We start from the raw sequence: 57,671 nt of genomic DNA, 5'->3' as shown, positions 1-57,671 counted from the left end.
CACGTGAACAACAAGCGTAATGACGAGTTTGATTCTCTGTGTAACTCGGTCAACGCCATGACGGACGGCCTTGGCAATGTCATCGGCGAAGTGGTCGATACCACACAAGGCGTAAACAGCATGGTGTCCGAGCTTAATACGTCGGTGACTAATATTGCGAAAAGTAACCGCTCTGTCAGTGAACAAACTAGTTCATTGGCCGCTGCCACCGAAGAAATTTCCACTACGATTTCCAGCATTGCTAGCACTACTAACGACTTGAGTACCCAATCACAGCAGACTTACGAGTCCGCTAAAATTGGTGCCGAAACCATCAAAGGCGCGCTGTCTAATTTGTCTAGCACCATCAGTGTGGTGAATAAAACCAGCGATCAGCTTAACGAATTAGGTCAATTGTCGAAAAACATCGACAATGTCATTGGCATGATCAATGACCTAGCCAATCAAACCAACTTGCTTGCATTGAATGCAGCTATCGAAGCGGCACGTGCCGGCGAAGCGGGTCGAGGTTTCTCTGTTGTTGCCGATGAAGTGCGTTCATTAGCAGAAAAAACCGTCGATGCCACGTCTAAAATCACTGAGATCGTCAGCACCATCCAGTCGTCGACACAAACAGCCATTGAAACCATGCACAACGGTCAAGAAAGCTTGCACTCTATTGAAGAGTTCAGCGAAAAAGCCGAATTGGCCATTCGTGATATTGAACAAAATGCTCAGTCTAGCTCGGCTTTCTCAGTCGACATGGCACGCTCTATTCAGGAAGTGGCGAAAACCGCTGTCCACATGAGTGAAGAAATGGACAAGATCGCTCAACAACTCCAGAGCGACAGCAGCTATATTAATAATATTGAAGGCAATACCAGAGATATTCACAGCCAAGTAACCAACTTGGATAAGAAAACCAGCGTATTCACGACACGTCGTTCTTAACCTATCAGTAAACGCAAAAATCGTAAGATAAAAAAACCGGCTTCAAGCCGGTTTTTTTTATAACGCATACTTACTGCTCAACACTTACAAAGCAGCGTATTCTTTTTCCCAACGCTTCGCTTCTTTTTTAGACGGTCCACCCAAAACATTGACTGCTGTGCGCATTCGAGCGCGTGAAATGTCTGACCCTAGAATCGCCATGGAATCAAACACAGACACCGATGCTGTTGTGCCCGAGATGGCCACAAACAAAGGGGCAAAAAAGTCTTTTGGCTTCACCTCCAACGATTGCGCCAAAGTTTTCATTTCGTTGAAGATATTGTCTTTTTCCCACTTATTCAAAGCTTCTAGACGCCACAGAGCAAACTGCATGCCTTTACGAAGTGTGTCTTCTTCCATTTTGATGGTTGCAAAATCTTCCTTGGTAATTGGCAACATACCTTTTAAGAAAAAACCAGCCACATCCGCCACATCTGAGAAAGTTTCCACGCGAGGGATTACCAAAGGTAGAATCTTCATCAGGTATTCTGGGTTAAGCGCCCATTCAACGTATTTCTGCGCGAAAGCTTCTGGAGAAAGATTCTCGCGAATCCACATACCGTTCAGCCAGCTCAATTTTTCCACATCAAAAACAGGGCCACCTAAAGACACGCGCTGAATATCAAAGTGCTCAATCATTTCGTCCAACGAGAACTTCTCACGCTCGTCTGGCATAGACCAACCCATGCGACCAAGGTAGTTGATCACCGCTTCTGCCATGTAACCCATGCGCTGGTAGTACAAGATACTGGTGGGGTTTTTACGCTTGGACAATTTGGACTTATCAGGATTCCGTAACAATGGCATATGGCACAAGGTCGGCATGTCCCAACCAAAGTATTGGTACAACAAGATGTGCTTAGGTGCTGAGTTAATCCACTCTTCACCACGGATAACGTGGGTGATCTTCATCAGATGATCGTCTACCACGTTGGCCAAATGGTAAGTCGGCATGCCATCTGCTTTTAACAAAACCTGCATGTCCACTTGCGCCCAATCAATTTCGATGGTGCCGCGCAGCATGTCCTGAACGACACAAGTGCCCTCTTCCGGAATTTTCATGCGGATAACGTAAGGCACGCCTGCGTCCAGCTTAGCTTGTACTTCTTCTGGTGTCAGATTCAGAGCACGGCCATCGTATTTTTGTGGCAAGCCTTGTTCTTTTTGCTCAATGCGCATTTGATCCAATTCTTCCGTGGTTTCAAACGCATAAAAAGCGTGGCCTTTTTCAACAAGCTCTAGAGCGTATTGACCGTAGATATCACCACGTTCACTTTGACGATACGGGCCGTATTCGCCACCCACATCTGGGCCTTCTGCCCAATCCAACCCTAACCAGCGCAATGCGTCGAGAATCATTTTTTCCGACTCTGGTGTGCTGCGAGTTTGGTCAGTGTCTTCAATACGTAAAATAAACTTACCACCCATTTTACGGGCAAATGCCATGTTAAATAAGGCGATGTAAGCCGTGCCTACATGAGGGTCACCGGTAGGTGATGGCGCAATTCGTGTTCTAACCTCTGACATAAAAATCTCATTTATCCGTTGTCTGAAATGCCGCTATTATAAGCCTCTCACCGCGTTCGGGTAAGAGGCTGCAAGGATCTTTTCTTTCTAGAAGTTTGATATTTAGGAAACTTTACTTTTGCGGTAACGCAGTTGTGACAGTCGAACACCAATGTCCACATCGGTTTTCAAGGCAACAAGAGTCCTTGATAAAAGACACTGCTCGTAGCCACCGGCCAACATGCCTTGAATACGCTCTGAAAAGTGCGTCACGTTGTCGTAAATTGCTTCCACTGTATCGAACTGATTAATAATGCCCAATGCCGTTTTCGGCCCTATACCTTTTACACCCGGTATTTTATTGGTAGTGTCACCGACTAACGCCCAATAATTGGTAAGCTGATGGGGTTCCACTCCGTATTTACCCGGCACCCAGACTTTGTCGTAGCCTAATTTGGCAAAATAATCGTACAGCAGAATTCGCTCGTCACTAAGCAATTGCGTAAAGCCTTTGTCCGTTGAAATCACATAGGACTTCACGTCATTTTGTGCGGCTTTGACCGCAAGGGTGGCGATCAGGTCGTCGGCTTCCCACCCCGCTATTCGTAAACACGCAAAATCATTAAAACGAAACACTCGAGCAAAGTCCGGTAATGCATCCAACAGAGCATCGTCCATGGGCACTCGTCCTAGCTTGTACTCTGGGAATATCTGATGTCGCCATGTTTTTGCATTGGAATCAAACACCACCACCGCGTAATCTGGGTAGAACTGTTGGGCAAGTTTCGACAAAGCTTCTACGGCAATACTTTGAGTACGCTCCACCCTGCGCGCCGCATCTTGCTCAGATTCTAACGCGGCATATTGGCGACGGATCAAGTTCATACCGTCAATAATCAGTAATGTTTTATCCACTGCAAACCCTTATTTTTACTCGATTGTTTACTCGAATATGTTGCGCTCATGGGAAAAGGCTAGGGTACCATGTGTCAAGACTCATCACGACATCCTCTGGGTGTTCATAATACGATGGTAATAAAAACAGACAAAAGGATTCGGATATGAAAACACAGCCTCTTTACATCAGTCTTGGTCTTGCGTTTATCACCCTTCCCGTTGCAACAGCGGCTCCTATCGAAGCAGTGATCGGTTTAAATAGCAGCCAAATTGTCGAAAGTAATCAGTCTCTTAGCCTAGTACCGAACCCGGCAACCCTAGTCCCCTTAAGCAATAATTTCGCTCCTATTATCCAACCGCAAAACACACTTTACACCCATTGGTTTGAACAAATAAATCACAAGGTACGAGTCGAACATAAACACAGAGACCTGGCGTTTAAAGGCGAATTGACTCGCATAGAACAGGGTAATCGCTCGTTTTCATTATTGGTGGATGACACATCCATGATGTTACCAATCGATGATTTTTACCTTATACCACTAGAGAAAACGCCACAATCGGTTAAAACACAATCAGACGCTTACCCTGTTAGCTATCAGAGCAATCAACTTTCTTGGACACCTCAGCTCAGCTTTATTTTTGATAAAGGGCAAGTGACCTTGGCGCAACAAGCGCTGCTCAACAATCATTCTGACACCCCGATCACTCTCAATAAAAGCTTACTGCATTACTCAAACAGCGCCGCTCCGCAACTTTATAAAGCAGAACGCAGTGTCATGGCCATGAGCGATGCAAGTGCCAGAATTACTTATCAAGACAACGAAATTACCTACCCATTAGGCATACAAATTTTGACGATTCCGCCCCATTCCAGCATGTTAGTGCCGTTACCAACCAGCACCAGTGCCATCGACCAGCAAACCCATCAAGCAACCGTGAATACCTACTCCACTCGCTCATCTAAAGTCGCGCTGGATTTTTACAGCAACGTGCAATTCTCATTACCAACCGATGGTTTACCCGGCGAATATCGTACTTTTTGGAAAAAAGACAACCTACTGATCCCCGGCAACAATGTATCGTTAGACAGCGTGCGAGCCGATTCACCGCTCAATGTGGTGACGAATAAAAGTCGAGATATAACCGGAGAGCTCACCTTAATAAGCGCCACGTCGGAAACATTACCGAGTACGCAAGTATGGCGCGCCACCATAGAAAACCATTCCGGCCAAGCGCAGCAGTATTCGGTTGAACAAAACACCCATGGTTTTATCACATTATTAGAGGGGAAAGGTGTCAGTCAAAGCAGTGCAAAAAGCGTTTTGCTCAGTGGAGAAATAGAGGCAAACACAACAAAAACCATTACATATACCGTCGAAGTTAACAAGTAACCTCTCAGTCAAAGAACCAGTGAAGCGAGAAGGCGATAGCACATCGCCTTCTTTTGCATTAAGTTTCCACAATGGGCATTAATCAAAGGCATTCCGTTATGATATGGTCAACAGTCATAATAGATATAGCAAGAATGACACTGCCACAAGGCAAACTCTTGCGGTACTATTATAACTATATTTCATACTACGGGCCGACAGAGATCTATGAAAAAGCATATTATACCCTCACTTATTGCTGCTACTTTAATGAGCACCACGGCCTCCGCCGAAAGCATCTACGAAGTTTACAAACTGGCTAAACAGCACGATCCCGGTTTGCGCTCTGCCGCTGCGACTTATCAGGCCCAAAAAGAAAGTGTTACCGTCACCAAAGGAAACCTTTACCCAAGTATTAGCTTCAGCGGCAGTTTGGGGTATTCTGTAACCAACGGCTCTGTTTATGATGATGACGGAGTGTCTAATGAAATAGCATTGTCACTAGATTACCCCATTTATTCACCCGCACTGGGTTACGCTGTAGACGATGTGGAACTTGGTTCGACCAGCGCAGGCGTCAGCTTCGATAATTCAGAAGAAGATCTCGCTCTAACGACCCTGACCGAATATTTTAATCTGCTCATCGCACAGTCCACTCTGCAAACCACCGATGCCCTGGTAAAAAGTACCGCCAGCCAATTAGACCGAGCGAAAAAACAATACGAAGTGGGCTTAGCGTCCATCACCGATCTGCAAGATGCACAAGCCGAATACGACTCCGTTCGAGTCACACAATTGAGCGCTCAATCCGATGTGGCTTACGCGAAAAAAGCTTTATACCAGCGTACTGGTCGCGAGATTTCCAGCATTCCTCAGTTATCTAATGAATACCCAATTAGCTTAGACCCAAACATGACAGTGGATTCATTGTTAGTAAAAGCCCGCAAAGACAACAAAGACTTGCGCCTTTCTGCCATTGCCGTGCAACGAGCCGAAAACAACATCAGCATTCAAAAAGCCAACGGTCGAACGCCCACAGTTGCGATAGAAGGTGAACTCTCTCGTGCAGATACTGACTACAGTCCTAGTAGATCAACAGAGGGCCTAACAAATTCAGCAACTATTGCACTTGGCGTAAGTATTCCTTTGTACAGTGGTGGCGCGATTGACGCCTCGGTTCGCCAAGCGACAGCGCAAGCTGTGGCAGCGATGGAAGAAAAAGCCAGTTCTTTGCAAACCATTGAACTGAGCATTCGTAGCTTATATCTAGATTTGCAGACCTCCGTGGCGCAAATTGAAGCGCAACAGCAACTCATTCGTTCACGCACCAGCGCATTAGAGGCCACTAAAGCAGGTTATGATGTCGGCACACGCAATCTAGTCGAGCTGCTCGATGCGCAAACGAATTTGTACGATGCACAAAATACCTACGAGCAATATCGCTATAATTTCGTACTGAAAAAGCTCAGCTTGTTAGAAGTCACTGGTGATTTGACCGAAGACAAGATCAAAGAGTTAGACAAATGGTTGGTTGCTAAAATCTAAGCCACTTGCTTGCCAACAATGCCATTGTGACCAAAGACCCAGTCTTATAATCACAATGGCGTTTTTATGGTGTTTTTTAGTGTCTAAGCAGCACTAAGTTGCTTGAATACTAAACATGAACGTCATGATTAACGACGTTGTTTATGTCCTTCCATGTCAAACCACTGGTTTTTTTACGCGTCTTGCTGCCTGTCTCAGGCTGTGTTTGAGCAATCTGAATCACTTGCCCTGCAATGGAAATAGCGATCTCAAAAGGCTTTTTACCTGTAACGTTTTCCAAGCCAACCGGACAACACACGGAGTCTATTTCCACTTGGCTAAAAGAAGCGCTGGCAAGGCGCTTTTTGAATCGAAGCGCCTTGGTTTTCGAGCCAATAAGACCAATAAAACGGCAATCCTTTCGATCCAGTAACGCCTCGACCAATTGATAATCTAAAGCATGGTCATGGGTCATGATCAAAGCAATTTCGTTAGCGACCATCTGTTCAATATGATCCAGCATGGACTCATATTTTCTTACCTTCACATTGTCAGCCAAAACCTCTTGCTGGCGTTGATCAACCAAGTCTGTGCGGCTGTCTACCCAGGTAATATTGGCCTGCATGTTACCGAGCACCTTTACCAAGGTAGACGCTACGTGCCCCATGCCGAACACGGTAATTTTAGTCGCGGGTTCAGGAAAGTATTCCAGCAGCACACTCACAGTGCCGCCACAACATTGATTGCTTTTTGCCGCCAAAGGAAAATGCTCAAACACATGGGACGTCGATGCTCTGTCTTGCAACATAGCGCGAGCTTTTTGGCATACGGCGTATTCCAATTGCCCTCCGCCTATGGTGTCGAAACTATGAGATTCCGTGATGATCATTTTACTGGACGACTCTCGGGGTGAAGAACCCTGTGTGCCAATCACCGTTGCCATAACCCAAGCTTGCCCAGATTGTTCCACGTCGTTTAATGCCCGTATCCAACTCATCGAAGACATCATAAACGCGCCTCCTGATAATCACGCGCTGCCTGCATGGCGTAATACACTGCCTCCGGCGTGGCTGGCGCTGCCAATGGCGGTGAAAACTGATGATCGCACACAGACGCACAGGCGTCTTTCAGCGCACACCAAACTGAAATCCCCAGCATCAGTGGCGGTTCGCCTACGGCTTTTGAGCGATAAATCGACTCTTCGCTGTTGGCACGTTCGAACAATTTTACGGTGAACTTTTCTGGCACATCCGCAGACGTTGGAATTTTATAATTGGCTGGGCTGTTGGTGGTAATTCGCCCCTTTTCGTCCCAGCTTAGCTCTTCCGAAGTAAGCCAACCCATGCCCTGCACAAACGCGCCTTCGATTTGACCAATGTCCAGTTCGGCATTTATGGAATCGCCCACATCGTGCAAAATATCGACTTGCGTGACCTTATACTCACCCGTAAAGGTATCCACAATGACTTCAGACACCGCTGCGCCATTGGCAAAATACAAGAAAGGTCGACCTTTCGCCGCTTTTCGATCGTAGCCAATTTTTGGTGTTTTGTAGAAGCCCGTCGACGACAAAGAGACGCGATTCATGTATGCCAATTTGATGAACTCAGGAAAGCTCATACTTTCCTCGCCCAATCGCACCAGATCATCTGAAATAACGAAATCGTCAGGTTGAATACCATAATGCTCAATAGCAAAGTCGCGTAGTCTGTCTTTGATGGTGTTCACCGCATCCAACGCCGCCATGCCGTTCAAATCCGTTCCGGCAGACGCCGCTGTCGGAGACGCATTCGGCACCTTGTCGGTGCGTGTTGAACTGACATTCACCCGCTGATAATCAATACCAAACGCCTTGGCGACAATTTGCGCCACCTTGGTAAACAGCCCTTGACCCATTTCCGTGCCACCATGGTTAATATGAACACTGCCGTCTGTATAAACGTGTACCAAGGCACCGCCTTGGTTTAGATGCTTAGAAGTAAAGGAGATTCCGAACTTAACAGGCGTCAACGCCAAACCTTTTTTCACAAACCGATTCTGGGCATTAAACGTCTGAATAGCCTTCCGACGAGCACGATAGTCTGAGCTAAGTTCTAATTCTTCGATAAGAGTGGGCAAGACGTCGTCGTTGATTTTTTGCCCGTAGGGCGTGGTATCTTTACCCGCTTGATAGCAATTCAGCTTACGAATATCTAGGGCGTCTTTGCCCACCGAACAAGCAATTTCTTCGATGACATTTTCCGCCAGTATCACTCCTTTGGGGCCGCCAAAACCTCGGAATGCCGTGTTGGAAACGGTGTGAGTTTTACCGCGATAGCCACTGATTCGAGCGTTTGGTAAGAAGTAAGCATTGTCCGCATGAAACATGGCACGATCCACCACGCCGTCAGACAAATCCGCTGTGCAGCCGCACTTTCCGACCATGTCGTATTCAGCCGCGAGAATTTCCCCCGCCTCGTTAAACCCAACGTGGTAGGTATTCCAAAAATCATGACGTTTACCGGTTTGCACCATGTCGTCTTGTCGCGGCATACGATATTTCACTGGGCAACGGTTACGTACCGCCAACACAGCGGCCATACAACCCAATACCGCCGCTTGTGACTCTTTTCCCCCAAAGCCGCCGCCCATGCGGCGCGTTTCCACCAACACCTGACCAACGGGCAACCCGAGCACTCGCGCCACCAGCTTTTGCACTTCGGCCGGATGCTGAGACGAAGCGAAAACTTGAACGCCACCGTCTTCATTAGGTACGGCCACACTGATTTGACCTTCAAGGTAAAAATGCTCTTGGCCCTTGATGTACATTTCAGATTGAATGGTACGAGGCGCGCTTTTCATCGCCGCTGGCGCATCGCCAGATTGAATCGTATGAGTAGGCAACACAAACTCTTGACGAGCCAAAGATTGCTGCGGCAACAAGGTCGCTTCACGTACTTGATAAACAATCTCGGCCAATTCAACCGCTTGCTTAGCGGCGCGCAAACTGGTGGCCGCCACGGCAAATATAGACTGCCCAATATAATGAACAAAATTTCCTGCCAGCAGTAAATCGCCACTGAGCACAGGCGACACATCCACTTCGCCAGGAATGTCCGCCTGAACAATCACATCAACAACGCCCGGATACGCGCGAACTTTATCCAAGTTGATCGACACAATGTCCGCGTGCGCTTCGGTGGATTTACCGGTCGCAATATGCAATTCATTTGGCCATTCTGGCATGTCGTCAATGTATACCGCTTGGCCTGTCACATGCTTTATCGCTGACTCATGAATGGGCAAGGCGCCTTTTTGGCCTGCGTTCTTGTCGCCTAGGGTAAAATCTTGAGGTAATTTACGCATGATTCGTCTCCTCATTACCCGTTATTAAAAGAGTGTCTGACACCGCGTGCCCCGAAAACGTCACCGCTTCTTGGTTGTTCAGTGCCAGCCAGGCTTTGCGAATCAGGTTACACGCCATGTCTAATCGATAACGAGACGAAGCGCGCACATCGCTCATGGGGTGAAGCTCGGCACGTATTTTCTCAATCGCCCGTTGCAAAGCCTGCTCGTCGTTAACCGACACTTGGGTTAGTGCTTGTTCGGCGTTGACTGCTCGAATGGGCGTGCCGGCCATACCGCCAAACGCCAAGCGAACCTCGGTAATCTTATCGTCCTCGATGGCAAAACGCGCCGCCAACATGACGCTGGAAATGTCGTCTTCCATGCGTTTCGACACCTTGTAAAAGCGATGACATTGAGCCAACTTTTCAAGTGACACAGAAAACGACACTATCCATTCATCGGTGGCTAACAGAGTTTGTTTGTAACCTTGATAAAAATCGTTAATGGAAACCGTTCGTGTGGTGCCATCCACGTTGAGCAATTGCATGTCCGCATCAAAAGCCAACAATAAAGGCGGTATGTCCGCAATGGGAGAAGCATTGGCCACATTGCCACCAAGCGTGCCGCGGTTACGAATCTGGCGAGACGCTATGCGGCTCAGCAATCCAGAAATGTGTGGGTATTTATCTTGGCAATAGGTTTCTAAATCGGCGTACGTGACAGAGGCACCTAATGTTAAATATTGGCCATCGTCTTGGATCGTCGTCATTTCAGTCACTTGCGACAAATCGATTAAGTCATCAAAGTCATGATAACGCTGGGTATTTTCCAGCATCAAATCGGTACCTCCGGCGATCAACACCCCATCAGGGCAGGCTTTTTTCGCCGCAATAAGTTGAGCAAGATTCTGCGGCTGAACATAATTTCTCGACTTAGACCCATCATCAGCCAAAGAAGCTGAAGACTCTAACTCACTAAGCGTCTGCTTTACTTTGTGGTTTTGACTGAGCAGTGCCACATAATCAGGCTCGACCTGCGTCATCGACAAACCCGCGTCAATAATAGGACGATAACCGGTACAGCGGCATAAATTCCCCGAAATAGCATCGCAGACAGACTCACGGTCAATAGATTGCTGGGTGCTTTGTCGTTCTTCATAAAGGCTGGCTAAGGACAATACAAAACCAGGGGTACAAAAACCACATTGGGAACCGTGGCATTCTACAACCGCTTGTTGCGCCGGATGCAAGGCGTTCTGTTGAGACAAGTATTCAACCGAAACGAGGTGCTTTCCTGCTAGGGACTGAATCGGCGTGATGCAGGAATTCAACGTGGTGTAACGCAACTCACCCTCTTCCAACGCACCAACAAGCAGCGTACAAGCGCCACAATCACCGGATGCACACCCCTCTTTCGTGCCCATCAAGCCACGCTTTTCCCGAAGATACCGCAAAGCGGTGTAGTCGCTAGCCAGCGTATTGTCTTCGATAAGCTCATCATTCAGTAACAGTTTCAAGGCAGTCTCCTTTTAAAAATACCATCGACCTTTGCTCTATGCCTGAACAAAATGCAAAAACTTGGCCAATCGGTCAAACTTTTATTAGAAAGGAAATCAATGGGGATGACAATAGGTTTTCTTAACGCCCAGCGGCTAAGTCGCCGTTGCTAATTCTGAGTCAAACCGGATAATAAAATCATTTACACTAAGACCCATATGCCATGCGCCTTGATAAATATGTGTGCAAAAGCACAGACCTCAGTAAATTAGACGCTGCCGCCTGTATTCTGGCAGGACAGATTTCTGTCAACGGCGTTATCGTCACCGAAGCTGCCACCCAAGTTCATGAAAACAACACCATCGAATGGGGTGAACGGCGCTTGGTCGCACGGCCATTTCGTTACATTATGCTGCATAAGCCAGCAAATACTGTTTGCTCAAACAAAGACGAAGTTTATCCGTCTGTTTTTCGTGATCAGGGAATCGAAAAAACCGAAGAGCTGCATATTGCAGGCCGTTTAGATGCAGACACCACAGGCTTGGTGCTGATCACCGACGATGGCCGTTGGTCATTCAACCTGACTCAACCGAGCAACGACTGTCACAAGGTATACCGCGTGACCTTGTCGAGACCGTTAACCGAAGCACGTGGACACGACATCACCGAACTTTTCTCAGCAGGCATTCAGCTGCAAGGGGAAGCCGCCATCACTCGCCCCGCTCAGTTAGACATTCTCACGCCTACCAACGTTCGACTCACCATCACAGAAGGTCGATTTCATCAGGTAAAACGCATGTTTGCGGCGGTGGGAAATCGCGTCATCGGCTTACACCGAGAACAAATTGGACAGGTTAAGCTGGATATAAAACAAGGCCAATGGCGACATTTAACAGCCGACGAAATACGCTCTTTTGAGAAAATGTAAAAACCACTCTCCCCCCTTAAATCACTAAAACGCACCAATAGCGATCAAGCATCAGCACCATTAATGAGCAGACTACTTTTTACGACTTTTTCTTGCCCAGCCACCAAAACGTTAAATAATAAGTATTTTTCTATATATTTCAGTCAGTTGAAAAAATAACAGCCTCTGAAACAATTATGGAACACTTGTTGCTAAATAGATCATAATTGAAACAAAAGAATCTACCCCGACCTCTATTACCTGGAGCAGACTTATGAAAACAGCACTAAAAACCACGTTTCGTTTATCTTTATTAGCCGGTGTCATTTCCAGTGCTTCTGTTATGGCCGCCGACAAGGTGACTTTTCAATTAGATTGGTTACCTGGTGGTGATAAAGCCCCTGTTTATGTCGGTATTCAACAAGGCTTTTTTGCTGATGAAGATTTAGAGGTAAAAATTGCCAGCGGACGAGGCTCTACCGATGCATTAACTAAAATGGCAACAGGTCAGTCTGACATAGGTACATCAGATGTTGGTGCTCTCATGGCGGCAAGAGCACAAGACAATGTTCCAGTCGTGGCTGTCCTTCCTTACTTTACTCAAGCACCTCATGCATTTTTCACACTTGAAAACAGTGGTATTAAATCCATTAAAGATCTGAAGGGTAAAAAAGTGGCGACGTCACCTTTTACTTCATCAAATGCCTTTTTACCATTGGTTCTCAAACAAAACGGTTTAACCGAAGACGACATTCAGTTAGTTAAATCTGACCCTGGCGCTTTATCCCCAATGATGATTACCGGCAACACAGACGCCATCATCGCCTGGGTAACCAACACGGCTTTATTTGAGTCTCAAGCCGCTGGTGCAGGCAAAGAAATTATCGAAATGCCGTGGTCAAACTCTGGTCTATCACTTTACAGCTCGTCTCTATTAGCCTCTGAGAAATTCTTGGAAGAGCGCCCTAATGTTGCAAAACGCTTCATAAAGGCATTCGCTAAATCAATTGAGTTCTCTTACAAATACCCAGAAAAAGCCGGTATCGACCTTCATGAAATGGTGCCAGAAGTGGATGCTGATATTGTTGCTGCTCAGTTAAAAAGCATCTACAACTTGGTTTACAACGACGTGACAGAAAAAGATGGCATGGGCAAATTTGACCCAGAACGTATCCAGCAAACATGGGAATACGTTGCTGAAGCAAACGGTCTATCTGAGACTTCATTAGACCCTCAAACTTCTGTCAATACAGCCTTCATTCCGGAGTAATTCAGATGGAAAACAAGCCTCTTGAGAGCGAAAGCTCAACAGGTGCAGCTTATGTCAGCATGAAAGGTGTGGGTCACAAATATGACCCACGCCCAGATGCGGCAATGGCTGTGCAAGATATTGATCTTGATATTCACAGACATGAGTTTGTGTCTGTGGTGGGACCGTCTGGTTGTGGTAAATCCACTCTATTGCGTATGGTTGCAGGCTTACTCATTCCTTCACATGGAGAAGTATCGGTTTTCAACCGACCCGTAACAGAACCTCGTGACGACGTGGGCATTGTGTTTCAAAAAGCCAATTTATTGCCTTGGCTAACAGTACGAAAAAATGTCCTTTTCCCACTCAAACACAAATATGGCAGTTACAGTGCATCTGACGAAAAAAGAGCAAACGAGCTATTAGAAATGGCTGGGCTAACTCAGTTCGCCGATAAAATGCCAGAAGAATTATCTGGTGGTATGCAGCAACGTGTTGGTATCGTTCGAGCCCTGCTACTCAATCCAGACATTTTATTGATGGATGAGCCTTTCTCGGCATTGGACGCGCTCACCCGTGAACAAATTGGTTTTGACTTGCTGGATATTTGGAAAGCTCAACCTAAAACCGTTTTATTTATAACCCACTCTATTTCAGAGGCTGTCCTTCTATCTGACCGAATATTGGTGATGAGTAAACGCCCTGGCACGGTTCTGGATTTGATTGAGGTTGATTTACCCCGTCCACGCTCACAGCAGACCATTAACTCGGCACGCTTTGCTGAATTAACTGATTTAATCCGAGGATATATTTATGAACCAAACACTCCCACTTAAGTCTTGGTTAAAATATCAGGTAAACCGTTTTGCACCTGCCTTGTTTTTTATCGGCTTGGTTATTCTATGGGAAATCATCTGCGTAGTTGGCAAGGTACCTAATTACATTTTGCCTTCCCCTTCTGCCATTGTGACGGCTTTCTTCAATGTGGAATTTTCCCGTTGGATGACGCACCTTTGGGCCACATTACGAGTGGCTTTGATGGGCTTTGCTTTGTCAATCGCTATTGCCTTGCCTTTGTCTATTGGCATGATGCGTTCAGAATTGATGAATCGCATACTCTACCCTGCTTTGATTGTGATCCAGTCAACACCTGTGGTAGCGGTTGCGCCTTTAATCATTGTGCTGCTGGGCACTGACGACCCATCTCGCGTTCTGATTACTTGTTTAATTACTTTCTTTCCATTGGTGGTTTCCACCACAACCGGCATGTTGGAAACACCGCCTGAAATGATCGAGTTAAGCCAATCTTTACGTGCCCCACGTTATCGTGAAACCTGGCAAATTCGTATCCCCTACGCGATTCCACACATTTTCAGTGGCCTGCGTGTTTCCATCACGTTGGCGATTATTGGTGCTGTCGTGGCAGAGTTTGTGGCTGCTGAAGAAGGCTTGGGGTATTTCATCCAATTCTCTACGTCTTTCTTTAAAATCCCACAAGCTTTCGCAGGCTTAATTTTCTTATCCATTATCAGTTTACTTCTGTTCAAGTCCGTTCAATGGATTCAAATGTGGCTCTTCCCATGGAGCCTACCTAAGAAAAAATGATCGATAAATAATGATTCTTACCGGAATAGAAGCAGTCAGGCCCACGGTAATTCGTGGGTCGGGGCATTGCTCCATAAACACCTCACCCAAATAAGCTCTCGATAACTGGCTATAAATCCGCTAAACGAAAACCTGCGATCTTATGTACTTCGCTCATGGCTCGGTCAAATTCTGTTTGCCAGTCATTGGGCGTTCTTTCTTTAAATCCCGCTAGAATTTGTGCTTTGGTCGCGCCCTTGACTGCCATAATAAAGGGAAAACCAAATTTTTCATGGTAATCGTTATTGAGTTGCAAAAAGTGCGCAAGCTCCTCTTCTGAGCACTGATCTAGCCCCGCGCCGGCTTGTTCCGATGTTGATTCCATGGTGAGTGTACCCGCCACAGCGGCTTTACCCGCTAAATCTGGATGGGCACGCAGTAGAAGCAATTTTTGTTCGTCTGTGCTTTGCTCTACGATATTGCGCATAGCAGCTTGTATGGTCGCCATATCTTTAAAATAGCCACTTGGATGCTCAGCTTTCTGACGCCATAATGCCTCTGCAACCCAATCAGAATGTTCATAAATACGGCCAAACAAGGAAATAAAATCCGCTTCATTAAAGTGGTCGAACATGGCTAGTGGGTCGTGCATAAAAGGCTCCAAAGTCAAAGACGCAAGGCAGATGTGGCGTCGGATGTGTTTTTTTGTTTATCCATACCATTTTATTCATCCATGCGGATAAATGCCATACAGAAACATATGGCACAGTTATTGAAACATATGAAACAAAATTCTCAAACCAAATCAGAGGCAAAACCATGGGCTATTTGACCACACATATTTTAGACACCACCAAAGGCATTGCGGCAGCGGGTGTTCAAATTCATCTTTTCAAACACCACAGTGACGGTCAAAGAGAGTGTATTCACAGCACCTTGTCCAACGATGATGGACGCTGCGATCAGCCGTTGCTGCAAGCTGACAGTTTTGTCGCTGGGGTATACGAGCTGGAATTTGAGATTAACGAATACTTTGCTAAAAGTAAGACATCGACGCAAAGTGCACATCAAGAGGCCTCCACCCCAGATTTCTTAAACACAGTGGTCATTCGCTTTGGCATCAGTGACGAAGACGCTCACTATCACATTCCACTATTGGTTTCCCCGTTTGCTTACAGTACTTATCGAGGCAGCTAGTCACTCGGTACACTATCAAAACGCACCAAAACATTTCATTACGCACTAAAAAAACTCACTTTATCCATCTGTTTGCTTAGAAGCTCTCTTATTTACGCTTCTAAGCAAATACGGCGACAATTCTACACACCTCTAAAACAAAGGTTTCATCATATATTTTATGGGTTCATTTGTTTCATGGCACGCTAATTGCGATTACTAGCCTATCTAACGTCCTAATTTAACAGCGAACCAGAGCTTTCACATCACTCTGGTCGCAATGAACAAAAGAGGAAATCGAATGAAAGCATTAATAATTGGCGCTGGTATTGGTGGTATGTCTGCAGCTGCTGCGTTAAAGCAGCAAGGTATTGAGTGTGATATTTTTGAAGCAGTAAAGGAAATCCGGCCAGTAGGCGCGGCGTTGTCTATTTGGTCAAATGGTGTGAAATGCATGAATCACCTTGGCATGGGCAGCATTATGGACGCGCTTGGTGGCCCTATGCACAACATGGCTTACCATGATGGCATAACAGGATCGGTGATGACGCAATTTAGCTTGGCACCACTAGTAGACGCTGTGGGTGAGCGCCCTTGCCCGGTATCGCGTGCCGATTTGCAAAGCCAAATGATCGACTGGTGGGGGCGTGACCTCATTCAGTTTGGTAAACGTATTGAACGCGTTGAGCAGACAGACAATGGCGTAACCGCTTTTTTTGATGACGGCACTCAGGCCAGCGGCGACTTTATGATTGCCGCCGATGGCACCCACTCCGCGGTTCGTACTCAAGTTCTTGGTTATCACACGGAGCGCCGCTACGCGGATTATGTAAACTGGAATGGTCTGGTTGATATTGACGAGGACATCGCCCCTGGCGACCAATGGACCACGTTTGTGGGCGAAGGGAAGCGTGTTTCTATTATGCCGATCGCTGAAGGTCGCTTTTACTTCTTCTTCGACGTGCCATTGCCAAAAGGCCTGAAAGAAGATCGAAGCACCTTAATCGATGACCTCACAGATTACTTTTCAGGCTGGGCAGCGCCAGTCCAAACGCTTATTAAAGCCATTAATCCTGAAACAACAAACCGCATCGAAATCCATGACATCGAGCCTTTTGACACCTTGGTTAAAGACAAAATTGCTTTGTTGGGGGATGCGGCTCACAGCACCACTCCCGACATTGGCCAAGGCGGCTGTTCTGCGCTAGAAGATGCCGTGGTATTAGGCCAGTGTTTTGCCCATCACGAGTACACCTTGTCGGGGGTGACCGCTGCGCTAAAAGAGTATGAAGCCGAACGACGCTTTCGCGTCAAAGATTTGGTACTCAAAGCGCGTAAACGCTGCGATGTAACCCACGGCAAAGATATGGCAGAAACTGAGGCTTGGTACGATGAGCTAAAAAAAGAAACCGGTGAAAACATCATCGCAGGCTTACGAACAACCATTCTAGGCGGCCCTTTAGCCTAACAATAAACTTTAGCCGAGTAGTTGAACTGATAGCAAAAAGCACAAGTTTATTCATAAGAAACAAACTTGTGCTTTTTAATCACCTGTGCTGTTTTGATAATGTGAACTGCATAAATAAAATAGCGGCTAAGAGTTTTCCTCGTTAAGATCAGTAAAAGCCGTTATACGGTTACGACCATTGCGTTTAGATTGATACAAGGCCTTATCTGCTTCTTTAACAATTAACCAATCGTCTGAGCTAACCATGGTTTCAGTGACAGGATCTAGTACTTTGTACCCAATGGAAACCGTCACCCTATCGTGAACTGTGTCTGGAGCATGCTGAATATTCAATGCTTGAATACTTTCCAGCAAACCAGTCAATAAAAGCTTGGCCCCTACATTGTCGGTATTTGGTAAGAGTAAGGCAAACTCTTCCCCACCATATCGAGCCGCTAAGTCGGACGGTCTTTTCGCGCACTCAATCAAAGACAAGGCAATCTGCTTAATACATTCATCCCCTTCAATATGACCAAAGTGATCATTGTATTTTTTAAACTCATCAATGTCTAAAATCACCACTGTCAGTGGTTCTTGTTCACGTCGAGCACGTTTGGACTCTATAATTAACTGCTCGTCAAAAGTTCGACGATTATAGAGAGTGGTCATGCTATCGGTATGCGCCAGTTTCTCAAGCAAAGAAATAGCGCGATGATAATCAAGGTGCGTTTGTACTCGTGCTGCAACGACCCTTGGTTGCAAAGGCTTACCAATGTAATCCGCCGCCCCCACGTCAAACACCTTCTCTTCAAAGCCCATTTCTGTATGACTGGTGATGAACAAAATCGGTATATTTTCTGTTTCCGGGTTGTTTTTCAACATGGTACAGACTTCTAATCCGCGAACATCTGGCAATTCCACATCAAGTAGAATCAGGTCTGGGTACGATTCTTCTATCATATTGAAGGCTTGTTTTGCATCCGTGGCAAAACGAATACGGCCGACGTTTTTTAACGCCTTATTCAGCGCTACTATCACGGCGGTGTCGTCATCAATGATTAAAATATCAGCCAATTCATTGTCTATTCTCATCTTTTTACCACTATGCATTTTTAATAGAGTTTATTAGAGGTTCTAGCATCACAATCGCTTCCTTGTATTGCAGGCGCATTAAAAGCCCTTGAAAAGTCTGGAATGTATCTTCGCCTAACGCCTGCTGTAAAGCGGCGCTGTGTTCCTCTACGGCTTCTAAGGCATCCAAATCCTGCTCTTCTAAAAGCAGTAACAGACGCTCAATCATCGCCTGATCAATGCTTTGCACAGGCTCGTTTGCCGCGAACATATTGATATTTCGCTTATCTTGCTTGAAGTCTTCTAATGTCTGTGCACTTGCCTGATAAAGCTCTTGCAGCGCTAAAGACAGAGCAATCATTACATCCTTAGCTGACTCATCATCGGTTCGTAAAATACGTTCTGCCTCGGCAGCTAGCTGCTGAATTTCTTCCGCACCCACCATGCCCGACACACTTCTAAGCTTATGAACTTGCGCCGCTAACTGCAAACGTAAGTCGATGAAAGCAGCTGCATCAATGTCTTCTTGTGGCGACGTTAATAAATTGCCATGCTCTAAAAATAAGGTATTCAGCGTATTCAAAAACAAGTCTTTATCACTCATAAGAATGCTTTTTGACTTTGTCGAATTGAGCCCCATAATCGATGGCCAGTCGTCTTGTTCCACTAAAGGTGCATCGGCAGGCTCAATGGGGATCTCTTTACCGCGGAAATTTTCTACAACACGGCGCAGCACATTGATCAATCTGGAAACATCAATCGGCTTGGTTAAAAAGTCATCCATACCCGCTTCCAATGCGCGATTCTTTTCTTCTAACAGAGCTCCAGCGGTTAAGGCGATCACAGGAAGCGCCACTAACCCCAGTACATTACGAATACGTCGCGTGGTTTCGAGTCCGTCAATACCGGGCATTTGCACATCCATTAAGACAGCATCGTACCCATCAGGAGATTCTTTTAATAGCGCCAAGGCTCCTTCACCACTGTTTGAGGTTTGAACAATAGCGCCATTGTGTTCCAGAATATGACTGACAACAATCAGGTTATTTGAGCTATCGTCCACCACTAAGACTCGAATACCGGGTAACCATTTCGCTCCCACGGCTTCAGCGTTAGTAGACTGCAAAACGCGGCTGGCGTTGCCAGTGTTAAATGTCACCACATCATTCACCGCATTAAATAAAGCAGAAGCATTGACGGGTTTCATTAAGAAATTATTCACCAGATCTTCTTCGTTGCCACCGGTGATGCTTTCTTTGTCGTGGGAAGACACCATCAGAACCGCAGGAAGCTTATCGCGCCCAATGTGGCTTTCTAGTGTGTGAATCGCATTCATACCGTCCATTATCGGCATTTGCCAATCAACAATGATAGCGTCAGGTGAGCGCAGATGGTTGTCGATTCGAGCCAAGAAAGTTTTTACCAGCTCAGCACCATTACTAACTACTTCAGAGCGCCAACCAAGCGCTCGTGTCATTTGTTGTAATAAACGCGCGTCGGTTGGGTTATCTTCTGCAATGAGCACAAACAACATTTGATTTTGATTTTCATGTTGCGCAACTTCGGCCATAGTTTGCACATGAAAAGGTAGGTCAATGCAGAACTGACTGCCTACGCTTTCGGCGCTTTCTACTTTTATAGTACCAGACATAAGATTGACTAACTGATGCACAATAGACAAACCTAAACCGGTTCCACCGAAGCGTCTAGTGGTGCTCGAATCAGCTTGAGTAAAAGGCTTAAATAATCGCGATTGTGCTTCTTTTGATAAACCAATCCCCGTATCACTGACCAGTAAACGAACCACTACATTTTCTGCACTTGTCTTATCCGTTTTAGCAGAATCCAATAACACACTCGCCCTGACCGACACTTTACCTATGCTGGTAAATTTAAGTGCATTACTGAGTAAGTTGGTCAGAATTTGACGCAAACGCACGCTGTCGGTCACTACCCAAACGGGTAAGTTCGGTGCCATTTCCAATTCGAACTCTAGGTTTTTCCCTTCCGCTTGAATGGCAAACACACTGGTCACTTCTTCAAAGAGCTCTCGTAATTCAACCGCTTGCTCTTCCAACTCCATTTCATTAGCTTCTATCTTCGACAAATCCAAAACGTTGTTAACAATGCCAAGTAAGGACTTGCCCGAAATTTGGATTTTGCTGACCAATTGCAGCTGTGCCGTTGTAAGGTTCTCTTCGGCTAACAAATACCCCAAACCTATGATGGCGTTTAACGGCGTGCGTATTTCGTGACTCGTATTGGCTAAAAAAGCACTTTTGGCTTCTGTCGCCATTTCGGCATCTCTTAGTGCTTTACGCAGTTTTTCCTCAGTAATGAGGCGTTCACTAATGTCTCGAATCGACACGGACATTTGTATTTTATCGTCCAAGTTGACAGTATTAACATTCATCTCTACTGGGAACTCTTTGCCATCAGCACGTAAGGCAAAAACCTCTTCTTGAGTGCCAATTAATACTGCATGATGAGTAACATCCGTCGCATTATCGATTAACCCACTAACATGATAAAAATATTGCGGGATTAATTTTTGAATCGGATTTTGCTCTAAGTGAACACGCTCATAACCAAACATTTGTTCCGCTTGAGCGTTTATCAGCTGAATAATACCGGCATCATCTATTACAAAGGTCGCATCTGGCGCCGACTCCAATAGCGCCTTAAAACGCACAGTTTCTTTACTACGCTGTGCTTCTATTTGTAAATTCCATTCATCGCGCTGACGGATTTTCTCAGACAGCCACACTCGATATTGAATCGAAATAATGATGACACCAAATAACAAAAGTACTGCTAATATGCCAATCGACTGAAAGAGAACAATATTAGTTAAAGCTATTAATGGTGTTGATATATAAACCGAAAGAGCTCTGTCTTCTTTGTTATCATCCAGCCAGAATTGCCCTTGGCTGACGATCACATCACCCGTTTGGCCAATAAAACGATCTAAATCGTAATGCTCTAACATCATCCAAGCTGACGTAAGTTGGAACTCATCTTGCCAGCGATTTGAATAACCATATTCAAAAGTAAATGTTCTAGAAGAGTTGGGGTGATGCAAAAAGTCCCCCTCTTTATTGGTGATATACAAATTAGCTCGATCGACAGTCTTGTCCGAAGACAATGTCAGTAATCGATCGGCACTGACATTTACAATGACAATACCAAACGGACTGCCGTCTTCATAAAAAAGCGGCGTAGAAAAACGCCAAACAGGGCGACCTGGTTGCTCGATTTTACCAAACTCCCGATTCAGATTAATGTCGGATTCGTACACCTTACCTTCACCTACATCAAGCGTGGCATTGATATAAGGCTCGTTTTCTTTTGATTGCAAAGCTGCACGAGCAATGACATTAAGATCATTCCCTTGGCGCTGTACCTTAACTCGCTCTTGCCAACCATTACTGGCTTCGATAAAGCGAACTTGGTGTACATCGGGTACAGACAGCATATATGCCTTAAAAACATCAGCAATTCGTTCGGGAAGATGCGAATAAGTCCCGTGCATGAGACAATTCATTTTTAACCTTCGAGCCTGACCATGTCACATCAACTCACTTTTGCCGACAGCGAATTCAACAACAAACGTCGTAAAACACGTAAAGAGATTTTCTTGGCTCGAATGGATGTGCTGATGCCGTGGAATCAGCTTGAAGCCGTTATTGAGCCTTTTTACCCCAAAGCAGGAAAAGGAAGAAGACCGTATCCGTTATCCACCATGTTTCGCATTCACTGTATGCAGCATTGGTACAACATGAGCGACCCTGCTATGGAAGACGCGCTTTATGAAATCACGTCCATGCGTTTGTTTGCTGGATTGTCGCTGGACAGTGCTATCCCGGACCACACAACCATCATGAATTTTAGGCACTTACTGGAAAAGTATAAGCTCTCCCGTCAGCTGTTCAAAGAGGTCAATAAGTGGTTGTCTAGCGCTGGGATTTATCTAAAAGAAGGCACAATTGTCGACGCCACCATTATTGAAGCGGCCAGTTCAACCAAGAACAAAGCGAAAGCACGCGATCCCGAAATGCACCAGACTCAAAAAGGTAAGCAGTGGTTTTTCGGTTTAAAAGCTCATATTGGTGTAGACGCGAGAACAGGCCTGACGCACAGTTTAAGTACAACAGCCGCCAACGTACATGACATCACAGAGACAGAAAACCTGCTTCATGGTGAGGAACGCTTTATCTCGGCGGATTCAGGTTATCGAGGTGCACAAAAACGAGAGGAATTAAAAGACATCGAGGCGGATTGGCTGATTGCAGAAATGCCAAGTAAGGTGCGTCTTCTCAAGAGACACCCGAGAATCAACAAGCAACCAATCCGAACAGAATACCTCAAAGCCAGTATCCGAGCAAAAGTAGAGCACCCGTTTCGGATCATAAAGCGTCAGTTTGGTTTTAGGAAAGTCGTCTATCGCGGCTTAGAGAAAAATGATAACAAACTGGCGATGCTGTTTGCCTTATCTAATGTGTTTAGAGTTGACCAGATGATACGGGCGGCAAGGGGTTAATCCGTTAAAAATCCACTAAACAAGGCTAAATAAGCTTGTTTAGTGGTGAAAAGCATCAAAACAGGTGGAATCCTGTGCTTTTTTATTTGGAAAAGAGAAGTTGAGTGTTTTGCAACTTCTTAATCGTAGTTTCCTTCGCTCCACTCGTTGTAAACCTGGTCTCGATTAATCGACTGCATACTTTTGTCCACTTGAGTCTCAATTCTCAAGATAGGCGATGTGTTGGCTAGAAATAAAGTATCACGGCGATATTGCGCGGCTTCTTGGCTGATATTTTCAATCGTTGTTTCTTTTATTACTGACAGCTCGTTGCTTACTCGCTTCAAATTACTTTGTAAAATAAGCCAGGTCGCGATGAAGAGTACCACCAGTAAAATCAATACTGTATACGGCCAGGAGCGATTGAACCTAGTACTGGTGAAGAATGTCATAACACTCTTAATGCCCACTTGGTGGATATCTATCTCTTGTTCTTTTATCGAACGACTGGTTCGCAGAAGATTTACCGCCAACATAGCAAAAAGCGTCAACAACAAGCCTATCGCCACCACCCAGCCGACATCCCAAAATCGTATACGCTCCGTTGACTGAAGAGTAGGAATCAGCTCAAGCTCCCATTGCTGACCCAATATAAAAATAGAACGAACAACTTTTTTCTCGTCATCTAAAGCCAACAGCTCTCTATCATGAGCTCGGTAAAACGGCTCACCTTCTTTTGTGTTGGTTAAGCTAATGGCTGCTTGATCCGTCAGTTCTCCAAGATTAGCCAGCACATCATCGATCACTAAAGGCGCATATGCCCAGCCTACTAAGGCGTCTTCTCGTTCCTCACTGGTATTTAGTACCTTACCATCGGTGTAAATTGGATAAAGTATCAAAGCCCCTTTTCGAGCTTTTTTATTTGCTTGAACCAGGGTGATAGGTTGAGTGAGATAGGTTTTGTCTTCTCTCGCTGCAGACATAGCGGCCAATCGTCGGTTGGCCTCAGACCCTACGTCTAACCCGAGAGCTTGGCTATTTTTAACAAATGGGTAAATATACTGAATGATAAATCGATCTTGATCGTGCTCCGCTAAGGCACGAACGGTAAAATCAGGCACACCATCTTTACGAATACGCGCCACAAAACTGGCTTCTTGATCTACAGGAACACGGCGAATAAAACCAAATCCCAATGCACCGGGAAAGGCGCCTTCAATATCACGACTGTTACTGTAACGCTCAAATTGTTGCCGTGTAATATCATCGACTCCCGCCGCAACAATGGCACCGCGAGTGGCTCGTAATCCATATTCAAACTGTTGAAAACGTTCTTCAATTAGGGTTTCTGTTCTATCCGCCAAAGTGCTGCTGTAAACCTGCACCTTGTGTTCATCTTGAAAATAAGCAAACAAAGCAACACACAAAGTAATCAGGCTACCCAGCAACAATACAACAAGCCATAACCAACCACCAAACTGCTCTAATCTTTTATTATTCATCCGCGTGTTTATGCCTCATCTGCAACATTAAATGTGTAGAAAATTAGTACAAAATTATCCTCTTGATTAGATGGTAGAGGATAATCAGCAGAATTGGCATGATTGGTTTGTAACGAAACGATATGAAGCGGTAACGTAAGGCTACATTATGATTGAAAACAAGAGAAGAATGATCGAAATGCTTGAAAGTGACGCTTGTTAGGTCTAGATCATTCTGCTGATAACCTATTTCTTTTCGAGATAAAAGTTTTTACTAACATTTAAAGACGATCCGTATCTTCGCTTTTACGATCCCATTTATCTTTAATAGCAATAATTTCTTCTTTTATCTCTATAAAAGCCGTCACTAGATTTGGATCAAAGTGAGTGCCGGAGCCTTCAATAATAGTGTCGATGGCTTTTTGTATTGGCCATTCTTCTTTGTAAGGTCGCTTCATGGTAAGCGCATCGAATACATCGGCGATGGCAACAATACGAGCAGATTCAGGGATGGCCGTTTGGCTGATTCCATTTGGGTAACCCGTTCCATCCCAACGTTCGTGATGGTTTAGCGCTATCTCTGCTGCCAATGTAAACACTGGCGAGTGACTTTTGCTCAATATTTGATAACCGATTGTGCTGTGGGTTTTCATTATTTCCCACTCTTCTTTGGTCAATTTTCTGGGTGCTTTGAGTACCGCATCAGAAATACCAATTTTACCTGTGTCATGCATGGGAGCAGCCAATTCAAGCAAGGCGGCATCGTCAACATGCCAATTAGCTTTACGCGCTAACGCCGCCGCATACGCCGCCATCCGCCAAATATGGACCCCCGTATCGGTATCGTTATAGTGACCGGCATCACCTAACATAAAGATCGCCGCACGATTTGATTCTTCCAGCTCCTTGGTACGGCTCATTACTTCTTGTTCACAAGCCAATCTTTGATCCTGCATTGCTAGGTGGTTTCTCACCCGTGCGCGCGTTATGGATGCCTTGATCGGTTTGGTGATGTAATCGACGACGCCAAGGTTCAAACCAAATTCTTCGTCCTCTGCTTCTGCCATAGCGGTGACAAAAATCACTGGGATTTTGACGGTTTTTGGGTTGGATTTCAGTCGTCGACAAACTTCATAACCATCCATTTCTGGCATCATTATGTCTAATAAAATGATATCGGGCTGTTTGCTTTCAGCGATTTTCAGCGCTGTCATACCGTTAGTGGCAGCACGAATTTGATACTCACCGGCTAACACACCTCTTAACACGTCAATATTTTCAGGCGTATCGTCAACAATTAATACACTTTGTTTTGCTGGGGTAATGTCCGCTTTATTAGGCATGTTTTATTCCTTTTAATACGCTGAGTGCTTTTTCAAAATCGTATTGACCCAATGCTTTTGCAATGTCTTCTAACTTTCCTTTTGTGACCGAATCAAAAGAAGCGTTAAGGATGTCTTCCAACACATCTTCTGCGTCGCTATCGAACTCTTCAAGTAAAGATTCCAATATAGCCAACTTACTCTCAAGCTCTTCCTCAGACAAAGTAACAATATCACCTGTAGTGTTATCTTCTTTTCGAACCTCATCAAAAGAAGAAATCTCATGTTGGATGGCTTCTATCGCCATGGCTAATTCATGTTCGAGCTCGTCTTTTAACGCTGACTCTAGTGATCCTGACCCCATTGCTACTTCACAACGTTTCGCCACATTGGCAAGAGGTTCAGCGCCAATCGTTGCCGCAATGCCCTTTAAGGTATGAAATAACCGTGTTGCGGTAGCACTGTCCTGATTTTCCAACGCTTGATTGATGTCCTCTATACCATTACCTTCATGCTCAATGAACTTCACCAGCAATTTATTGTAGCTTTCTTGCCCTATTCCCATACGAGACAAGGCTTTTTGACTGTCTAGTACCAAATTATTAGCAAACTGAGTGGACGCAGTAAAAACCTGCACAGTAGCCGGTTTTTGAATGATCCACTTACTAAGTGTTGCGAGCATAAGCTTTACGTCAATGGGTTTAGGAATATGGTCATTCATACCACATTCCATCATATGAGCCACTTCATCGTGCATGGCGTTGGCGGTCATGGCAATAATGGGCAAGTCCTTGTAGATGTCCTGCTCACGTATTTTTTTCGTGGCAGTGTATCCATCCATGATTGGCATTTGACAGTCCATCAGCACGCAATCGAAGTCTTTGGTCGTTATTTTTTGCAACGCTTCTAGACCATTCTCGGCAATGGTCACTTCTATTCCGTAACTAGACAACAACTCAGACGCGACTTCTTGGTTAAAGGCGTTATCTTCTACCAACAACGCTTTCTTGCCTTCAAGATGATGGGGTTCCAGCTCACTTTCATTGCCTTTCTTTTGTGATCCAGACAAACCTTCGATACTCATGCCTAGCGCCAAGCGCATACTGATTAGCAAAGCACACGGGGTAATTGGCTTGGTTAATATTTGGAATACTTGGTGGTTCGCTTCTTTGAGCGCTCTATCAAGCTCAGCATTACCGTACGCCGTCATCATCACTATTGGCGGTAGTTGATCATACTTATCAGCGGCAATGTCATCTAGAAGTTCAACGCCATTTTTATCTGGCAATTGCCAATCTAATAACACCACATCGTACTGTTTAATTTTATCGCTGTGATTGATAAGCTCGAGCAGCTCCGTACCGTTTTTCAACGTATCGGCTGCTAAATTATAATTCGACAGCATCGAGGTGAAGATCTCACGTGCATTCTCGTTATCATCAACCACCAATACTCGTGAACCGGATAAATTTCGAAGTTCATCGAAGTCACAAGACCACACCGGTTTTTTCTTACAAATATCAAAACATGCGGTGAAGTGAAAAGTACTACCTACGTGGATCTCGCTGTCCATCCAGATTTTACCTTTCATCAGGGCCACTAAGCGCTTGCTGATTGAAAGACCCAGCCCTGTGCCACCAAATTTACGTGTCGTAGACACATCGGCTTGTTGGAATGGCATAAACAGGCTTTGCTTTTGCTCTTCCGTCACGCCAATACCAGTGTCCTTAATGGAAAATTTCAACTCAACTGCATTGTCTGAAGAAGAAACCACCTGCACAGACACGATAATTTCACCCTTTTCGGTGAACTTAATCGCATTATTACAAAGGTTTAATAGCACTTGATTCAAACGTGTCGGATCACCAATCAACCAATTTGGAATCTGACTGTCGATATCAAACAGCAACTCCAAACCTTTTTCTTCCGCTTTAATACTGGTCACGCTGGCTAAGTCGGTAAACAACTCATAGATGAAAAACTCAGATTTTTCCAATTCCAATTTACCGGCTTCCACTTTGGACAAATCCAGAATGTCGTTAATGATTCTTAACAAAGATTCTGCCGAGCGGTTAATTTTATCGACATAATTACGCTGTTTATCGTTGAGGTTTGACTGCAAAGCCAAATACGACATACCAATGATGGCATTCATTGGTGTTCTGATCTCATGACTCATGTTTGCCAAGAAATGACTTTTGGAACGGTTGGCCTCTTCTGCTTGTATTTTGGCATCTTGAAGGTCTTCTTCAATTTCCTTGCGCAAAGAAATATCCTGAAATACAGCCACATAGCCGTCAAATTTACCATCGTTTATAATGGGCACGGCGGTTACTGAGACAGGAAAGCCTCTGCCCGATTTTGTATGGAACCACTCATCTTCTGAAACATATTGTTTATGTTCACGCATGCTTTTTACGATAGGACAATGATCACCAAAAACGAATTGCCCTTCTTTGTCGTGTTGATGAATAAGATCGTGCATGTTTTGACCAAAGACGTCTTCAGCTTGATATTCCACCAGCTCCAGTGCTTTAGGATTAATATAAATGCAATTACCGTCCTTGTTTACCGCGTAAACACCTTCTCCCATAGTATTTGTTAAGTTCTGAAGAAAACGATTGTTCTCTTGAATCGTACCTTCCATCTCTTTGCGAGAGGTCACATCGGTTCGAATAGCAAAATATTGAAAAGGCTTACCTGCATGGTCTAGCAAAGGCACAATCGTCGCCGAAAGCCAGCTAAAAGTGCCATCTTTATTACGGTTCTTGAGCTCTCCTCGCCATACTTTACTGGCCGCTACCGTATCCCATAACTCTTTATAATAAGAATCGGGATGCTCTCCAGACTTGAAAATAGAGTGATTCTTACCCAATAACTCACTGCGACTGTAACCTGTTATTTCGCAAAACTTATCATTGGCGTACACAATCGCGCCGTCTATGTCGGTGGCTGATACAATGGCGTGCTGATCCAAAGCAAACTTTTGAAATTCTAGATTTTTCGCTAATTCTTGTAGGCGATATTGAGAGGTTTGTAACTGACGTAGGATTCGAAAGCTAATCAAGAACACAATACCAACAATAAAAATAGACAACCAGATTTGCAGTGTATTGTAATCAGCTCGTTTTTCTTCGACATTTTTCTCTAATTTATCAACTTCTTTTTGGCTTTGATAAAAAAGTACATTCGCGTTCTCCATGGCTCGAACAAACAACTGAGGCAAGGTTATTAAGTAGATTTTCACCTTATCAATAGACGCTGAATAGTCATCCACATTACCAGCTTCTCTTAATGCTTCTCGCTCAGCGAGCAATGCCAACAAATGATCGCTTTCTTTTTCGATTTCAAGCAGTTTGGGTTTCAGATCAATCACTTCTAAAATGTATTTATCATCCCCTACCTGACGAGTATAGGTAAAATTACGTCTCATCAATTCTTGGCTTTCGATATTTAAGCGCGTATCACGCTTTATGGTACCGCCATTTTCAAGTACTTCTAAAATTTCGTTTAGATCATCTAGGCTGGTTTGCAACTGCCTTCGAATGTAATTCTGACCTCTGACGTTTGACGTTGTCGCAATCTGATAAAAAGAAGATTCTATTTTCTTCAAATCAAAAACAATTAACTCACCAATACTTAAACGTGTTTTCTCATTTACAATGTCTTTATTTAGCTGCTCGTTAATATCATCAAATAAAATATTAATTAGAAAAACAGCGATAAAACCAACTAAGTAAATAACCGCTTGAATGTAAATCCAAAAAGGACGAACTCCTTGTGTAGAGGCAATATCTTCGTGTAACTTTTTAGACAAAAGTGCATTTTTCATCGATTAACCAGCATTGTTAAATGAGTAAAGTAACGTGTTGTTTGGGCTCGTCGTTGGCGTTTAAAGCTCTATGTCTGCCGCACCTAGAAAACCGTAGTCACGAAAGATTTTCTGCCCTCTTTCCGATTTGGCAACATCAAGAAAATACTGGCTGATTTCAGGGTATTTAGAAAAAGTAAGCGTGTTTAAAATAAGGGCTTTGGGCGTTGCCTCTTTAATAGAAAGGTCAACAATGTCCATGTAGGCCCTGTTCTCGTCAAAAAATGCCGTGGCGCGCCAATTAATAATCACATCAGCCTCACCATCTCTGAGAGCTTTATTAAGATTTCGTGAGTCCGTTGTCACAAACACCGAACTTTCAAGCACCTTGGTGTAGTTACCGTGCCGATCAAGAATCAGCTTAGTTTCACGACCTATGCTACCTGTGGTTGCATTGCCTATAATCGCTGCCACGTCTTTTCGTAACAGCTCGTCTATGTTTGGCTTAATACCTTTAGGATTACCTTTTTGCACGATTAAAGCAGCTTGGTTGTACCCCACCAACACGTAATCACCAAATAGACCTTCGTCTAAATGTCGTTCCCGATAAGAAGCCGAACCAGGTAAATACAAGTCTCCCTTCCGGCTACTCGATAAACTCTTGTAAAGATCTTCAGAACCACCTTGGCTAATCAGTATTTTGACGCCTTTTTCTTTTTCAACAAGGGCTGCAATGTCTTTTATCGGGTGAGCCATGGTAATGCCGCAGTACACCAGTAACTCAGGAACATTTTCTACTTTGTCTGTGGAGTCATCACAAGAGACTAAAAAAGGAATAAGGGCAAAAACACAGAGCATTCGTTTCATTAAACGTCCTACTGATACAGCGAAATAATTAAAAAACCATAATAGCATGCAAAAAAGCTAATACTCCATGTCACGACCCCTTATAAAAAGAAGGTTTTTGTAAACGAAAAGGAGCAACACCCTGATCCATGATGTTTATCAACACTCCCTCCATCATTTACTCAAAGTTCGTTGCTAATATGCCATGAAATTAAAAGACAATTGCTTTAGGTCGACAGTTTATGACAACACGCACTTCGCTGGTGGCAAAGCCAAAACAAAGACGCTCGTTATACTTAGGCGAGAGAGGAAAACTATTGTTAGGGTACACAGCAATAATGCTGATTCCTTTTCTCGCCACCTATGCCCTCGATATGCAGTTGAAAACCACCTACGCCTTTGCTCTTTCAGCGATGAATACCTTGGCTATGATGATGTTTTACCTACAATTTCCGTTGGGAAGTCGTCTGAAGAAAATAGCTTGGTTCGCCAATATCGATTGGAATATGACACATCATAAAAAGGTCGGTCAGTGGCTAGGACTGATCTTCTTTTTGCATCCTATTTTGATTTTGGCGCCGCGTTTTTCGATGTCTTGGGGCGATGGCATAACCAGCGTGATCACCACAGTGACAGCATCGAATATGTTAATTGGGGTGATTGCTTGGGTGTCTATGGTGGTGTGGATTCTGTTATCCATTTTTAAACAACGTCTGCCGATTCGTTATGAAACCTGGCGTCTGACTCATATGATGGGCTTTGTCACCATTATTGTATTGGCTACTGTTCACATCACCAACATTGGCCAACACGGTCAATACGCACCTTGGTTTAATGTCATTTGGTGGGGGCTGTGCTCTTTTTCAGTAATGATGGTGCTGTTCAATTACTTTGTTAAACCCATTTTGTTAAAACGCCAACCTTTTGAATTAACCGAGGTCACTCAGGTGAGCAGCCGTGATTGGCAAGTAACGCTCAAAACCAACAACGACGCTTTTGACTTTGAGCCCGGCCAGTTTGTGTGGTTTAACACGACGGCCCCAGGTGGCTTAAAAAACGCCGCCAAAGAGCACCCTTTTTCTATTGCCTCTAGCCGTTCAAGCTTGCCTAATCTATCTTTTTTAATTCGCAATTTAGGCGATTACACCAGCCAATTAGGCACACTTAAGATCGGACAAAACGTGTATGTGGATGGCCCTTACGGATCAATGAGCTTGCATGACAGTGCAAAAGCCAAAGCCATTTTATTGATTGCAGGCGGTGCCGGCATTGGCCCTATGTTATCTCTATTACGAGGCTTAGCCGATCAAAATGACACTCGACCTATTCGATTAATTTACGGCAATAACCAGTTGGATCAAATGGTACTCCAAGAAGATATTCTGCAACTGGAAACCACCATGGCAAATTTTAAACAGCAATTAGTGAGCTTAGACAAAGGTAAAAACGCTTACCAAGGTGTCATCGATCAAACCATTATTTCACGTCTTATAGAACCCCATCCAACCGCCGATTGGAGCGTGTACCTGTGTGGGCCGCAACCTATGGTTGAAGGGGTTCAAGGCAGCTTGAAAAAGCTCAGCATCGCTAATAGACACATTCACTTTGAACACCTATCGTTTTAACGACAAGGTAAGAGGAAACTAAGATGCCAATTAATGAAATTGCCGGCTGCATAGGCTGCGAAACCTGTGTCAAAGCGTGCCCGACAGATGTGATTCAAATGGATCTTAATCAAGGTAAAGCCTACATTGCCTACCCTGAAGATTGTCAGATATGTCACCTATGTCGCCTGTATTGTCCTGTTGACGCCATTAGTATCACACCCGAAAAATCCATTCCCGTTGTGGTATCTTGGAGGTAATGGCTGTGTCTAAGGAAAATCAAGCTAAACCATCAACATCGGACAATAAAGACGCTATCAATGTCTCTCGTCGTACCTTTTTAGGTGCTGGCGCTGCGGCCGTGAGCGTTACCGCCATAGCGGCAGGCGCTCAAGCCTCTTCGTCTATGGGTGCACCTACTGTGGTCAATCTCCCCTCCGTTAAGGACGATGAGTTCACCAGCGACATCATTGAAACCGATGTCTTGGTTATTGGCAGTGGCATTGCGGGACTGTTTGCCGCAATTAAAGCCCACGATGCCGGTGCCAAGGTCATCATGGTGTCGAAAGGTCGTTTAGGCTCCTCCGGTATGACGCCATTCGGAAAAGGGGTTTTCTCTTACGATAAGAAAAACACTAAAATGAGTGAAGATGATTATCTCAAAAAGGTCGCCACGTCCGCCATTGGCACCAACAACCCTGTATTCACCAAACTCTTGCTAGAGCATTCTTATGATCGAGTTCAAGAACTCAAATCTTGGGGCTTTTTCGACTCACCTTTGTGCTTTGATAGTTTTTCTAAGCCGATGAACGAACGCAAGATACCCATTTTTGAACGCATCATGATGACTCATTTACACAAGGAGCAAGGCCGTGTGGTGGGAGCGTCTGGCTTTAGCGTAGCAGAAAATAAGATTGTGCATTTTTCAGCTAAAAGCGTGATTTTGTGCACTGGCGCTGGGGCATTTAAGCCCAATGGCTTTCCCATGTGCGATCTCACCCATGATGGCTCCATCATGGCCTACAACATTGGTGCCAAAATAACCGGCAAAGAATGGGCAGATGGCCACCCTGCTTCTGCCGCGAATTCCGGTTCAAGTTATGATAATTGGCATGGTCAGGTCGAACAAAAACCCAGTATAGAAGGGGCAGAAATTCGCCATGACCTTGGCGTCGATTTAAATTATAGCGCTTACATGAACGGCGGCCCTGTCAGCATGGGGCCGGGGAGCCCGAGTGAAAAAGAAGCCGTGGTGGTCGGCGGACCTTGGGTTCCAGAAGAATTTAAACGTGTTGGCGGCCCACCCAGTGGTGACAACGGCGGCGATCGCCCTTCTGGCCCTCCTCCAGGAATGGGACAAACATCGGGATTACATGCGATTTGGGCGAAACTAACGGGGCAGAAACAATCCGCACCGCAAGGCCCACCAGGCATGATGGGGGAGTCCGTCGGCGGCTCGACCGCGGGCATGTCCATTCATAAATCCGAAGGTTTGGTGCCCATTGATGCTAACGGCTTATCAACCATTCCAGGATTGTGGGCATCCGGCGACGCGCTAGGCTCCCATCAAACCGGTGGCATTTACACACAAATAGGTTCTTCTATGGCCGGCTCTGCTGTTCAAGGTGCTTTAGCTGGCGAAGCGGCCGCGAAAGCTAGCAAATTAGTAGAATTACTGCCTATTCCCATGGATACCTTAGCGCAGACCAAAACAGATATATTAGCGCCGCTGAAACGCACCAAAGGGTACAAGCCCGCTTGGGTCACGCAGGTGTTACAAAGCGTAATGATTCCTAATTTTGTGCTCTACGTAAAAAAAGAGCGCATGATGGATGCCGCCCTCGCTTATGTAGAGGAGCTGCGTGATCACCATGTGCCTATGTTGGTTGCCTCTGATCGACACCATCTACGCTTAGCTCATGAAACCGCCAACATGGTTATCTCAGCCGAAATGAAAATGAAAGCTTCTATGATGCGCAAAGAGAGCCGCTGCAGTCATTATCGCTTGGATTACCCTGATGTGGATTACGAGAACTGGAACGCTTGGATCACCATTCATCAAAGCGACGATGGAGAAATGATCCTTGAAAAACAATACTGGGACAAATGGCCGAAGTTTTCCTAACGCTCCCCTTCAGTTTACACAACATGATGTGATTCGCGTCGAACTTGCCATTCGTTATTGGCAAAGTTCGACAGCTGATTGCTTCTATCAATGGTACCTATAGGCAAAATGTTATTGAATAACAAATTAGTAAGATCTAATATTTAAGCATTGAGCAAGCAAAGCTTAATGCTTATTTTAGTTTCTTATTAAGGAGTACAGTAATGTCTTTACGTATTAATGATGTCGTTCCAAACCTAGAACTTGAAACAGACCTAGGCACATTCAAATTACACGATTGGATCGGCGACAGCTGGGCGATCTTGTTCAGTCACCCAAAAGACTTTACACCAGTTTGTACAACAGAATTCGGTGCCGTTGCACAGCTGTCTGCAGAGTGGGAAAAACGCGGCACGAAAGTCATCGGTTTGTCTGTTGACGGTGTTGAAGAGCACAAAGAATGGAAAGCGGACATCGAGTCATACTCTGGTGCCAAAGCAGGCTTCCCAATCATCGCGGATGATTCTCTAGCAGTATCGAAAGCGCTAGACATGTTGCCAGCTGATGCTTACCTACCAGACGGCAGCACAGCCGCTGATTCTGCCAGTGTTCGTGTTGTTTTCATCATCAGCCCAGACAAGAAATTGCAATTGTCTATGACTTACCCAATGTCTGTTGGTCGTAACTTTGCAGAAGTATTGCGCGCACTAGACGCACTACAAGCAAGCTACGGTGTACCTGTTGCTATGCCAGCTAACTGGGAATTGGGTCAAGATGTTATCGCTGCCTTGTCTTTGACAGACGAGCAAGCGAAAGAAAAATTCGGTGAAGTGAACACAATTTTGCCTTACCTACGCACAGTTAAGCTACCAGCTTAATACCATTACCGAGCTGGCCGTAAAAAAGTCAGCTCCAAATGGTTAGGTGTTCGCCTAGGTGTTGAGTGTGAGTGTTGTGTGTGTGTTTAAGTGTCAACACTTAGGATGACAAGAAGACCAGATGTGATGAGCATCTGGTTTTTTTCGTTTATATCGCTATGGCACTTAACATATGGCACTTAACATATCTTTTTGGCGATTAAATGACTTTCCACACTAGCAAGGTATTGTTGGCAGGCATAGAAATTTTCTCAACCAAAGCCATGCTCCCCGCCCATTCTTCCAATTCCGCCACATCACAAATACCGCCACAGCCTCTTTCTCGCAAGTTTTGATCAAACTCTCGATTGCCTTCACTGGTGTATTCGCCGTTTATATTCATTGGCCCGTATTGGCAAAATATACCGCCTGATGCGAGGTTCTTAGCGATGGTCTGCATCATCAACCTAGCCTCTTCACGCTGCATGATATGAGTTGTATTCGCCGTAAACACAGCATCAATGTCTAAACTAGGCCAATCGTTTTTACCAAAATGAAACTCAAAAGGCGCAACAAGATTACTTAACTTAGCCTCAGCCATCCACGCCAAAATACTGCCGTGATAGTCCAGCATATCGCTGGTATTCCAGGTTAAATGGGGCAAACGTTCAGAAAAATACACCGCATGTTGCCCCGTGCCAGAACCGATTTCGAGCACATTTTTAGCGTCTTTAAAATACAAAGAAAGCTGATCTAAAATCGGTTGCTGATTTCTTTCACAAGATGGGGAAAATTCTTTTGTCATGACAGATCAACCACCTGACAATCATCGCCAAGACGACTGTCTATGTGACTGACCAGTACCAATATGTCTGGTTTGTAGTCATTTTGAAGTGATTTACAGATGGTCTCAATGGTGGCTTTATCAAGCCCATCAAAAGGTTCATCGAGTAATAACACGGGGGCTTTTCTTAACAATAGACGAGCCAACGCTAGCCGTTTGCGTTGTCCACCTGACAGGTTTCGTCCTTGTGAACTCAATAAGGTTTCTAGTGCATTAGGCAAACTTCTCACCCAGTCCGCTAAGGCAACCGCTTCAAGTACAGACCATAGCGCTTCTTCACTGGCGTCTGCCTGACCCATGCGTAAATTCGCAGCAATACTCTGTTGAAAAATATAAGGGAACTGTGGAAGGTAGCTAATGTGCTGCTGATACGCCGCGTTATCGTACAAATCACATTTTACACCGTTAATAACAGCGTCCCCAGAAACCAAACAATCGCCGGCCATAGACGCTAACAATGTGGACTTTCCAGAACCGCTCAAGCCACGAAGCCAAACTTTATCACCAGATTGAATGGTCAAATCTATAGGAGCATTCCCCATACCACTTGAAGCATGAAAACCTCGCCAATGCTCAAAAGACATATGGTTAATGTCGTTTTTACTGTTTGTCGAAAAACGTTTTTCTGAATCTTTTGGCGCTTCGTACAACTGATTGAGTCGACGTAAACCAACGTATGATTGACCTTGTGCTACGAAAGATTGCACAAGAGGCAATACTAATTCGTGAACAGCAAGTAAAGAAAGTATGAAACCGACCATCCAGGTTCCTTGCACACCCTCTAATAAAACCCACTTGCCTGTTTCTGGCTCAATGCTGCTAACAAGATAAAAACTAGAAACAATCAGGCCCATGGTGATGATATATGCCAGTAGCCGCCCTGTACTCACTGCATTTTGTACAAGTAGCTCAGTATGGAGCTGACGCTGGTCTAATTGGCCCAATCGCTTGGCGTAATCTTTCCAGTGCCCTCGTATTGTCAAGGTAACCAGGGCCGAGAACAAACTAACAAAGCGACTACGACGGTGAACACCTAATATCTGTCCAACATGCACTGCATGGCTGGCCACGCGCCCACAAGCATAGGGCACAACCACAAGATGCAACAAAGCAGCGACGGCCATAGGCCAAAGCAATGCTGGTAAAATAAAATAGGCAAACAATGCCACCACAGTATAACTTAACAAGGCGTATATCCACGGTAAAAATACCACTAAAGGCCAGCGAATAATTTGGTCTAGATCGCTCACCAAACGCTGTAATAGGTCACCGCGGGATTGTTCGTATAGGTTTGCAGAATCCTTTGCTACTCGTTGATCCCAAACCCACAATCGCAGCGTTTTCAGTAACCCAAGCAAGTGATTGTGAGAAGAAACTTGTTCACCATAACGCCCTGCCGTACGAAAAATAGACAAACCACGCACAATAGCACCAGGCGTTAAATAATTGAAAAACAGCCCCATGCCAACAGACGTAGCCAAACCAGCAGCGGAAATAAACCAACCGGATACGCCTAACAGAGCCACTCCTGACAAACTTGCGACAACACCCAACACCACCGGGACAACAAAACCCCAAGGGTTAGCGAATAAGAGTTGCTTAAGCGATAGTTTGGTTGTTTTTTTCATGTAAACCTCCCTTGTTTAATGACCAGTGTTTATCAGCCCACAATATGGGGTGAGTATCATGGCTGACAATCAACAAGGTTTTGCCTTTTGATACTTGATTCAAGGTGTTTAGCACGGCATTAGCGGTTTCAGTGTCTAAGCCAGAGCATGGCTCATCAAGCAACCAAACATCTGCCTGGGACAGGAGCGCTCGGGCAATGGAAAGTCTCTGCATTTGCCCACCAGATAACCCTGATCCGAGTTCTGTTAAAGACGTTTCAAGCCCATTTGGCAACGCTTGAATAAAGTCGTCACATTGGCTTTTTCGCAAGGCTTCTTGAAGTACATCATCGCTTGGGGCTTCAATTCCTAATAATAAGTTCCGTTTAATGCTTCCGTTCACCCATTCAGGTGACTGAGGTAGCCAAGCAAGTTTAGTTCGCCACTCCGCTAAGTTACGTTCTGAAAACGGACGGCCTTCGATGTAAAACTCACCTTGATAGGCCTCTTCAAAACCCAGTAAAAGATGCAATAAACTGGATTTACCTACGCCAGATTCGCCACTTAACCACACTCGTTCACCTTTAAACACATCTAATGATATTGGTGCCAAACGATGTCGACCTGATTCTAACCAACCCACTTGTCGCAGGCTTAAAAAGGCTTGTTTGTTGATGTCTGCTGATAGGTTTGAGTCAGGCGCTGATGCTTTTGCTGTACTTTGAACCGTATTGAGAATTTCTAACAAATCCGTGGCGGCCGCTTCGGCTTTTTGTTTGGCGTGGTAATCGTTACCAAGCTGGCGAAGCGGTAGATAAAATTCTGGGGCTAATAATAATAAAAACATAGCCTGAGTTAAGGTGACCGGTGAGCTGCCCTGCTGCCAAGGCAGAGATTCTATCAAACCAAGCCCCAAATACAGCGCGATCATAGCAATCGATAGGGAAGCAAATAACTCCAATGTTGCCGTAGATAAAAAGGCCAACACCAACACACCCATGGTGGTCTTTTGATACGATTCCGCACTGTAGGACAAACGGTCACGTGCTTCATCGGTTCGGCTTAAGCGCTTTAACTCCGCCAAGCCTTGGCTCAAATCCATAAATTGGTTAGACAGCATAGCCAACACGCTAAACTGCCGGCGATTTGCCTGCGCGGCTTTGTGACCGACAAAAATCATAAATACGATTACCAAAGGCGCCGTAAGCATGAAAACAAAAAAAGCAATCCAAGAAATGGAGACAACAGACAAGAGAATAACGCAGGGGATAAGCGTCACCATAAACACTTGCGGTTTATAACGACTGAAAAAATCGTCTAACGCATCGACTTGCTCGTAAACACGCGTAGAGAGTGCAGCATCTTCATCAATTCGTAATCGAGCAGGACCCAATTCGGTCAAATGAGACACCAATTTACGACGCAAGCCGTAACGAATGTCACGGCTTGCGCTGGTGCAAATACGCTCTCGACCAAAATTGGCCAGAGCGCGTAACAAGATAGCAAATAAACCTATAACCAAAAGTGACAAGGAAAAGGACTGGTGTAGTGCCATGTCTGAAAACACATTGGCAAGCGCCCAAGCCTGAAGCACTAAAGACACCGCAAACAACACACCAAAGCCTTGGGCTAATCGATATTTGGATGATTGTTGATTGGACAAACCATCCAGAAAAACGACTTCTGGTGTTTTAAAACGACTTGCTTTCGATGGCTTTTTGGCTTCCTTGTTTTTGGACATTGAGTTTACTGTTGCTCCTCTTCACCTTCATAACCGTTTACGTCTAACCATAAAGCATTAACAATGCCAAATGAACAGGCTAACAATACACCTAGAATCCAAGCAAAATACCACATACTTCTTCCTCCAAGATAGAGCCCCTTATGAGCTCTATCTAATTTTTATCTTCAAACTAACAATATCGAATAAAAACTAAACTAAACAACAACAGACTAGTACAAAGAATGATTATTCTCTTCGATGTGTTTCTTAGTTAAACGTCCGTACATCACAAAGTAGTTCCATAATGTATAAGTCAAAACGATTGGAACGAAGATACAAACTACAACAAACATGATCATTAAGGTGTTATAGCTTGATGTTGCATCCCACATAGTCAAACTCATGCTTGGGAAAGTTGAAGAAGGCATCAAGAACGGGAACATAGAACCACCCGCCGTTACTATAATGCCGGCAAGACCCAAAGATGAGAACAAGAAAGACAAACCACCTTTTCTCATTACCGCAGTCAATGCCGCTACCAACATACCAGCGATACCCACAATAGGCGCCAAAATAAGCAGAGGGTATTTGTCGTAGTTAGCCAACCAAGCACCCGCTTGCACTTCCGCTGTTTTCATCAAGGGCGTTGTTACAGCGTTACCATCGATAACACTTGTTAATACATAACCATCAATACCGTATGCCAACCAAACACCAGCAAGAATGAACAACACAGCCGCTAGAGCACCAGTGATCGCTGTCGCACGGCTTGCTTTATCAAGCAATTCTGCGTCTGTTTTCATTTGCAGCCAAGCGCCACCTTGGGTCATTATCATCAGCAAGCTCACCAGACCACACAAAATTGCAAAAGGGTTTAGTAGTGCAAAGAAAGACCCTGTGTAGGTAGCACGTAAGTACTGGTCAAACTCAAATGGTACACCTTGCAAAAGGTTACCGAACGCCACACCAAAAATGATCGGTGGCACAGCAGAACCAAATGTAATACCCCAATCCCAATTGTTACGCCATTTTGTACCTTCTAATTTAGAGCGGTAGTCAAAGCCGATTGGACGGAAGAACAACGCCGCCAACACCAACAACATCGCAAAATAAAAACCTGAGAAAGCGGTAGCATAAACCACAGGCCAAGCAGCAAATAAGGCGCCGCCAGCCGTGATAAACCATACTTGGTTGCCATCCCAGTGAGGAGCAATTGAGTTGATCATGATACGGCGCTCATTATCAGTGCCGCCAATCACTCTGAGCAAACTGCCCACACCCATATCAAAACCATCTGTGACAGCGAAGCCGATAAGTAGGACCCCCATTAGGCCCCACCAAATGACTTTTAATAGTTCGTAATCCATTTTATACCTCCTGCTTCAACTGAGCAGTTTCTTGTTCAAGGGCGTAACGACCAGTATGCAAACTAGAAGGACCTTGCTTCGCGAAGCGAATCATCAAGTACATTTCAGCAATCAAGAAGGCTGTGTACAAGGCAGCAAAGCCTGCAAGGCTGATCCAAATTTCAGTAGCCGTTAAGCTAGAGACAGCCACGTGAACCGGGAGTATTTCACCAATCGCCCATGGTTGACGACCAAACTCAGCCACGAACCAACCTGCTTCGTTCGCAATCCAAGGAAGTGGCAAGCACAACACGATGAATTTAAGGAACATAGGATTCTTACCAATGCGACGACGCGCGTTTTGGTAAAAGGCCGCAGCAAACACAACCAACATCAAGAAACCACAGCCCACCATAATACGGAAAGCGAAGAACAAAGGCGCCACTTTCGGAATGGAGTATTCAACCGCTTGGTCAATCTGTTCTGATGTAACTTTGTTAATATCTTCGTTGAACGCTGTTACTAACAAGCCGTAACCAAGATCGTCTTTTACCTTTTCAAAGTTAGATTTTACCAGCGGATCAGTTGAACCATTACGCAGCTTCTCAAGTAACTGGTTTGCATAGATACCGTTGATAATACGCTGACGATTATGCTCTTTAAGCTCTTGGATACCAGGAACTTCTGTATCAAGAGAACGGGTAGCAATTAAGCCCATTAGGCCAGGGATCTTAATGGCGTATTCGTTTTCTTCAAGTTCTTGATTCGGGAAGGCGATCAAGGTGAAATCCGCAGGGGCTTCTTGTGTTTCCCATTCTGCTTCAATCGCAGCCAATTTCACTCTTTGTACTTCACCAAGCTCGTAACCAGATTCATCGCCCAAAAGGATAACGCTCAACACTGAAGCCAAACCGAATGCAGATGCAATCGCAAAAGAACGACGTGCAAAAGCAAGATCACGACCTTTCAATAGGTAGTAGCTTGAAATCACAAGAACGAACATGGCACCCGTTGTGTAACCGGCAGAAACAGTGTGAACAAACTTCACTTGAGCGACTGGGTTGAAGATCAAGGCACCAAAATCAACCAATTCCATTCTCATGGTTTCGTAATTGAATTCTGACCCTACTGGATTTTGCATCCAACCGTTGGCGATCAATATCCACAATGCTGACAAATTAGAGCCAATTGCTACGCCCCATGTCACCATTAAGTGTTTAACCTTGCTTAAACGGTCCCAGCCAAAGAAGAACAAACCAACAAGCGTTGATTCAAGGAAGAAAGCCATCAAACCTTCGATAGCCAAAGGCGCACCAAAGATATCGCCTACATAGTGAGAGTAATATGACCAGTTTGTTCCGAACTGGAACTCCATAGTCAAACCTGTTGTTACGCCAAGCGCAAAGTTAATACCAAACAGCTTACCCCAAAACTTAACCATGTCTTTGTAGACTTGCTTACCAGTAATCACATAGACAGATTCCATGATCGCTAGTAAAAAAGCCATCCCTAATGTCAAAGGGACAAACAAGTAATGGTACAGAGCAGTGAAAGCAAACTGAAAGCGCGATAATTCCACTACAGCTTCGTTAATCATATGATTTCAACCCATTCATTTAGCTGAGAAAAAGACGTCTGCAGACACTTCCTTGCAGGGTGTTCTTATTATCTAACGTCCACCGTAGCCCCAAACGATTTTGAGGCTTACTATAAGGAGACATTATCAGTCTAGACGCATCTTAAAACATTGCGTTAGATCAAGATAAAGAGAGTGAAAGAAATATGTATATAATAAATTCTTATAATCCTTACCCAAGCGCCTTCCGTAGGAATATATCCCAAAAAAAAGGAGCCAATATTTAGGCTCCTTTTCTCTTAAAACATGCTTTAAATAAGTTGAATATTTAACTAATTAAATCAAACAGTTACTTTGTCTAAAGCCTGACTGATATCGGCAATAATGTCTTCAATGTTCTCAATGCCCACCGAAATGCGCACTAGGTCACGACTCACACCAGCATTGGCTAATTCTTCATCGTTAAGCTGACGATGCGTGGTAGACGCTGGGTGACAAGCCAAAGATTTTGCATCTCCAATATTGACGAGACGCAGCACCATTTGTAAGGCATCGATGAATTGTGTACCCGCTTCCAAACCACCCTGTATCCCAAAGCTCAACACACCAGAGGCTTTTCCGCTGGTAATGCGCTTACTCATTGCATTGTACTTGTTACCAGGCAAAGCAGCATAATTCACCCAGTTTACTTTTTCATGATTATTCAGAAACTCGGCTAACGCTTCTGCATTAGAACAATGACGCTCCATGCGTAGGCCCAATGTTTCCAAACCTTGCATGATTAAGAACGCACTATGAGGAGACAGTGCCGAGCCCGTATTACGCAACGGCACAACACGACAACGACCAATATACGCCGCTTCGCCCAATGCTTCTGTGTAAACCACATCATGGTAAGACGGATCAGGCTCGTTCAACATCGGAAAACGTGTTTTGTTTGCCACCCAATCAAACTTACCCGAATCCACAATGGCGCCACCCACTGTGGTGCCGTGACCACCAATGTATTTGGTTAGAGAGTGAACAACAATGTGCGCACCCAACTCAAATGGACGACACAAAAACGGCGTGGCAACCGTATTATCAACAATCAACGGAATGCCATGTTTGTTTGCAATGGCAGCCAAAGCTTCAATATCGACAATATTGCCTGCTGGATTTCCGATCGACTCACAAAAAATTGCCTTTGTATTCTCATCAATAGCCGCCTCGAACCCAGCAAAGTCATCCGCTGATACCATGCGCGTTTCAATACCTCGACGAGGAAAGCTATGGGCAAATAGATTATAAGTACCGCCATACAACTGGCTGGTACTGACAATGTTCGAACCTACTTCACAAATGCACTCAATCGCGTAGGTAATTGCCGACATACCCGACGCTACCGCCAAAGCCGCAATACCGCCTTCCATGGCCGCAATACGCTGCTCTAATACGTCATTGGTTGGGTTCATAATGCGAGTATAGATATTCCCCTTTACTTTTAGGTCGAACAAATCCGCACCATGTTGAGTGTCGTCAAAAGTATAAGACGTGGTTTGGTAAATAGGCACAGCCGCAGATTTAGTAGTACTTTCTGATGTGTAGCCATGATGCAATGCAAGAGATTCTAATTTCATTATGATTAAACCTACCGAGTTATGTTTATGATGGATAAATATGATGAAAAATGGAGCGTTCTTGCCCAAGTTTAATAAAAGGGCATGCCCAGTAAAAGCAAGAATAGCTCATCTTGTGAAGCGAGATTTTAATCCCAATTTCGGCGCCTGAGGCTTTTAATTTGACCTTTTTGCTTTTTCTGCTCTACGCGCTTTTTTTGCGATGAGCGAGTAGGTTTGGTCGGGCGACGAGCTTTTTGTACCTGTCTTGCCTCAAGAATCAGCGCCTTCAGTCGAGCCAAGGCGTCTTCCCTATTCAATTCTTGGGTTCTGTGCTGTTGAGCTTTCAGCACAATATCACCGTCTTTTGTCAACCTTGAATCATTCAACGCCAACAAACGCTCCTTATAAAATTCAGGCAAAGATGACGCCGCCACGTTAAATCTTAGATGAATAGCAGAAGACACTTTATTAACGTTTTGACCGCCTGCTCCTTGCGCTCGAATGGCCGTTAATTCTATTTCGTGATCTGGTATCCCCACAGCGAGAGTAATTTGCAACATGATAAAAGCAACATGGTTGGTTGTAAGGAAAAGAATTTAGCAATTGTAACAGGCTTATTAAAGGATTGCTTTGGCACATCGTTTCTGGGTAGATTATCGGTTACAATCGCATTTTTCATCACTGATAGGAGTTTTTTGTGACCCATTTTCGCCCTTGTATCGACCTTCACCAAGGCAAAGTAAAGCAAATTGTAGGAGGTAGTCTAAATGACAAAGGTGCCACAGAAAATTTTATCAGCGAATACAATGCCGAGCATTACGCGCGAATGTATCAAGAGCATAACTTGCTTGGTGGCCATGTCATCGCCCTTGGCAAAGGCAACCACGAAGAAGCTTTAAACGCCCTACGCGCCTATCCAGATGGCCTTCAGTTTGGTGGTGGTGTTAATCAAAGAAATGCTGCGGATTATTTAAAAGCGGGAGCATCCCACGTTATTGTCACCTCATACTTATTCGAAAAGGGTGAGTTCTCCTGGGACAGATTAGACAAAATAAAACGCGAAACCGGCACCGACCGATTAGTGCTAGACCTAAGCTGCCGTCGCACCAAAGACGGCTGGTATATCGCCACTGACCGGTGGCAAACCATCACTTCTACTCAAGTCAATCAAGAAAACCTCATTGAACTGGCGAATCACTGTGATGAGTTTCTTATTCACGCCGCTGATGTGGAAGGCTTGCAAGCCGGTATCGATGAAGACCTCGTCCGTTTGCTTGGGCAGGGATGCCCGGTGGCCGTCACCTACGCTGGTGGCGCACGCTCATTAGCAGACCTAAAACGTGTCAACGAATTATCCGCTGGCAAGGTAGACCTCACTATCGGCAGCGCATTAGACATATTCGGTGGCCAAGGGGTCACATTAGACGAATGCATTTTGTGGAATCAGTCACAAGCCTGATTGATTTACCTGAACAAGAGAGGTCGTATCTTACGTCACCTCTCTTCACTCGACATATTTTCTGCCATACCGCATACTTAAACACTATTTTTGTCTATCCTTTAGGATTGTTACATGTCCACATTTCGTACTGGCCTTATACTTGCCTCATTACTTTTGAGTGCGTGCACCATGCCAATTTTACAAGACGCTAAGAACAACCAAGAACTGAATAATACTGCTCAACCTTCGGTATCCAACCAAATCGACAACTTGCCCATCGATAAAACCCCTGACCAAACAGCAAAGGATCTAAAGCAACCACAAAACAAAGATGCTGATCCTGTCACCTCCGCCGCTGAACCCGTTACGGCAGACACTGGCGACACCCTAGCTATCGAGCAAGCACAATTAGAAGACAACATACAAAGAGCTACCAGCAATTTTGTTGAATTAAAACAACGTACTGGCAGTGCTCCCGACGTACCCAGTATCTTTACCCCACAACCAGATAGCGCGACAAGTCTAGACGATTCGCTACAAGAGCTGCGTACCTACATCAGTAAAACCAACACCGCATTGGCGGTTCTCGACGCCAGAGTAGAAGATCGTCAAAACATAGGGGCTAACGGCGATATCATTCGGATTTTTGTCTCAGAAGCTATCGTCAATCATGGTCAATCTTCCTTTGAGGCGCAACCTATCGTCGGCCAATGGGTTCGAGGCGAAAGCCGCGTCATCCGCTTAAAAGACAACATACTATTTGAAAATCCAAAATCAGAAGACCTTCAAATTGCGTTTTCTGAGACCTATCAACTGATCGTCAATGGCCAGGTTATTTCCATCGTCAACCCAGACAAAGAGAAAAATAACGCCGAATTCAGTGTCTCGACCCAACAAAATGGCAAAATCACCGGCTCGCTGGACTACCGTATTATAGAGAGTAAATAAACCAATATTACATAGGTCATATTTGTGTTTGTCGGTTCCTTACACTGTGCTAATCTCGCCAAGCATCACCCATGACAAGAGTCTCAACTCGAAGGGGGTGTATTTTTGGCTAGAGCGTAGTCTCATTACGCTCAGTCGTTTTCTTTGAGGCAATTTGCTTCTTTTTTACGATAGCGGTATTCGCTTGGGGTAATAGCAATGGATTCCACGTTCACTTTATTGGACCTAGGCTGGCAAGCCTACTTTCAACAACAGTTATCATTGGATGATTTAGAGTCTAACCATATTGCGCGCATTTGCTCGCTCCAACAACACTCTGATACAGAGTTACAATACGAGCTGGCCAGCGAACAGTTTTTTTTCACCCTAACGCATCAAGCTGATATGCCCAGTATGCTGGTGGGGGATTGGGTTATTGTCGATTCTGAACATCGTTTTATTCGCTGTTTAGAATCCAGTTCTGTTTTCAACGACATTGCCGCCAATATAGATACCGTGTTCTTAATGTGCTCACTCGGTGAAGATTTTAATCTGGGCCTTATTAAGCGCTATTTAGAATTAACCCACGAAGCGCAAGCCGATGCTGTTGTCGTACTGACCAAAGCAGACGTTTGCAACGATGCCGTCGAAAAGCGCATCCAAGTAGAAAAGCTTGATCCAGTATTAATTGTCGAAACAGTCAACGCTCTCGACCCTGAAAGCCTTCGCGTCTTGTCTCCATTATTGAAAAAAGGCAAAACCATAGCCCTACTTGGTGCGGTTGGTTCAGGTAAATCGGCACTGATCAATACCTTGATACAAACTTCCACAGAGGGCCAAATTCCGCGTGCTATCGGCAATTCAGGCACCCTAAAAATCTTGCCGTCTGGTGCTATCCTACTCGACACTCAAGGCATGCGAGAATTGCAACTGGCGGAGTTTGACAGCAGCGCCATCGCCAGTTTCGCCGACATCATCACCCTAGAAAAACAATGCCGTTTCAGCGATTGCCGACATGACGGCGAACCTGGCTGCGCCATTAAAGCCGCCGTGGCCGCCAACACACTGGACGAACAACGTGTGGCCGATTTCTTATTGCTGCGCAATGAAGACCAAGACGACGAACAGATCGTAAAGTCCAAACCTCAAGAAAAATTCTATCGCAGTGCTCAATCAGACATTCGAGCCAGAAAGCACAGCTCAGCAGAATAAACAGTCAAAACTCACAAAAAGAGACCGATAGCATCTATCGGTCGCTTTTTATATCGCTAAATTGATAATAAACAAGAACCCCCTCTCCTCGCCTTTACTCTTACTCTAGGAGTGTTTATAACAAGGCATCGAAAATATTGATTTATTTTATCTTTCCATTACAGAGGCAGTTTTTCTGAATCATCATGTCTAATATTCTCCTGATCTACTCGACGACAGACGGCCATACCATCAAGATCACACAATCCATGAAAGCCACCATGGAAAAGCAAGGTCATACGGCCACACTCGTCCCAGTTGAAGAAACCAACGCCGACACTCTAAACAAGGCCGATAAAGTCGTTATTGGTGCCAGCATTCGTTATGGAAAGCATCAAAAAGTCGTCGCTGACTTTATCAGTCAACATAAAACGGTATTAGAAAGTAAACCCAGCGCTTTTTACACAGTGAACTTGGTCGCTAGAAAACCTGAAAAATGCCAACCCGACACCAACCCTTATATTATTAAGTTCCTCACTCAATTAGAGTGGACGCCGAGTTTACAAGGGGTGTTTGCGGGTCGATTGAATTACAAAAAATACGGTTTTCTCGACCGCAATATGATCCGCTTTATTATGTGGATGACAAAGGGGCCAACCGACCCAAGTACAGACCAAGAATTCACCAACTGGGACAGCGTTGATGAATTCGCTCAAGCTTTCTGCAAGCTTTAATCGGCTTTTATAAGTGACTTTCCACGACCATTAGGTCGCGGAAAGTGGTGTAGGAAGGTACTTTTCCATCTGTGTCATCAAAGCACGGTGCTGCAAAATAGCCACACACTCTTCTTCTCGAAGATGTTGCAATAAGTCATCCATGGTGTGGCTATGTTGAATTTGCCATTCCGCGCAAATCCACGCACGACAGAAGGCCTTGTCGGTTTTGTCTTCTGGCATTTGTGCAAGATGCCAATAAAAGAAATTCGCCTCAGAAGTCAGACGCTCGAGTGAAGACAATTCTCGATCAAAACCCAGATCACTCTGCTTAGCTTCATAATCGGCCTGTAACAAGATAATCGAATGGGGACGCTTTTCTTCTGGTGCTCGCATTAAACCAAGATGGTGAATCACATTACCACGCTTGGCTCCGCCACTCATCCATGACAAAGGAATCGACAACATCAAGCCCACGCTGATTGGCAGTGACCAATAAAATAGCTCTTTACTCAAAAACAAGGCACCCGCCGCTAACCCCACACCCAACAAGGTATGGCTGAAATGCGCTCTTGCCGCGACCTTCCAAGACGTTGCACCATCATCACGGGATTGGGGTTTCCAACCACTGTCACGACCTTTAAGCACGTCGTAAACCACTTGAAATTGAGACAACATTAAAATCGGCGCATACAAAGCCGACAACAAGGTTTCCACCAAGGTGCTTAAAGTAAGCAGTATTGGCCCACCAAATTGTTTGCAACGCTTTATATTAACCAACGCCGACAACCAGCCATAAGCCTTTGGTGCCAATACTAAGGCCATGGATAAAACAAACAAGGAGCGCGCTTTTTCAAAATCAAACACAGGCCAAGTCGGAAACAATGAAGGATTGGCAAAATATTCAGGACGCACAAAATACGCCTGCACCGCCAAGGCAAACCCCACCACAATGAGCAATAACCAAAACACCGCACTCAAATAAGACATGATGCCAGACATCAAATGCAAGCGTGTGGCAAAGTGAAAGCCATCGGCAAACACAAAGGCTTTGTGCTGTAGATTGCCCTGACACCAACGACGGTCGCGCACAATCACATCCACCAACGACGGCGGCGCTTCCTCGTATGAAGCACTCAGATCCGTATCAAAACGCACGCCCCAACCGGCTCGACGTAACAGAGCCGCTTCCATAAAGTCGTGACTCATCACATGACCGCCAAAAGGCGCTTTGCCTTTTAACATCGGCAAACCACAAGCCTCAGCAAAAGCACGCGTACGAATAATGGCGTTATGCCCCCAAAAATTCGACGAATAACCGTGCCACGCCGCCAATCCAGACGCATAAATAGGCCCAAAACAGTGATTGGCAAATTGCTGAATTCGGCTATACAAGGTATTGGCACGAATGATCGTTGGTAAGGTTTGGATCAACCCCAAACCTGGTTCTGCAGCCATACGTCGCGTTAACGACACCAAACAGTCAGCGCCCATCAAGCTGTCTGCATCCAACACAATCATGCACTCGTAATCAGCACCAAAGTTGGTTACCCACTCAGCGATGTTTCCTGCCTTACGCTCAGCGTTATTGTAACGGCGACGATAATAAACTGGACACGCACCATCGTCGTTTAACAACAATGAAAACGCCTGTTCCTCGGCTATCCACGCATCGGCTTTATTAGTGTCACTGAGAATGAAAAACGCGAATTTACCCGATGCGGTTTGAATCAATTCGTCCTGCATGGCTTGAATATTGGCACGAATGCGCAAAGGGTCTTCGTTATAAACCGGCAATAAAATCGCCGTCACGCCGTCTACATCTTGCTCTTTTCGACGCGCGGCGAACGGTGATAATTGAAAAACAAGCCCTAAAGTCGCTTGAGAAAAAGCAAACGAAATCCAAGTAAAGTTAATGCAAAACAACACCAAAAACGCCCACTGCAAACCAGCAATGGCATTGGTGTTTAACACATCGTACATTTCCGTCGCGCCAAACCAAGAAAGCCCCAAGGTACAGACCATCACGAACAGACGTGACAAAAACGTCGTCAGTGCAAACGATTGCAGCCTTGGCTTTCGAGCTTGAGCCACCTCATTGACCTTGTGTCTTGGCATTTCCAAAGGCGATGATTTGGGTAAGGCTCGTTTGATCATGGGTGTTTTTTTCGTATCCGTTAACAACATGCCTATTCCTTAATCCAGCGGTACAGCCAAGTGGGCGCCACGGCAACATCGTCTTTTTTGAGCTGCACTCTTAGCTCAGACAGATCCGCGTCTTGCGGATCAAACGTCACATAAACTCGCACGCCTTTGTTGTGCGGGTTTTTATCAATCCAAGCGTCTAGGATCTCGCCATTACTGATGCTCGCATGCACGTTCAGCTCTTTGATGTTCACATCGGGTAATTTATTAAAATCAATCACCACTTCTGGTGTGGTGGTAAACAACTTATGGCCTTGAGCACTTCGAACCGTCCGTGGAAAATCCAGAGACACAGGCGTGTCGTTTGACCATGTCATTAGATATTGAAACTCATAGGTTTCGCCTTTTTTCAGCCCTTCTTTCGGCTGCCAATAAGCCACAATATTGTCGTTGGTTTCGGCGGCTGACGGAATTTCAACCAACTCAACGTGCCCTTCCCCCCAATCGTTCAAGGGCTTAATCCAAGCCGAGGGGCGCGTATGGTAATTGGCTTCTAAATCCTGATAATCCTCAAACATTCGATGACGCTGGATCAAACCAAAGCCCTTGGGCGAGGCGTCACTGAAGGCGCTGATCTCTAAATTGTTAGGGTTGTTCAATGGTCGCCAAAGCATTTCGTCTTTGCCCGTTAAAATCTGCAGCCCTTCTGAATCGTGAACCGCCGGACGGTAATCTGGCACATCCGACTTATCCATGGTGCCATTGTGCATAAACATTGAGGTTAATGGGGCAATCCCGACGTGCTTAACATCTACTCGAGGGAACAAGGTGGTTTTCACGTCCATACGGGTGGGTTTTCCTGGGTAAATACCAAAACGATACGCACCCGTCACACTTTTACTGTCCAGCAAAGCATGCACCACGATGGCATCTTGACTGGAAGACGGACGCTCAATCCAAAACTTAGTGAACATAGGAAACTCTTCGCCTTTCGGCTGGGCGACGTCCACCGCCAACCCTCGGGCAGACAAGCCATAAGACTGACCTTTAGACACAGCACGAAAATAGCTCGCCCCCTGAAACACCACAAACTCGTCGTTTACCTCCGGAGTATTCATCGGATAATGTAAACGCAGACCTGCGTACTTGCCCACCTGCGCAATCAACTCGCTGATTTCAGGAGTGGGCGTATTAAAGGAATCAGACGATACCGACAAAGGAAATGCACGACCGCTTTCTACCACATCAATAGACACCAAATCTTTAAACAAAAACCCTGGCGCAAACATCTGCACAGAAAAACGCGTTGGCGTGTTGCCCCAAACCGCTTGGTTTTGCTGAAAATTGATCTGGCGATAAGTCGAGTAATCCATGTCGTTTAAGGCTTGCGGGGCTTTATCAACGGGTTTCATCGGAGAATTGGCCAACTCTTTCGCTAAATCCACCACAGTTTGATGAGAAAAAACATAGCCCTTCGCATCAACATTGGGCTCTTTCGCCTGAACATGAGCCCAAGCTCCAAGCAACAGAGATAGCATTATAAATCGCCCTAGCCTTAGAGCTAACAGCGAGTGATAACAAGGCAAATACATAAATACTTTCAAAGACTTCCTCTCTTTGTTCATACTGACTCTTGAATAAAAAACCAGACAATATTGTCAATTATTGCTGAATATCATATCTGTTACAGTGAGCGAAATTAACGCAGCAAAGTTGGAGGAATGCTTAAACATTAAGGAGAGATGGTGAGGAAAAAGTGACAAATCTCACTGCCTTTATCGTGTTTTTTGACCGCAGAAAGCCCATCGAACTATTCACCTGTTGTCTGATGCAGTAAACTGGTTACCTTTAAAATATGCTCCACAACCGCTGATTTACGTAAGGAATCCCTCTGTGAAAAAAGTATTTATTGATGGCGAAACAGGCACCACAGGACTTCAAGTAAGAGAACGCCTGATTCATCACCCAGACATTGAAGTCATCAGTATTGACCCAGCGAAAAAGCGCGATGTGGAAGAAAAACGTCGTCTGATGAAAGAAGCCGACGTCACCGTACTTTGCTTACCTGACGACGCCGCCAAAGACAGCGTTGTCTTAGCCAAAGAAGAAAACTGCCGCGTACTAGACGCGAGCTCGGTTCACCGCGTTGCGAATGGCTGGGTATACGGTTTGCCGGAACTGGATGTAACGCAGCGGGATAAAATCAAAGACGCACAGTTCGTATCCAACCCAGGCTGTTATCCAACAGGGGTGGTTTTGTTGCTCAAGCCCTTGGTCGAAGCAGGCCTCTTACCCGCCAATGGCGACTATTCGATCAATGCTGTGTCTGGTTACAGCGGTGGCGGTAACGCGTTAATTGACCGCTACGAAAGCGACAACAAGGCGCCAATTTTTGGGGCGTATGGTTTGTCTTTTAACCACAAACATTTGCCAGAAATGAAGGTATGGGCAGGCTTAAGCAAAACGCCTATTTTTGTGCCAAGCGTGGGTAACTTCCGTCAAGGTATGTTGACCTTTTTGCCAATACATTTGAAAGGCGACACCACCATGGCGCAATTACACGCCAAACTGGTAGAAATTTACGCCAACGATACCTTCGTTACCGTGAACGATTTGAACCTGGTAGCCGACAACGCCGCGCCTTTCTTAACGCCGCACGATCTAGAAAACACCAACCAAGTCGAACTTTCCGTGCTAAGCGAACCGGGCAATCAATCCGGCATCTTGGTGGCAAAATTAGACAACTTAGGAAAAGGTGCCTCTGGTGCTGCCGTGCAAAACCTCAACATCATGTTGGGCTTTGCTGAAGACATCGCCGTCAACTTGCGTTAACCGTGCGTTTTTACATCTACACGACGCGTCATACTAATCGCGTCGTGTAGATGTCACCTTAAAAACGACTTATTTGGCAGGCCGCCACACATTCAGTGAATCTTTGCGCATTTGATTTTTCTCTGCCGCCGATGCCCCCCAATTTCCGTTATACAGCTTGCCTTCCCAGTCGCCATAGCCAGGGTTTGGTAACATAATAAATTGTGTTCCAAACAGTGCTTTGTTTTTCTCCACGGCTGCATCGCTTTCTGCTGACCCTTTGGTACGAAAATCATTCGAGAAATCGTTCAGGTTATCGCCCATCAGCAAGGCAATGTCATAGTTCTCGGCTACCTGCTGACGACGCGGCTCTTTATTGCTGGTCGAAGTGTTCAGTAATAGGTGCGCATCGTCGACGTTTGGAAAACCTAAGTTGTGTAGGTTTTTACGCGTGCCTTCTAAGCCCGATGCTTTTCGATTAGTGATGTAAAAAACCTCACCGCCTTGACTGGCAACGTACGCCAAAAACTCGCTCGCTCCCGGCATAGCTTTGGCTTCCGCCGCGTCCATCCACTCTCCCCAAGTTTTGCTCGAATAACCAAAATCTTTACCGATCAACCACGCTTGATAAGCACTGTTATCAATCACAGTTTCGTCGGCGTCAACGATCACAGCTAAGGGCTTGTTCCCTTTATACTGACGGGAAAACGCATCAAACTGTAACTTGGCCAGGTTAAACGCCTGATAAGACAAAGCTTTGTATTCCGCCGACGCTTGCATCCATACGGTTGCCATTACCAGCTGTTCATTCAACTCTTGAGTCGAATATTCCGCCTGATTAGCGTGCGCAGAAAAAGACACGCTGCCCGCAAGCAACGCTGATGAAAGCACCAAGGTACGAAACCCAATCGAAAACATGCAGAACCCCTTATTGATAATAATCAAAATACTGTATTTGAATAAAAAGCAGATCAGCGGCAAAAAATACACGCTAAGAGAAAATCCAGCAAGCTGGCATTTGAAAACAGCTTTTTGACCGAAAATATCGTATTATCCAGCCCATCGCCATTAACCCAGCATTCGACTTATTGATTCCTATGATACGACTTTCCAACATCCAACTTCCTCTTGACCACAATGCCGATGCCATCGAACAGGCTATTTTATCCTTGCTCACTATTTCGTCCGAGCAATTAGTTCACTTCAATGTGTTCCGCCGTGGTTACGATGCCCGCAAAAAAACTAATATCAATTTGATTTACACGCTGGATGTCACCACGACTTGTGACAACGCTTTACTGGCAAAATTTGCAGATCACCAGCAAATTAAAGTTACACCGGATTTAAACTATCACCCAGTAGCGCAGGCGCCCGCAACACTAACCGAACGCCCTATTGTCATCGGTTTTGGCCCTTGCGGCTTATTGGCGGCTTTGGTGTTGGCGCAAATGGGCTATAAACCGATTGTATTAGAGCGCGGTAAAGAAGTGCGCGAACGTACCAAGGACACCTTTGGTTTTTGGCGTAAAAAAATACTCAATACCGAGTCCAACGTGCAATTTGGCGAAGGTGGTGCAGGGACGTTTTCTGACGGCAAACTCTACAGTCAAGTCAAAGACCCCAAACAGTACAGTCGTAAAGTGCTCAACGAATTTGTCGCGGCCGGTGCACCAGATGAAATTATGTACGTCAGCAAACCCCATATAGGCACTTTTAAACTGGTTGCCATGGTGGAAAGAATGCGCGCACAAATCATCGAACTGGGCGGAGAAATTCGCTTTAGCTGTCGTGTGGATGATCTGCACATAGAAGATGGGCAAATCACCGGCGTCACTTTGGCAGACGGTGAACAATTGCATTCCAAACACATCGCCATTGCCATCGGTCACAGTGCCCGTGATACGTTTGAAATGATCCATAAAAAAGGCGTTCATATTGAAGCCAAGCCTTTTTCCGTAGGCTTTCGTATCGAACATGAACAATCGGCCATCGACAAAGCCCGTTTTGGCCCCAATGCAGGCAATGAAATATTAGGCGCCGCCGATTACAAGCTGGTTCATCATTGTAAAAATGGTCGTTCTGTTTACAGTTTCTGCATGTGCCCTGGTGGCACAGTAGTCGCAGCGACATCAGAAGAGCATCGCGTGGTGACCAATGGCATGAGTCAATATTCCCGTAACGAGCGTAACGCCAACAGCGCCATCGTGGTTGGCATTGATCCGTCGGATTACCCTGGTGGACCATTGGCCGGTATTGAGTTTCAGCGAGAATTAGAAAGCTTGGCGTACGTGATGGGTGGCAGCAATTACGATGCCCCAGCGCAAACCGTTGGTGCTTTCTTACGCAACGAAACCCCAGCGCAACTGGGTACGGTCGAACCTTCATTCAAACCAGGCATCAAGCTCACCAACTTAGCCGATGCCCTACCGGATTTTTGTATCGAAGCGATCCGCGAAGCCATTCCCGCGTTTAACCGCAAAATTAAAGGCTTTGCCTTCGATGATGCCTTACTAACAGGCGTTGAAACTCGCACCTCTGCACCGATCAACATCACCCGTGATCGCGACAGCTACGAAAGCATCAACACCAAGGGCCTCTACCCAGCAGGCGAAGGCGCTGGCTACGCTGGCGGCATCATGTCTGCGGCCATCGACGGTATCAAAATCGCTGAAGCCATGGCATTGAGCATGAACCAACAAAACGCTTGACCGCCATACCCATAATCACAGGTCATAAATTGCAATACTTGCTTTAATAATTGACTTATTCTCGACCGCTACTGAACTAAAAAAGCCATAACACTTATCTCTATAAACGTTATGGCTTTTTACTATTAGGCCAGTACTTTTAACACCAACGCCTGATTTTATAACTTAAACTGTAACACCACGCTGTTTAAGTTTTCAGCCAGCCTTGCTAAATCACGGCTTGAGTCGCGGGTCTGTTTAGCGCCCTCATTAGACTGAATGGCCAAATCTTTCACGGTTGCTAAGTTAGTATCTACTTCTTTTGCAACATGAGACTGCTGTTCTGCCGCTGATGCAATGCTGAGATTTTGTTGATAAATCTGCGTGATTGCTGAGTTAATCAATTGAATGGCATTACCCGCTTCATTAGCAACAGAAAGCGTGTCACTGGCTTGCTCCTCAGAATCGGTAATCGCTTTGACCGTTTTATCGGTCTCCTCTTGAATGGCACCGATCATGATTTCAATTTTCTTCGTCGATTCTTGAGTACGATGCGCTAAAGTCCTAACCTCATCCGCTACTACCGCAAAGCCTCTGCCAGTTTCTCCTGCTCGAGCAGCTTCGATAGCAGCATTCAAAGCCAGTAAATTTGTTTGGTCAGCAATGTCTCTAATCACATCCAATACGGTTGAAATATCTTTCACTTTCAAGACTAAAGAATTAACACCGTTCGAGCTCAATTGAATGTCATTAACAAGCTCTTTAATGGTTGCCAATGTTTGCTCAACTTTCGCATGACCGAGCTTCGATTCTTGGTTCGCTATATCAGAATTATTAGACGCACTTTGTGCATTAATCGCCACCAATTCAATCGACGAGCTCATTTCCGTCACTGCGGTAAAAGCCATGTTTAATTGCTGATTCTGGTGTTCAATATTAATGGTTGACTCAGCAGTAATGACACTGAGCTCTTCCGAAGTAGCGGCAAGCTGATCCGATGAACTGCTGATCTCAGTAAGAATACGATTAAGATTCCCTTGCATTGTTAACAATGAATCTATCATCTGAGAGGCTTCATCTGAACCACTGTTGTCTATATTAGTGGTTAAATCGCCTTTTGACATGCGCTTTGCGAAAGCCACTACCTGATAAATAGGACGTGTAATACTTTTGGTAAAAAACCAACCAACAACAATACTCAGTAGCAAAGACAATGACACAACCGTCATTATTGAAGTAATACTTTGCTGATAAATCGTTGCGGCTTTTTCTTTGCTTTCTAGAGCATAAACATATTGCTGATCTTTTACTTTTTCTATTGAAACCTGAAACTGATCAGACAGCTTTTTAGACGTATTTACTCGAAACAAGATAGCTTCAGACAAATTTCCAGTGTCTATCAGAGATTTTATTTTTTCGACACTGTCCATGTATTCATTAAAATAGTAATTGGATGACGCTAACGTCTCTTTCATCGAAGAAGACAGTTTAAGCTGATCCATTTTACGATAGATTTCTACTATTTTCTTTGAACCATCTTCAATAGATTGAATCACTTTTTGATTTTTTAATAGTGAATTTTCATTCAATAGTATTAATAGATCGGATTTTATTTTTAAAAACGATATCAGTAAATCATTAGACTCAACAATCGATTCAACCCTAGTATCTGTTATTTCAACCGTTTCATTGAACAATCCTTTGATTTGAACATATCCAAAAACACCTAAAAAGAGATTCACAGCGACTGTAATCGAAAATACAAAAGCGGCTCGCTTCCCAATGTTTATTGATCTCAACATATTCATACCCACAATAATCAAGTTCTAACAAATGCATTATCATTAGAACCAAAAGATGCGAATGGTTTTTGTCTCACCTAAAGCTTTCGCCTTAAATACAAAACATCTAAGGAAGATGCGAATAAGTCCCGCGCATGAGACAATTCATTTTTAACCTTCGAGCCTGACCATGTCACATCAACTCACT

44 protein-coding genes (1 of these 44 running past the window's edge) are annotated in these 57,671 nt (G+C 45.0%); 20 read left to right on the top strand and 24 right to left on the bottom strand.

The window, feature by feature from the left end:
* Nucleotides 1–930, top strand: the end of a protein-coding gene (locus J9B83_RS02535) for a methyl-accepting chemotaxis protein (RefSeq protein ID WP_211535159.1). 963 nt of this gene lie to the left of the window's left edge; 930 of the gene's 1,893 nt are visible here — the last part of the coding sequence; its start codon lies beyond the left edge, outside the window; its stop codon occupies nucleotides 928–930.
* Nucleotides 931–1,014: 84 nt separating this feature from the next.
* Here J9B83_RS02535 and gltX read toward each other — a convergent pair whose 3' ends face one another.
* Both gltX and xni read right to left on the bottom strand, forming a co-directional pair.
* Nucleotides 1,015–2,496 (bottom strand): glutamate--tRNA ligase, encoded by a 1,482-nt coding sequence (gene gltX / locus J9B83_RS02530; protein WP_211535158.1) that lies wholly within the window; start codon nucleotides 2,494–2,496, stop codon nucleotides 1,015–1,017.
* Between the two features lie 102 nt (nucleotides 2,497–2,598).
* Complete coding sequence (gene xni, locus J9B83_RS02525) at nucleotides 2,599–3,390, bottom strand: flap endonuclease Xni (protein ID WP_211535157.1); 792 nt, start codon at nucleotides 3,388–3,390, stop codon at nucleotides 2,599–2,601.
* 146 nt (nucleotides 3,391–3,536) lie between these two features.
* Between xni and J9B83_RS02520 the strand changes: the two genes are divergently transcribed.
* Nucleotides 3,537–4,766 carry a hypothetical protein gene (locus J9B83_RS02520; RefSeq protein ID WP_211535156.1) on the top strand — a complete coding sequence of 410 codons (1,230 nt, stop codon included), beginning with the start codon at nucleotides 3,537–3,539 and terminating at the stop codon, nucleotides 4,764–4,766.
* Nucleotides 4,767–4,973: 207 nt separating this feature from the next.
* Complete coding sequence (locus J9B83_RS02515; protein ID WP_211535155.1) at nucleotides 4,974–6,290, top strand: TolC family outer membrane protein; 1,317 nt, start codon at nucleotides 4,974–4,976, stop codon at nucleotides 6,288–6,290.
* A 109-nt stretch (nucleotides 6,291–6,399) separates the two neighbouring features.
* Here J9B83_RS02515 and xdhC read toward each other — a convergent pair whose 3' ends face one another.
* Genes xdhC through xdhA form a run of 3 tightly spaced genes read right to left on the bottom strand, consistent with a single transcriptional unit; the run spans nucleotide 6,400 to nucleotide 11,112 of the window.
* Entirely contained in the window at nucleotides 6,400–7,278 is an 879-nt protein-coding gene (gene xdhC / locus J9B83_RS02510; RefSeq protein ID WP_211535154.1) for a xanthine dehydrogenase accessory protein XdhC, read from the bottom strand.
* Entirely contained in the window at nucleotides 7,275–9,614 is a 2,340-nt protein-coding gene (gene xdhB / locus J9B83_RS02505; protein WP_211535153.1) for a xanthine dehydrogenase molybdopterin binding subunit, read from the bottom strand. Before xdhB ends, xdhC begins: the two co-directional genes overlap by 4 nt.
* Entirely contained in the window at nucleotides 9,607–11,112 is a 1,506-nt protein-coding gene (gene xdhA, locus J9B83_RS02500) for a xanthine dehydrogenase small subunit (RefSeq protein ID WP_211535152.1), read from the bottom strand. Before xdhA ends, xdhB begins: the two co-directional genes overlap by 8 nt.
* 203 nt (nucleotides 11,113–11,315) lie before the next feature.
* Between xdhA and J9B83_RS02495 the strand changes: the two genes are divergently transcribed.
* The 4 genes from J9B83_RS02495 to J9B83_RS02480 all read left to right on the top strand — a co-directional run bounded on the left by J9B83_RS02495 (nucleotide 11,316) and on the right by J9B83_RS02480 (nucleotide 14,853).
* The gene (locus tag J9B83_RS02495; protein ID WP_211535151.1) at nucleotides 11,316–12,020 is read left to right on the top strand and encodes a pseudouridine synthase; all 705 of its coding nucleotides are present in this window, start codon (nucleotides 11,316–11,318) and stop codon (nucleotides 12,018–12,020) included.
* 253 nt (nucleotides 12,021–12,273) lie between these two features.
* Nucleotides 12,274–13,269, top strand: coding sequence for an ABC transporter substrate-binding protein (locus tag J9B83_RS02490; protein WP_211535150.1), 996 nt, complete (start codon nucleotides 12,274–12,276; stop codon nucleotides 13,267–13,269).
* A gap of 5 nt (nucleotides 13,270–13,274) precedes the next feature.
* The gene (locus tag J9B83_RS02485) at nucleotides 13,275–14,084 is read left to right on the top strand and encodes an ABC transporter ATP-binding protein (protein ID WP_211535149.1); all 810 of its coding nucleotides are present in this window, start codon (nucleotides 13,275–13,277) and stop codon (nucleotides 14,082–14,084) included.
* Complete coding sequence (locus J9B83_RS02480; protein ID WP_211535148.1) at nucleotides 14,062–14,853, top strand: ABC transporter permease; 792 nt, start codon at nucleotides 14,062–14,064, stop codon at nucleotides 14,851–14,853. Before J9B83_RS02485 ends, J9B83_RS02480 begins: the two co-directional genes overlap by 23 nt.
* A 109-nt stretch (nucleotides 14,854–14,962) precedes the next feature.
* Here J9B83_RS02480 and uraD read toward each other — a convergent pair whose 3' ends face one another.
* Nucleotides 14,963–15,484 (bottom strand): 2-oxo-4-hydroxy-4-carboxy-5-ureidoimidazoline decarboxylase, encoded by a 522-nt coding sequence (uraD, locus tag J9B83_RS02475; protein ID WP_211535147.1) that lies wholly within the window; start codon nucleotides 15,482–15,484, stop codon nucleotides 14,963–14,965.
* 167 nt (nucleotides 15,485–15,651) lie between these two features.
* Here uraD and uraH point away from each other — a divergent pair, with 167 nt between their 5' ends.
* Both uraH and hpxO read left to right on the top strand, forming a co-directional pair.
* Complete coding sequence (gene uraH, locus J9B83_RS02470; RefSeq protein ID WP_211535146.1) at nucleotides 15,652–16,029, top strand: hydroxyisourate hydrolase; 378 nt, start codon at nucleotides 15,652–15,654, stop codon at nucleotides 16,027–16,029.
* A 280-nt stretch (nucleotides 16,030–16,309) separates the two neighbouring features.
* Nucleotides 16,310–17,476, top strand: coding sequence for an FAD-dependent urate hydroxylase HpxO (gene hpxO, locus J9B83_RS02465; RefSeq protein WP_211535145.1), 1,167 nt, complete (start codon nucleotides 16,310–16,312; stop codon nucleotides 17,474–17,476).
* A gap of 126 nt (nucleotides 17,477–17,602) precedes the next feature.
* Here the strand turns inward: hpxO and J9B83_RS02460 are convergent, their stop codons facing one another.
* On the bottom strand, nucleotides 17,603–18,547 hold the full coding sequence (locus J9B83_RS02460; RefSeq protein ID WP_236037073.1) for a GGDEF domain-containing response regulator: 945 nt from the start codon (nucleotides 18,545–18,547) through the stop codon (nucleotides 17,603–17,605).
* Between the two features lie 10 nt (nucleotides 18,548–18,557).
* Nucleotides 18,558–22,058, bottom strand: coding sequence for a hybrid sensor histidine kinase/response regulator (locus J9B83_RS02455; RefSeq protein WP_211535144.1), 3,501 nt, complete (start codon nucleotides 22,056–22,058; stop codon nucleotides 18,558–18,560).
* A gap of 33 nt (nucleotides 22,059–22,091) precedes the next feature.
* On the opposite strand from J9B83_RS02455, the gene J9B83_RS02450 reads away from it, so the two are divergent.
* Nucleotides 22,092–23,066: an IS5 family transposase gene (locus J9B83_RS02450; protein WP_211535143.1), complete on the top strand. Its 975-nt coding sequence runs from the start codon at nucleotides 22,092–22,094 to the stop codon at nucleotides 23,064–23,066.
* Nucleotides 23,067–23,185: 119 nt separating this feature from the next.
* Here the strand turns inward: J9B83_RS02450 and J9B83_RS02445 are convergent, their stop codons facing one another.
* The 4 genes from J9B83_RS02445 to J9B83_RS02430 all read right to left on the bottom strand — a co-directional run bounded on the left by J9B83_RS02445 (nucleotide 23,186) and on the right by J9B83_RS02430 (nucleotide 30,526).
* Nucleotides 23,186–24,547, bottom strand: coding sequence for a CHASE domain-containing protein (locus tag J9B83_RS02445; RefSeq protein ID WP_211535142.1), 1,362 nt, complete (start codon nucleotides 24,545–24,547; stop codon nucleotides 23,186–23,188).
* A gap of 260 nt (nucleotides 24,548–24,807) precedes the next feature.
* Entirely contained in the window at nucleotides 24,808–25,869 is a 1,062-nt protein-coding gene (locus J9B83_RS02440) for a response regulator (protein WP_211535141.1), read from the bottom strand.
* Nucleotides 25,862–29,680 (bottom strand): response regulator, encoded by a 3,819-nt coding sequence (locus tag J9B83_RS02435; protein WP_211535140.1) that lies wholly within the window; start codon nucleotides 29,678–29,680, stop codon nucleotides 25,862–25,864. The genes J9B83_RS02440 and J9B83_RS02435 overlap by 8 nt, the downstream gene beginning before the upstream one ends.
* A gap of 60 nt (nucleotides 29,681–29,740) precedes the next feature.
* Nucleotides 29,741–30,526 (bottom strand): substrate-binding domain-containing protein, encoded by a 786-nt coding sequence (locus tag J9B83_RS02430; protein WP_211535139.1) that lies wholly within the window; start codon nucleotides 30,524–30,526, stop codon nucleotides 29,741–29,743.
* A 221-nt stretch (nucleotides 30,527–30,747) separates the two neighbouring features.
* Here J9B83_RS02430 and J9B83_RS02425 point away from each other — a divergent pair, with 221 nt between their 5' ends.
* From J9B83_RS02425 to J9B83_RS02410, 4 genes are all read left to right on the top strand, one after another.
* Nucleotides 30,748–32,130 carry a ferredoxin reductase family protein gene (locus J9B83_RS02425; protein ID WP_211535138.1) on the top strand — a complete coding sequence of 461 codons (1,383 nt, stop codon included), beginning with the start codon at nucleotides 30,748–30,750 and terminating at the stop codon, nucleotides 32,128–32,130.
* Nucleotides 32,131–32,153: 23 nt separating this feature from the next.
* A complete protein-coding gene (locus J9B83_RS02420; protein ID WP_211535137.1) occupies nucleotides 32,154–32,369 on the top strand; it encodes a 4Fe-4S dicluster domain-containing protein in 216 nt (71 codons plus the stop codon).
* A 5-nt stretch (nucleotides 32,370–32,374) separates the two neighbouring features.
* Entirely contained in the window at nucleotides 32,375–34,234 is a 1,860-nt protein-coding gene (locus J9B83_RS02415) for an FAD-binding protein (RefSeq protein WP_211535136.1), read from the top strand.
* Nucleotides 34,235–34,437: 203 nt separating this feature from the next.
* The gene (locus tag J9B83_RS02410) at nucleotides 34,438–35,091 is read left to right on the top strand and encodes a peroxiredoxin (protein WP_211535135.1); all 654 of its coding nucleotides are present in this window, start codon (nucleotides 34,438–34,440) and stop codon (nucleotides 35,089–35,091) included.
* Nucleotides 35,092–35,290: 199 nt separating this feature from the next.
* Here the strand turns inward: J9B83_RS02410 and J9B83_RS02405 are convergent, their stop codons facing one another.
* The 8 genes from J9B83_RS02405 to arfB form a co-directional block, all read right to left on the bottom strand.
* Nucleotides 35,291–35,875: a DUF938 domain-containing protein gene (locus tag J9B83_RS02405; protein WP_211535134.1), complete on the bottom strand. Its 585-nt coding sequence runs from the start codon at nucleotides 35,873–35,875 to the stop codon at nucleotides 35,291–35,293.
* Complete coding sequence (locus J9B83_RS02400) at nucleotides 35,872–37,542, bottom strand: amino acid ABC transporter ATP-binding/permease protein (protein ID WP_211535133.1); 1,671 nt, start codon at nucleotides 37,540–37,542, stop codon at nucleotides 35,872–35,874. Before J9B83_RS02400 ends, J9B83_RS02405 begins: the two co-directional genes overlap by 4 nt.
* Nucleotides 37,514–39,262: a thiol reductant ABC exporter subunit CydD gene (gene cydD / locus J9B83_RS02395; protein ID WP_211535132.1), complete on the bottom strand. Its 1,749-nt coding sequence runs from the start codon at nucleotides 39,260–39,262 to the stop codon at nucleotides 37,514–37,516. The genes J9B83_RS02400 and cydD overlap by 29 nt, the downstream gene beginning before the upstream one ends.
* Nucleotides 39,263–39,267: 5 nt before the next feature.
* The gene (gene cydX / locus J9B83_RS02390) at nucleotides 39,268–39,378 is read right to left on the bottom strand and encodes a cytochrome bd-I oxidase subunit CydX (RefSeq protein ID WP_211535131.1); all 111 of its coding nucleotides are present in this window, start codon (nucleotides 39,376–39,378) and stop codon (nucleotides 39,268–39,270) included.
* Between the two features lie 96 nt (nucleotides 39,379–39,474).
* Entirely contained in the window at nucleotides 39,475–40,611 is a 1,137-nt protein-coding gene (gene cydB / locus J9B83_RS02385) for a cytochrome d ubiquinol oxidase subunit II (protein WP_211535130.1), read from the bottom strand.
* A gap of 1 nt (nucleotide 40,612) precedes the next feature.
* Nucleotides 40,613–42,187 (bottom strand): cytochrome ubiquinol oxidase subunit I, encoded by a 1,575-nt coding sequence (locus tag J9B83_RS02380; RefSeq protein WP_211535129.1) that lies wholly within the window; start codon nucleotides 42,185–42,187, stop codon nucleotides 40,613–40,615.
* A gap of 320 nt (nucleotides 42,188–42,507) precedes the next feature.
* A complete protein-coding gene (locus J9B83_RS02375; protein WP_211535128.1) occupies nucleotides 42,508–43,785 on the bottom strand; it encodes an O-acetylhomoserine aminocarboxypropyltransferase/cysteine synthase family protein in 1,278 nt (425 codons plus the stop codon).
* Between the two features lie 128 nt (nucleotides 43,786–43,913).
* Complete coding sequence (gene arfB, locus J9B83_RS02370; RefSeq protein ID WP_211535127.1) at nucleotides 43,914–44,327, bottom strand: alternative ribosome rescue aminoacyl-tRNA hydrolase ArfB; 414 nt, start codon at nucleotides 44,325–44,327, stop codon at nucleotides 43,914–43,916.
* 137 nt (nucleotides 44,328–44,464) lie between these two features.
* On the opposite strand from arfB, the gene hisA reads away from it, so the two are divergent.
* The 4 genes from hisA to hemG all read left to right on the top strand — a co-directional run bounded on the left by hisA (nucleotide 44,465) and on the right by hemG (nucleotide 48,060).
* Nucleotides 44,465–45,226 carry a phosphoribosylformimino-5-aminoimidazole carboxamide ribotide isomerase gene (gene hisA, locus J9B83_RS02365; RefSeq protein WP_211535126.1) on the top strand — a complete coding sequence of 254 codons (762 nt, stop codon included), beginning with the start codon at nucleotides 44,465–44,467 and terminating at the stop codon, nucleotides 45,224–45,226.
* Nucleotides 45,227–45,340: 114 nt separating this feature from the next.
* Nucleotides 45,341–46,156, top strand: coding sequence for a hypothetical protein (locus tag J9B83_RS02360; RefSeq protein ID WP_211535125.1), 816 nt, complete (start codon nucleotides 45,341–45,343; stop codon nucleotides 46,154–46,156).
* A gap of 198 nt (nucleotides 46,157–46,354) precedes the next feature.
* Nucleotides 46,355–47,347, top strand: a complete 993-nt coding sequence (gene rsgA / locus J9B83_RS02355) for a GTPase RsgA (protein WP_211535124.1) — start codon at nucleotides 46,355–46,357, stop codon at nucleotides 47,345–47,347.
* 185 nt (nucleotides 47,348–47,532) lie between these two features.
* Nucleotides 47,533–48,060, top strand: coding sequence for a menaquinone-dependent protoporphyrinogen IX dehydrogenase (hemG, locus tag J9B83_RS02350; RefSeq protein ID WP_211535123.1), 528 nt, complete (start codon nucleotides 47,533–47,535; stop codon nucleotides 48,058–48,060).
* A gap of 30 nt (nucleotides 48,061–48,090) precedes the next feature.
* On the opposite strand, the gene mdoH is transcribed toward hemG, so the two are convergent.
* A complete protein-coding gene (mdoH, locus tag J9B83_RS02345) occupies nucleotides 48,091–50,226 on the bottom strand; it encodes a glucans biosynthesis glucosyltransferase MdoH (RefSeq protein ID WP_236037072.1) in 2,136 nt (711 codons plus the stop codon).
* Nucleotides 50,227–50,228: 2 nt separating this feature from the next.
* Nucleotides 50,229–51,722, bottom strand: a complete 1,494-nt coding sequence (locus tag J9B83_RS02340; RefSeq protein WP_236037071.1) for a glucan biosynthesis protein G — start codon at nucleotides 51,720–51,722, stop codon at nucleotides 50,229–50,231.
* 355 nt (nucleotides 51,723–52,077) lie between these two features.
* Here J9B83_RS02340 and argC point away from each other — a divergent pair, with 355 nt between their 5' ends.
* On the top strand, nucleotides 52,078–53,016 hold the full coding sequence (argC, locus tag J9B83_RS02335; RefSeq protein WP_211535122.1) for an N-acetyl-gamma-glutamyl-phosphate reductase: 939 nt from the start codon (nucleotides 52,078–52,080) through the stop codon (nucleotides 53,014–53,016).
* A 69-nt stretch (nucleotides 53,017–53,085) separates the two neighbouring features.
* Here argC and J9B83_RS02330 read toward each other — a convergent pair whose 3' ends face one another.
* Nucleotides 53,086–53,913, bottom strand: coding sequence for a 5'-nucleotidase, lipoprotein e(P4) family (locus J9B83_RS02330; protein ID WP_211535121.1), 828 nt, complete (start codon nucleotides 53,911–53,913; stop codon nucleotides 53,086–53,088).
* Between the two features lie 179 nt (nucleotides 53,914–54,092).
* Between J9B83_RS02330 and J9B83_RS02325 the strand changes: the two genes are divergently transcribed.
* Nucleotides 54,093–55,703, top strand: a complete 1,611-nt coding sequence (locus tag J9B83_RS02325) for an NAD(P)/FAD-dependent oxidoreductase (RefSeq protein ID WP_211535120.1) — start codon at nucleotides 54,093–54,095, stop codon at nucleotides 55,701–55,703.
* Nucleotides 55,704–55,861: 158 nt separating this feature from the next.
* Here the strand turns inward: J9B83_RS02325 and J9B83_RS02320 are convergent, their stop codons facing one another.
* Nucleotides 55,862–57,484: a methyl-accepting chemotaxis protein gene (locus J9B83_RS02320; RefSeq protein ID WP_211535119.1), complete on the bottom strand. Its 1,623-nt coding sequence runs from the start codon at nucleotides 57,482–57,484 to the stop codon at nucleotides 55,862–55,864.
* Nucleotides 57,485–57,671: the final 187 nt, after the last annotated feature.

The organism is Marinomonas vulgaris (assembly GCF_018145875.1).
Taxonomy (GTDB): domain Bacteria; phylum Pseudomonadota; class Gammaproteobacteria; order Pseudomonadales; family Marinomonadaceae; genus Marinomonas; species Marinomonas vulgaris.
This window is presented reverse-complemented; position numbering and strand designations above follow the sequence as displayed.

Excerpts from the sequence above, each read along its gene's own strand:
- uraD (WP_211535147.1), bottom strand. The coding sequence starts at position 15,484 with ATGCACGACCCACTAGCCATGTTCGACCACTTTAATGAAGCGGATTTT.
- J9B83_RS02495 (WP_211535151.1), top strand. The coding sequence starts at position 11,316 with ATGCGCCTTGATAAATATGTGTGCAAAAGCACAGACCTCAGTAAATTA.
- mdoH (WP_236037072.1), bottom strand. The coding sequence starts at position 50,226 with ATGTTGTTAACGGATACGAAAAAAACACCCATGATCAAACGAGCCTTA.
- hpxO (WP_211535145.1), top strand. The coding sequence starts at position 16,310 with ATGAAAGCATTAATAATTGGCGCTGGTATTGGTGGTATGTCTGCAGCT.
- J9B83_RS02340 (WP_236037071.1), bottom strand. The coding sequence starts at position 51,722 with ATGCTATCTCTGTTGCTTGGAGCTTGGGCTCATGTTCAGGCGAAAGAG.
- hemG (WP_211535123.1), top strand. The coding sequence starts at position 47,533 with ATGTCTAATATTCTCCTGATCTACTCGACGACAGACGGCCATACCATC.
- J9B83_RS02375 (WP_211535128.1), bottom strand. The coding sequence starts at position 43,785 with ATGAAATTAGAATCTCTTGCATTGCATCATGGCTACACATCAGAAAGT.
- J9B83_RS02445 (WP_211535142.1), bottom strand. The coding sequence starts at position 24,547 with ATGAATAATAAAAGATTAGAGCAGTTTGGTGGTTGGTTATGGCTTGTT.
- gltX (WP_211535158.1), bottom strand. The coding sequence starts at position 2,496 with ATGTCAGAGGTTAGAACACGAATTGCGCCATCACCTACCGGTGACCCT.
- cydD (WP_211535132.1), bottom strand. The coding sequence starts at position 39,262 with ATGTCCAAAAACAAGGAAGCCAAAAAGCCATCGAAAGCAAGTCGTTTT.
- cydX (WP_211535131.1), bottom strand. The coding sequence starts at position 39,378 with ATGTGGTATTTTGCTTGGATTCTAGGTGTATTGTTAGCCTGTTCATTT.
- J9B83_RS02360 (WP_211535125.1), top strand. The coding sequence starts at position 45,341 with ATGTCCACATTTCGTACTGGCCTTATACTTGCCTCATTACTTTTGAGT.
- J9B83_RS02425 (WP_211535138.1), top strand. The coding sequence starts at position 30,748 with ATGACAACACGCACTTCGCTGGTGGCAAAGCCAAAACAAAGACGCTCG.
- J9B83_RS02420 (WP_211535137.1), top strand. The coding sequence starts at position 32,154 with ATGCCAATTAATGAAATTGCCGGCTGCATAGGCTGCGAAACCTGTGTC.
- J9B83_RS02520 (WP_211535156.1), top strand. The coding sequence starts at position 3,537 with ATGAAAACACAGCCTCTTTACATCAGTCTTGGTCTTGCGTTTATCACC.
- J9B83_RS02405 (WP_211535134.1), bottom strand. The coding sequence starts at position 35,875 with ATGACAAAAGAATTTTCCCCATCTTGTGAAAGAAATCAGCAACCGATT.
- J9B83_RS02490 (WP_211535150.1), top strand. The coding sequence starts at position 12,274 with ATGAAAACAGCACTAAAAACCACGTTTCGTTTATCTTTATTAGCCGGT.
- uraH (WP_211535146.1), top strand. The coding sequence starts at position 15,652 with ATGGGCTATTTGACCACACATATTTTAGACACCACCAAAGGCATTGCG.
- J9B83_RS02325 (WP_211535120.1), top strand. The coding sequence starts at position 54,093 with ATGATACGACTTTCCAACATCCAACTTCCTCTTGACCACAATGCCGAT.
- J9B83_RS02400 (WP_211535133.1), bottom strand. The coding sequence starts at position 37,542 with ATGAAAAAAACAACCAAACTATCGCTTAAGCAACTCTTATTCGCTAAC.
- xdhB (WP_211535153.1), bottom strand. The coding sequence starts at position 9,614 with ATGCGTAAATTACCTCAAGATTTTACCCTAGGCGACAAGAACGCAGGC.
- J9B83_RS02450 (WP_211535143.1), top strand. The coding sequence starts at position 22,092 with ATGTCACATCAACTCACTTTTGCCGACAGCGAATTCAACAACAAACGT.
- J9B83_RS02410 (WP_211535135.1), top strand. The coding sequence starts at position 34,438 with ATGTCTTTACGTATTAATGATGTCGTTCCAAACCTAGAACTTGAAACA.
- J9B83_RS02515 (WP_211535155.1), top strand. The coding sequence starts at position 4,974 with ATGAAAAAGCATATTATACCCTCACTTATTGCTGCTACTTTAATGAGC.
- J9B83_RS02440 (WP_211535141.1), bottom strand. The coding sequence starts at position 25,869 with ATGCCTAATAAAGCGGACATTACCCCAGCAAAACAAAGTGTATTAATT.
- J9B83_RS02455 (WP_211535144.1), bottom strand. The coding sequence starts at position 22,058 with ATGCACGGGACTTATTCGCATCTTCCCGAACGAATTGCTGATGTTTTT.
- xdhC (WP_211535154.1), bottom strand. The coding sequence starts at position 7,278 with ATGATGTCTTCGATGAGTTGGATACGGGCATTAAACGACGTGGAACAA.
- J9B83_RS02460 (WP_236037073.1), bottom strand. The coding sequence starts at position 18,547 with ATGAGAATAGACAATGAATTGGCTGATATTTTAATCATTGATGACGAC.
- J9B83_RS02435 (WP_211535140.1), bottom strand. The coding sequence starts at position 29,680 with ATGAAAAATGCACTTTTGTCTAAAAAGTTACACGAAGATATTGCCTCT.
- J9B83_RS02320 (WP_211535119.1), bottom strand. The coding sequence starts at position 57,484 with ATGTTGAGATCAATAAACATTGGGAAGCGAGCCGCTTTTGTATTTTCG.
- J9B83_RS02380 (WP_211535129.1), bottom strand. The coding sequence starts at position 42,187 with ATGATTAACGAAGCTGTAGTGGAATTATCGCGCTTTCAGTTTGCTTTC.
- cydB (WP_211535130.1), bottom strand. The coding sequence starts at position 40,611 with ATGGATTACGAACTATTAAAAGTCATTTGGTGGGGCCTAATGGGGGTC.
- J9B83_RS02330 (WP_211535121.1), bottom strand. The coding sequence starts at position 53,913 with ATGTTTTCGATTGGGTTTCGTACCTTGGTGCTTTCATCAGCGTTGCTT.
- rsgA (WP_211535124.1), top strand. The coding sequence starts at position 46,355 with ATGGATTCCACGTTCACTTTATTGGACCTAGGCTGGCAAGCCTACTTT.
- arfB (WP_211535127.1), bottom strand. The coding sequence starts at position 44,327 with ATGTTGCAAATTACTCTCGCTGTGGGGATACCAGATCACGAAATAGAA.
- J9B83_RS02480 (WP_211535148.1), top strand. The coding sequence starts at position 14,062 with ATGAACCAAACACTCCCACTTAAGTCTTGGTTAAAATATCAGGTAAAC.
- J9B83_RS02430 (WP_211535139.1), bottom strand. The coding sequence starts at position 30,526 with ATGAAACGAATGCTCTGTGTTTTTGCCCTTATTCCTTTTTTAGTCTCT.
- J9B83_RS02485 (WP_211535149.1), top strand. The coding sequence starts at position 13,275 with ATGGAAAACAAGCCTCTTGAGAGCGAAAGCTCAACAGGTGCAGCTTAT.